The organism is Amycolatopsis dongchuanensis (assembly GCF_039542405.1).
In the GTDB taxonomy this organism is placed as follows: Bacteria; Actinomycetota; Actinomycetes; order Mycobacteriales; family Pseudonocardiaceae; genus Amycolatopsis_E; species Amycolatopsis_E sacchari.
Map to the genome: position 1 here is coordinate 1 of NZ_BAABIB010000048.1, position 48645 is coordinate 48645.

Annotated in this window: 50 protein-coding genes and 1 tRNA gene; 15 read left to right on the forward strand and 36 right to left on the reverse strand. The window is 70.6% G+C overall.

The window, feature by feature from the left end; genetic code table 11:
- Window positions 1–22 precede the first annotated feature (22 nt).
- The 3 genes from ABFX51_RS10185 to mca are packed head-to-tail and all read right to left on the reverse strand — an operon-like array spanning window position 23 to window position 3283.
- On the reverse strand, window positions 23–2050 hold the full coding sequence (locus ABFX51_RS10185) for a thioredoxin domain-containing protein (RefSeq protein ID WP_346053583.1): 2028 nt from the start codon (window positions 2048–2050) through the stop codon (window positions 23–25).
- 37 nt (window positions 2051–2087) lie between these two features.
- On the reverse strand, window positions 2088–2372 hold the full coding sequence (locus ABFX51_RS10190; RefSeq protein WP_091516894.1) for a hypothetical protein: 285 nt from the start codon (window positions 2370–2372) through the stop codon (window positions 2088–2090).
- Window positions 2369–3283 carry a mycothiol conjugate amidase Mca gene (gene mca, locus ABFX51_RS10195; RefSeq protein WP_091516897.1) on the reverse strand — a complete coding sequence of 305 codons (915 nt, stop codon included), beginning with the start codon at window positions 3281–3283 and terminating at the stop codon, window positions 2369–2371. The genes ABFX51_RS10190 and mca overlap by 4 nt, the downstream gene beginning before the upstream one ends.
- A 103-nt stretch (window positions 3284–3386) precedes the next feature.
- Here mca and ABFX51_RS10200 point away from each other — a divergent pair, with 103 nt between their 5' ends.
- Together ABFX51_RS10200 and greA are read left to right on the forward strand one after the other, a co-directional pair.
- Window positions 3387–3809 (forward strand): DUF4307 domain-containing protein, encoded by a 423-nt coding sequence (locus ABFX51_RS10200; protein ID WP_091516900.1) that lies wholly within the window; start codon window positions 3387–3389, stop codon window positions 3807–3809.
- A gap of 193 nt (window positions 3810–4002) precedes the next feature.
- Window positions 4003–4500: a transcription elongation factor GreA gene (gene greA, locus ABFX51_RS10205; RefSeq protein WP_091516958.1), complete on the forward strand. Its 498-nt coding sequence runs from the start codon at window positions 4003–4005 to the stop codon at window positions 4498–4500.
- Window positions 4501–4561: 61 nt separating this feature from the next.
- Here greA and ABFX51_RS10210 read toward each other — a convergent pair whose 3' ends face one another.
- Complete coding sequence (locus ABFX51_RS10210) at window positions 4562–5029, reverse strand: Lrp/AsnC family transcriptional regulator (protein ID WP_091516903.1); 468 nt, start codon at window positions 5027–5029, stop codon at window positions 4562–4564.
- Between the two features lie 10 nt (window positions 5030–5039).
- Entirely contained in the window at window positions 5040–6257 is a 1218-nt protein-coding gene (gene ilvA, locus ABFX51_RS10215) for a threonine ammonia-lyase (protein ID WP_346053584.1), read from the reverse strand.
- A 76-nt stretch (window positions 6258–6333) separates the two neighbouring features.
- On the opposite strand from ilvA, the gene ABFX51_RS10220 reads away from it, so the two are divergent.
- Window positions 6334–6612: a hypothetical protein gene (locus ABFX51_RS10220; RefSeq protein WP_091516907.1), complete on the forward strand. Its 279-nt coding sequence runs from the start codon at window positions 6334–6336 to the stop codon at window positions 6610–6612.
- On the opposite strand, the gene ABFX51_RS10225 is transcribed toward ABFX51_RS10220, so the two are convergent.
- The 6 genes from ABFX51_RS10225 to ABFX51_RS10250 all read right to left on the reverse strand — a co-directional run bounded on the left by ABFX51_RS10225 (window position 6609) and on the right by ABFX51_RS10250 (window position 12234).
- Window positions 6609–7109, reverse strand: coding sequence for an SDR family NAD(P)-dependent oxidoreductase (locus tag ABFX51_RS10225; RefSeq protein WP_346053585.1), 501 nt, complete (start codon window positions 7107–7109; stop codon window positions 6609–6611). The two genes, ABFX51_RS10220 and ABFX51_RS10225, sit on opposite strands and share 4 nt — an antisense overlap.
- 82 nt (window positions 7110–7191) lie before the next feature.
- Window positions 7192–8349, reverse strand: a complete 1158-nt coding sequence (locus ABFX51_RS10230) for a cystathionine gamma-synthase (RefSeq protein ID WP_091516910.1) — start codon at window positions 8347–8349, stop codon at window positions 7192–7194.
- Between the two features lie 10 nt (window positions 8350–8359).
- Entirely contained in the window at window positions 8360–8791 is a 432-nt protein-coding gene (locus ABFX51_RS10235) for a hypothetical protein (RefSeq protein WP_177229014.1), read from the reverse strand.
- Window positions 8792–8800: 9 nt separating this feature from the next.
- Window positions 8801–9286, reverse strand: coding sequence for a hypothetical protein (locus ABFX51_RS10240; RefSeq protein WP_091516914.1), 486 nt, complete (start codon window positions 9284–9286; stop codon window positions 8801–8803).
- A 136-nt stretch (window positions 9287–9422) separates the two neighbouring features.
- A complete protein-coding gene (locus ABFX51_RS10245) occupies window positions 9423–10751 on the reverse strand; it encodes a hypothetical protein (protein WP_091516916.1) in 1329 nt (442 codons plus the stop codon).
- A 106-nt stretch (window positions 10752–10857) separates the two neighbouring features.
- Window positions 10858–12234 (reverse strand): cystathionine beta-synthase, encoded by a 1377-nt coding sequence (locus tag ABFX51_RS10250; protein WP_346053586.1) that lies wholly within the window; start codon window positions 12232–12234, stop codon window positions 10858–10860.
- A gap of 108 nt (window positions 12235–12342) precedes the next feature.
- Here ABFX51_RS10250 and ABFX51_RS10255 point away from each other — a divergent pair, with 108 nt between their 5' ends.
- Window positions 12343–13563 carry an acetyl-CoA C-acetyltransferase gene (locus tag ABFX51_RS10255; protein WP_091516920.1) on the forward strand — a complete coding sequence of 407 codons (1221 nt, stop codon included), beginning with the start codon at window positions 12343–12345 and terminating at the stop codon, window positions 13561–13563.
- A gap of 395 nt (window positions 13564–13958) precedes the next feature.
- On the opposite strand, the gene ABFX51_RS10260 is transcribed toward ABFX51_RS10255, so the two are convergent.
- The 3 genes from ABFX51_RS10260 to ABFX51_RS10270 form a co-directional block, all read right to left on the reverse strand.
- Window positions 13959–14534 (reverse strand): LppU/SCO3897 family protein, encoded by a 576-nt coding sequence (locus ABFX51_RS10260; RefSeq protein WP_091516922.1) that lies wholly within the window; start codon window positions 14532–14534, stop codon window positions 13959–13961.
- A gap of 706 nt (window positions 14535–15240) precedes the next feature.
- Window positions 15241–16071, reverse strand: coding sequence for a Bax inhibitor-1/YccA family protein (locus tag ABFX51_RS10265; RefSeq protein ID WP_091516927.1), 831 nt, complete (start codon window positions 16069–16071; stop codon window positions 15241–15243).
- A gap of 569 nt (window positions 16072–16640) precedes the next feature.
- Window positions 16641–17108, reverse strand: coding sequence for a MarR family winged helix-turn-helix transcriptional regulator (locus ABFX51_RS10270; RefSeq protein ID WP_091516929.1), 468 nt, complete (start codon window positions 17106–17108; stop codon window positions 16641–16643).
- A gap of 62 nt (window positions 17109–17170) precedes the next feature.
- On the opposite strand from ABFX51_RS10270, the gene ABFX51_RS10275 reads away from it, so the two are divergent.
- The 3 genes from ABFX51_RS10275 (at window position 17171) to ABFX51_RS10285 (ending at window position 21917) form a co-directional block, all read left to right on the forward strand.
- Complete coding sequence (locus ABFX51_RS10275) at window positions 17171–18064, forward strand: LLM class flavin-dependent oxidoreductase (protein WP_218153615.1); 894 nt, start codon at window positions 17171–17173, stop codon at window positions 18062–18064.
- Window positions 18065–18156: 92 nt separating this feature from the next.
- Window positions 18157–20151: an SDR family oxidoreductase gene (locus ABFX51_RS10280; RefSeq protein WP_091516933.1), complete on the forward strand. Its 1995-nt coding sequence runs from the start codon at window positions 18157–18159 to the stop codon at window positions 20149–20151.
- Window positions 20152–20246: 95 nt separating this feature from the next.
- Complete coding sequence (locus ABFX51_RS10285; RefSeq protein WP_245783448.1) at window positions 20247–21917, forward strand: cell division protein DivIVA; 1671 nt, start codon at window positions 20247–20249, stop codon at window positions 21915–21917.
- 751 nt (window positions 21918–22668) lie between these two features.
- On the opposite strand, the gene ABFX51_RS10290 is transcribed toward ABFX51_RS10285, so the two are convergent.
- The 3 genes from ABFX51_RS10290 to ABFX51_RS10300 form a co-directional block, all read right to left on the reverse strand.
- A complete protein-coding gene (locus ABFX51_RS10290; protein WP_346053587.1) occupies window positions 22669–24000 on the reverse strand; it encodes an amidase family protein in 1332 nt (443 codons plus the stop codon).
- Between the two features lie 32 nt (window positions 24001–24032).
- Window positions 24033–25319, reverse strand: a complete 1287-nt coding sequence (locus ABFX51_RS10295) for an MFS transporter (protein WP_091516937.1) — start codon at window positions 25317–25319, stop codon at window positions 24033–24035.
- 82 nt (window positions 25320–25401) lie between these two features.
- Window positions 25402–26427 carry a DNA polymerase IV gene (locus tag ABFX51_RS10300; protein WP_091516940.1) on the reverse strand — a complete coding sequence of 342 codons (1026 nt, stop codon included), beginning with the start codon at window positions 26425–26427 and terminating at the stop codon, window positions 25402–25404.
- A 131-nt stretch (window positions 26428–26558) separates the two neighbouring features.
- Here ABFX51_RS10300 and ABFX51_RS10305 point away from each other — a divergent pair, with 131 nt between their 5' ends.
- A complete protein-coding gene (locus tag ABFX51_RS10305; protein WP_091516943.1) occupies window positions 26559–27302 on the forward strand; it encodes a hypothetical protein in 744 nt (247 codons plus the stop codon).
- Here ABFX51_RS10305 and ABFX51_RS10310 read toward each other — a convergent pair.
- Window positions 27266–27658, reverse strand: a complete 393-nt coding sequence (locus ABFX51_RS10310) for a hypothetical protein (RefSeq protein WP_091516945.1) — start codon at window positions 27656–27658, stop codon at window positions 27266–27268. The genes ABFX51_RS10305 and ABFX51_RS10310 overlap by 37 nt on opposite strands.
- 88 nt (window positions 27659–27746) lie before the next feature.
- On the opposite strand from ABFX51_RS10310, the gene ABFX51_RS10315 reads away from it, so the two are divergent.
- The gene (locus ABFX51_RS10315; protein WP_091516948.1) at window positions 27747–28922 is read left to right on the forward strand and encodes an NAD(P)/FAD-dependent oxidoreductase; all 1176 of its coding nucleotides are present in this window, start codon (window positions 27747–27749) and stop codon (window positions 28920–28922) included.
- Window positions 28923–28987: 65 nt separating this feature from the next.
- Here the strand turns inward: ABFX51_RS10315 and ABFX51_RS10320 are convergent, their stop codons facing one another.
- The 4 genes from ABFX51_RS10320 to ABFX51_RS10335 all read right to left on the reverse strand — a co-directional run bounded on the left by ABFX51_RS10320 (window position 28988) and on the right by ABFX51_RS10335 (window position 31277).
- Window positions 28988–29386, reverse strand: coding sequence for a hypothetical protein (locus tag ABFX51_RS10320; protein WP_177229015.1), 399 nt, complete (start codon window positions 29384–29386; stop codon window positions 28988–28990).
- 204 nt (window positions 29387–29590) lie between these two features.
- Window positions 29591–30127, reverse strand: a complete 537-nt coding sequence (locus ABFX51_RS10325; RefSeq protein ID WP_245783449.1) for a GNAT family N-acetyltransferase — start codon at window positions 30125–30127, stop codon at window positions 29591–29593.
- Window positions 30061–30582, reverse strand: coding sequence for a peptide-methionine (S)-S-oxide reductase MsrA (msrA, locus tag ABFX51_RS10330; protein ID WP_091516952.1), 522 nt, complete (start codon window positions 30580–30582; stop codon window positions 30061–30063). The genes ABFX51_RS10325 and msrA overlap by 67 nt, the downstream gene beginning before the upstream one ends.
- A 134-nt stretch (window positions 30583–30716) precedes the next feature.
- Window positions 30717–31277: a TetR/AcrR family transcriptional regulator gene (locus ABFX51_RS10335; RefSeq protein WP_346053588.1), complete on the reverse strand. Its 561-nt coding sequence runs from the start codon at window positions 31275–31277 to the stop codon at window positions 30717–30719.
- Between the two features lie 109 nt (window positions 31278–31386).
- On the opposite strand from ABFX51_RS10335, the gene ABFX51_RS10340 reads away from it, so the two are divergent.
- Together ABFX51_RS10340 and ABFX51_RS10345 are read left to right on the forward strand one after the other, a co-directional pair.
- The gene (locus ABFX51_RS10340) at window positions 31387–32400 is read left to right on the forward strand and encodes an NADP-dependent oxidoreductase (RefSeq protein WP_177228825.1); all 1014 of its coding nucleotides are present in this window, start codon (window positions 31387–31389) and stop codon (window positions 32398–32400) included.
- Window positions 32397–32858 (forward strand): nuclear transport factor 2 family protein, encoded by a 462-nt coding sequence (locus ABFX51_RS10345; protein WP_091511174.1) that lies wholly within the window; start codon window positions 32397–32399, stop codon window positions 32856–32858. The genes ABFX51_RS10340 and ABFX51_RS10345 overlap by 4 nt, the downstream gene beginning before the upstream one ends.
- Before the next feature lie 289 nt (window positions 32859–33147).
- On the opposite strand, the gene ABFX51_RS10350 is transcribed toward ABFX51_RS10345, so the two are convergent.
- The 3 genes from ABFX51_RS10350 to ABFX51_RS10360 are packed head-to-tail and all read right to left on the reverse strand — an operon-like array spanning window position 33148 to window position 35121.
- The gene (locus ABFX51_RS10350) at window positions 33148–33438 is read right to left on the reverse strand and encodes a hypothetical protein (RefSeq protein ID WP_143249927.1); all 291 of its coding nucleotides are present in this window, start codon (window positions 33436–33438) and stop codon (window positions 33148–33150) included.
- Between the two features lie 24 nt (window positions 33439–33462).
- Window positions 33463–34350, reverse strand: coding sequence for an SDR family NAD(P)-dependent oxidoreductase (locus tag ABFX51_RS10355; protein ID WP_091511170.1), 888 nt, complete (start codon window positions 34348–34350; stop codon window positions 33463–33465).
- 27 nt (window positions 34351–34377) lie between these two features.
- A complete protein-coding gene (locus ABFX51_RS10360) occupies window positions 34378–35121 on the reverse strand; it encodes an SDR family oxidoreductase (RefSeq protein ID WP_091511168.1) in 744 nt (247 codons plus the stop codon).
- 101 nt (window positions 35122–35222) lie between these two features.
- Here ABFX51_RS10360 and ABFX51_RS10365 point away from each other — a divergent pair, with 101 nt between their 5' ends.
- Both ABFX51_RS10365 and ABFX51_RS10370 read left to right on the forward strand, forming a co-directional pair.
- A complete protein-coding gene (locus tag ABFX51_RS10365; protein ID WP_091511166.1) occupies window positions 35223–35852 on the forward strand; it encodes a TetR-like C-terminal domain-containing protein in 630 nt (209 codons plus the stop codon).
- Between the two features lie 102 nt (window positions 35853–35954).
- Window positions 35955–36398, forward strand: coding sequence for a GNAT family N-acetyltransferase (locus tag ABFX51_RS10370; protein WP_218153532.1), 444 nt, complete (start codon window positions 35955–35957; stop codon window positions 36396–36398).
- Window positions 36399–36639: 241 nt separating this feature from the next.
- On the opposite strand, the gene ABFX51_RS10375 is transcribed toward ABFX51_RS10370, so the two are convergent.
- The 3 genes from ABFX51_RS10375 to ABFX51_RS10385 all read right to left on the reverse strand — a co-directional run bounded on the left by ABFX51_RS10375 (window position 36640) and on the right by ABFX51_RS10385 (window position 38883).
- Window positions 36640–36713 (reverse strand) — tRNA-Leu (locus ABFX51_RS10375).
- Between the two features lie 32 nt (window positions 36714–36745).
- Window positions 36746–38071, reverse strand: a complete 1326-nt coding sequence (locus tag ABFX51_RS10380) for an NAD(P)/FAD-dependent oxidoreductase (protein ID WP_091511163.1) — start codon at window positions 38069–38071, stop codon at window positions 36746–36748.
- Between the two features lie 110 nt (window positions 38072–38181).
- Window positions 38182–38883: a uracil-DNA glycosylase gene (locus tag ABFX51_RS10385; RefSeq protein ID WP_346053589.1), complete on the reverse strand. Its 702-nt coding sequence runs from the start codon at window positions 38881–38883 to the stop codon at window positions 38182–38184.
- A 22-nt stretch (window positions 38884–38905) separates the two neighbouring features.
- Here ABFX51_RS10385 and ABFX51_RS10390 point away from each other — a divergent pair, with 22 nt between their 5' ends.
- Window positions 38906–40369, forward strand: a complete 1464-nt coding sequence (locus ABFX51_RS10390; protein WP_091511161.1) for a S10 family peptidase — start codon at window positions 38906–38908, stop codon at window positions 40367–40369.
- Window positions 40370–40554: 185 nt separating this feature from the next.
- On the opposite strand, the gene ABFX51_RS10395 is transcribed toward ABFX51_RS10390, so the two are convergent.
- The 8 genes from ABFX51_RS10395 to ABFX51_RS10430 all read right to left on the reverse strand — a co-directional run bounded on the left by ABFX51_RS10395 (window position 40555) and on the right by ABFX51_RS10430 (window position 47998).
- Window positions 40555–41019, reverse strand: a complete 465-nt coding sequence (locus ABFX51_RS10395) for a hypothetical protein (RefSeq protein WP_091511159.1) — start codon at window positions 41017–41019, stop codon at window positions 40555–40557.
- A gap of 88 nt (window positions 41020–41107) precedes the next feature.
- The gene (locus ABFX51_RS10400; protein WP_091511157.1) at window positions 41108–42826 is read right to left on the reverse strand and encodes a S8 family serine peptidase; all 1719 of its coding nucleotides are present in this window, start codon (window positions 42824–42826) and stop codon (window positions 41108–41110) included.
- Window positions 42827–42946: 120 nt separating this feature from the next.
- A complete protein-coding gene (locus tag ABFX51_RS10405) occupies window positions 42947–43903 on the reverse strand; it encodes a Ppx/GppA phosphatase family protein (RefSeq protein ID WP_091511155.1) in 957 nt (318 codons plus the stop codon).
- A 10-nt stretch (window positions 43904–43913) separates the two neighbouring features.
- Window positions 43914–45059: a lytic transglycosylase domain-containing protein gene (locus ABFX51_RS10410; RefSeq protein WP_346053590.1), complete on the reverse strand. Its 1146-nt coding sequence runs from the start codon at window positions 45057–45059 to the stop codon at window positions 43914–43916.
- 54 nt (window positions 45060–45113) lie between these two features.
- On the reverse strand, window positions 45114–45614 hold the full coding sequence (locus ABFX51_RS10415; protein WP_091511150.1) for a DUF501 domain-containing protein: 501 nt from the start codon (window positions 45612–45614) through the stop codon (window positions 45114–45116).
- A 24-nt stretch (window positions 45615–45638) separates the two neighbouring features.
- Window positions 45639–46190 (reverse strand): FtsB family cell division protein, encoded by a 552-nt coding sequence (locus ABFX51_RS10420; RefSeq protein ID WP_425425848.1) that lies wholly within the window; start codon window positions 46188–46190, stop codon window positions 45639–45641.
- A 3-nt stretch (window positions 46191–46193) separates the two neighbouring features.
- A complete protein-coding gene (eno, locus tag ABFX51_RS10425) occupies window positions 46194–47480 on the reverse strand; it encodes a phosphopyruvate hydratase (RefSeq protein WP_091511148.1) in 1287 nt (428 codons plus the stop codon).
- Between the two features lie 38 nt (window positions 47481–47518).
- Window positions 47519–47998 carry a VOC family protein gene (locus tag ABFX51_RS10430; protein WP_091511146.1) on the reverse strand — a complete coding sequence of 160 codons (480 nt, stop codon included), beginning with the start codon at window positions 47996–47998 and terminating at the stop codon, window positions 47519–47521.
- 189 nt (window positions 47999–48187) lie between these two features.
- On the opposite strand from ABFX51_RS10430, the gene ABFX51_RS10435 reads away from it, so the two are divergent.
- Window positions 48188–48592, forward strand: coding sequence for a tetratricopeptide repeat protein (locus ABFX51_RS10435; RefSeq protein WP_091511143.1), 405 nt, complete (start codon window positions 48188–48190; stop codon window positions 48590–48592).
- The last annotated feature ends 53 nt before the right edge of the window (window positions 48593–48645 follow it).

Genomic DNA, 48645 nt, shown 5'->3' on the forward strand with positions numbered 1-48645 from the left:
ACCCACACAAGATCAAAAACTATCAGAACAAGATCACGAAGTGCGGCTGGAGTACTAGCGCCGCCTCCAGTTCGTCAGGCGTCGTCACCGGGCGCTCGCACACGTAACCCCGGCACACGTACGCGGCCGCGGCCCCCTCCACGAGCGGGCGGTCGGCCAGCAACGGCGCGCTGTCCGGCTGACCCGCCAGCACCACGCCGCCGCCGTGCACGAGCTGCGCCGCCGTGGTCCGCAGCTCCGACCACGCCTCGGGGTCGAGCCCGACGACGGCCACCTGAACCGGGCCCGTGACGAGCGCCTCGGCCACCGAAAGCCAGTGCCCCGCGAACCGCGGCACCTTCGCGACGAGCTGGCCCGCCCGGTTCAGCGCCGCCTCGGCCGCCTCCCGGTACCGCGCCGAGCGCTCGGGGCCGACGAGGACCGAGGCCGTGACGAGCGCGCCCGCGAGCGCCGAGGCGCCCGACGGGCTGGCGTTGTCCGTGGGGTCGGAAGGCCGCTGCACCAACGTTTCCGCGTCATCGGCCGTGTCGTGGTAGGCGCCTGGTGCGTCGGACGCGAACCTCGCCAACGCGACGTCCAGCAGCTGCACGGCTTCGTCGAGCCAGCGCGGGTCACCGGTCGCCTGGTGCAGTGCGAGCAGGCCGTCGGCCAGGCACGCGTAGTCCTCCAGCACCCCGGCCGCCTCACCGACCTGTCCGCCGCGGGAGCTGCGGCGCAAACGCCCGTCGAGCACGTGCAGGTCGAGGATCGCGCTCGCCGCCCGGTCCGCCGCCTCGATCCAGCGCGGTTCGTTCAGCGCCGCTCCCGCCTCGCACAACGCCGTGATCGCCAGCCCGTTCCAGGAGGCGATCACCTTGTCGTCGCGGCCCGGCTGCGGCCTGAGGCCGCGGGCGGCGAGCAACGCCGCACGCACGCGCTCGAACCGCTCCGGGTCGTCGGGGTCGCGGCGCAGCTGCAGCACCGACCTGCCGTGCTCGAAGGTCCCGGTCTCGGTCACCTCGAACAGCGAGGCCGCCCACTCCGCGTCGTCCTCGCCCAGCACCTCCCGCAGCTGCTGCGGCGTCCAGACGTACGTCAGCCCTTCCTCGCCGAGCGTGTCCGCGTCGAGCGAGGCGGCGAACCCGCCCTCCTCGGTACCGAGCTGGTCGAGCAGGAACTCGCCCGTCGTCCTGGCCACCGCGAGCGCGCGGGCGGACCCGGTCAGCCGCGCCAGGTGCGCGTACACCCGCAGCAGCAAAGCGTTGTCGTACAACATCTTTTCGAAGTGCGGCACGACCCAGTCCGCGTCCACCGAGTACCGCGCGAAGCCACCGGCGAGCTGGTCGTACATGCCACCGCGCGACATCGCGTCGGCGCATTCCTCCACAAGGGACAGTGCTGTCGCCGAACCGGTGCGTTCGTGGTGGCGCAGCAGGAATTCCAGCGTCATCGACGGCGGGAACTTCGGCGCCCCGCCGAACCCGCCGCGCTCGTGGTCGGCTTCCGCGTCGAGCTTCTCCACGGCCTCGGCGAGCACCCGCTCGTCGACGGCGGCACCCGGCAGCGGCCCGGTCTGCTTCGCCAGCTGCTCGACGATCTGGCCGGCGCCCGCCTTCAGCTCGTCACGGCGCTCCTGCCACGCCTGCGCGACGGCGACCAGCAGGTGCTGGAACGACGGCATGCCCGGCCGGGGCTGGGGAGGGTAGTAGGTGCCGCAGTGGAACGGCTCGCCGTCGGGGGTGAGGAAACACGTCATCGGCCAGCCGCCGTGCCCGGTCATGGCCTGCGTCGCGGTCATGTAGACGGCGTCGATGTCCGGGCGTTCCTCGCGGTCCACCTTGATGTTGACGAAGTTCTCGTTCATCAGGCGCGCGGTTTCGGCGTCCTCGAACGATTCGTGGGCCATGACGTGGCACCAGTGACAGGCCGCGTACCCGACGGAGAGCAGGATCGGCACGTCCCGGCGGCGGGCCTCGGCGAGCGCCTCGGCGCTCCACGGCCACCAGTCCACCGGGTTCTCGGCGTGCTGGAGCAGGTACGGGCTCGTGGCAGCGGCTAGTCGGTTGGCCATGCCCCCAGGGTGTCACGGACCGGCCGGCCGCGCGGGGTCAGGAGCTTTCGCTCTTCTCCGGCTGCTTCGCCTCGGCCTCCGGCTTCTCCTCCTCGGCGGGCTCCTCCTTGTCGAAGCTCGCCGGCACCCGCTTCAGGTGCTTGGTCATCGAGCGCACGAGGAACGCCACCGCGACCAGGAAGATCAGCAGGAGCAGGAAACCCACCGGGGAGGACTTGCCGAAGTCCTCCCCCTGGCCGCCGTTGTCACCGTTGCCCGGCTGCTGCGCCAGGACGAGCGCGGTCGTCTCGACCGGGCCCGCGCCTGGCAAAGCGAAAGTCATGCCGTCGTCACCTTCTCCCTCACCCCGGCGAACAAATCGTCCTCCGGCAGGGTGCTGTCCACAAGAGAGCGGACCAGCTCGTACTCCTCCGTCGGCCACACGCGGCGCTGGATCTCCAGCGGCACGGCGAACCAGCGGCTGTTCGGGTCGATCTGCGTGGCGTGCGCCTTGAGCGCCTCGTCACGGATCTTGAAGTAGTCGGCGCACTCGATGCGCGTGGTGACCCGCTCCATCACGTCGGCGCGGTCCGGGTCCCACTTCTCGAGCCACTCGGCGTACGGCGACTCCAGGCCGGCCTCGGTCAGCGCGTCGTGGAACAGCTGCATCTTCTGCCGCGAGAAGCCGTGCATGTAGTACAGCTTCAGCGGCTGCCACGGCTCACCGGCCTCGGGGAACCGGTCCGGCTCGGCGACCGCGTCGAACGCCGCGACCGACACCTCGTGCGTGCGGATGTGGTCGGGGTGCGGGTAGCCGCCGTTCTCGTCGTAGGTCAGCACGACGTGCGGGCGGAACTCGCGCATCACCATGACCAGCTCGCGCACCGGCTCCTCCAGCGGCACCGTCGCGAAGGAACCCTCCGGCAGCGGCGGCAGCGGGTCACCCTCGGGCAGGCCGGAGTCGATGAAACCGAGCCAGTGGTGCTTGATGCCCAGGATCTCGGCGGCGCGCGCCATCTCCTCGCGGCGCAGCTGCGCCATGTTCTCCCGCACCTCGGGCCGGTCCATCGCGGGGTTGAGGACACTGCCCGCCTCGCCGCCGGTGCAGCTGACGACCATCACCTCGGCGCCCTCGGCCACGTACTTGGCCATCGTGGCGGCGCCCTTGCTCGATTCGTCGTCTGGGTGGGCGTGCACGGCCATCAGCCGCAGGCCGGAACCCGGTTCGGAAATCCGTTCAACAGAGTTCACCATGCCTGCAACGACCCCTTCTGCACCGCTATTCCGGACCTGACGGATACTCGACCCACCCCCATTGTCCCCGGGGGTACGACAGTTCGGATCAGGAGGCCCGGGTTTGACGACGCGCGCGCTGCCCGAGGGCCGTTACGGCAAGGCCCGCGGCACGACGCCACCCCGCTGGCGGCGGTGGTTGTTCGTCGCGGTGGCCCTCGTCGCGGGTGTCGTGGTCGCCTGGGTGGCCTACGTCAACCTCGGGCCGGCGCCCATCGAGGCCGACCGCGTCGCGTTCGACGAGCAGCCGGGCAACGCGATGTCCATCACCATCAACGTCACGCGCGACGACCCGGACCGGGCCGGCGTGTGCATCGTCCGGCTGCGGGACCTCTCCGGTGCCGAAAGCGGGCGGAAAGAGGTCTACATCCCGCCGGGCGAGAACCACAGCAGGCAGACCACCGTCGTCCGGAGCATCGACCGGCCGGTCACCGCGGACGTGTTCGGCTGCTCCTACGACGTACCGTCGTACTTGTCAAGCAGCTAGCGGCCAACGGGGTGAAACCCTCGCCGAACGCCCGCTGACCGCCGAAACGGCCGGTCGCCGGTCCCCCTCACGTGCTATCCTGGTCTACCGGCACGGCCCGAACGGGCCGTGTTTTTCCTTTATTCCAGCCTCGCCGGCGTCCCCGGTGGGGCCGCCGGCTTGTATACCCATGCCCGGCAGGCACGACGAGGAGATGGTGGCCGTGAGCGACACCCAGGTGACCTGGCTGACGCAGGAAGCCTTCGACAGGCTCAAGCACGAGCTCGACGAACTGATCGAGAATCGTCCGGTCATCGCCGCGAGGATCAACGACAGCAGGGAAGAGGGCGACCTCAAGGAGAACGGGGGCTACCACGCCGCCCGCGAGGAGCAGGGCCAGGCCGAGGCCCGCATCCGCCACCTGCAGGAGCTGCTGCGCTCCGCGAAGGTGGGCGAGCCGCCCGCCAACGACGGCATCGCGGAGCCGGGCATGGTGCTGACCGTCCGCTACGAGGGCGATGACGACGAGGAGCAGTTCCTGCTCGCCACCCGGGAGGAGGGCGCCGAGGGCGCGCTCGACGTGTACTCCCCCGAGTCGCCGCTGGGCAAGGCACTGCTGGGCGCGAAGGAGGGCGAGTCGCGTGAGTACGACCTGCCCAACGGCAAGACGCAGAAGGTGACGCTGCTCAAGGCGGTCCCCTACAGCGGCTGACGACCTGCGGACGGCCGGCGTTCCCGCTCCCGGGGACGTCGGCCGTTCGGCGTCCCCGGGGTCAGGAGCCGCCGTAGGCGATGCGCTCCAGCAGCGGCCGCACCCGCAGCGGGATCGGCGTGGTCAGCGCGAGCGACGTGTTGGTGCGGCGCACGCCGGGCAGCCCCACCACCTGGTCGATCACGTGCTGCAGGTCCTCGTGGTCCTTGGCGACCATCCGCACGAACAGGTCACCCTGGCCGGTGGTCGCGTGCGCCTCGCAGACCTGGTCGATGGCGGCGAGCCCCGCCGCGACCTCGGTCCGGCTGCCCTGCGCGATCTCGATGACGGCGAACGCGGTGAGCCCGTAGCCGATCGCCGCCATGTCGACCTCGGGCGGGAAGCCGCCCAGCACACCCTGCTCGGTCAGCCGGTCGAGCCTGGCCTGCACGGTCCCGCGCGCGACGCCGAGCCGGCGCGCGCATTCCAGCACCCCGAGCCGGGGCGCGTCGGTGAGCAGGAGCAGCAGTTTCGCGTCGAGTGCGTCCACGTCGGTGTCCCTACGAGGTCTGTTCGAGCGCGAGCGTGTAGCCCGCGCGTTCGAGTTGGGCCGTGACCTCGGCGCAGTGCTCGGGGCCGCGGGTCTCCAGCTTCAGCGCGACCTCGACCTCGCCGAGCGCGAGCGCGCCGGAGATGCGGGAGTGCTCGACGTCCAGCACGTTCGCGCCCAGTTCGCTGATCCGCGACAGCACCGACGCGAGCACACCAGGCCGGTCCGGTACACGGAGCCGCAGCGCGAGGTACCGGCCGCCCGCGGTCATGCCGTGCTGGATGATCTGCAGCAACAGCAGCGGGTCGACGTTGCCGCCGGACAGCACGCCGACGATCGGCCCGGTGAACTCCCCGGGGTACTGCAGCAACGCCGCGACGGCGGCGGCGCCGGCGGGTTCGACGACGAGCTTGCGCCGTTCCAGGCACAGCAGCAGCGCACGCGACAGCGACTCCTCGGTCACCGTGACGACGTCGTCGACCAGCGCCTGGACGTGCTCGAACGTGAGCGCCCCGGGTTCGCCGACCGCGATCCCGTCCGCCATCGTCGACGATTCGGTCAGCCGGACGGGCTTGCCCGCGAGGAGGGAACCGGGGTACGCCGCCGCGCCCTCGGCCTGCACGCCGACGACCCGCGTTTCCGGGCGCCGCGCCTTGACCGCCGCGGCGATCCCGGACACCAGCCCGCCCCCGCCCGCCGGCACCAGGACCGTGCCCACGTCGGGCACCTGCTCCAGCACCTCCAGCCCGACGGTGCCCTGCCCGGCGATGACGTCCTCGTGGTCGAAGGGGTGGATGAACACCGCCCCGCTGTGCTGGGCGAAGGCGATCGCCTCGGCGAGGGTCTCGTCGAACAGGTCGCCGTGCAGGTGGACGTCCGCGCCGTAGCCGCGCGTGGCCGCGAGCTTGGGCAGCGGCACCCGCGTGGGCATGAAGACCGTCGACTTGATGCCCAGCAACGACGCCGCGAGGGCCACCCCCTGCGCGTGGTTCCCGGCGCTCGCCGCGACGACACCGCGGCCGCGTTCCTCCGCCGTCAGCCCGGAGATCCGCGTGTAGGCGCCCCGGATCTTGAAGGAACCGGTGCGCTGGAGGTTCTCGCACTTGAGGTGCACCGGCGTGCCGTGAACCGTTTCCAGGTCCCGCGCGTGTTCCATCGGGGTCATCCGGACGACCCCTTCGAGGAGGCGGCGCGCCTCCTCGATCCGGTCCACGGGCACCAAACGCATAACCGGGATCATGCCACCCCCGGCCGGGCGCTTTCGGTACCCTGGAGCCGGCCGGGACGGGAATCAGGGAGTAACGATGCGAAGGCGGAGCGAAACGGACGGCGTGCCACGCCGGTCCACTCGTTCGGCCGGGGCGCTGCCTCTGGTCGCGGCGGTCACCTCGGCACTGGCGCTCACGGGCGCCGCGTTCTACACCGTCGACCGCGCCTCCTGCGGTGACCCGGCGCAGTACATCCGCCACGACAACCACATCGAACTGGTGGGTGGCTGCGTGGACGGCTCCGAGCTGGAGCAGATGCGCGTCACGCAGCACACCTCCGGGCAGATCGCCGAGTACAACAACTACCGGCCTTAGACCTGGTTTTCCCCGCCGTCGACGTACAGGTTGGCGCCGAAGACGTAACTGCTCTCCTCGGAGGCGAGGAACGCCACGAACGCGGCGACCTCCTCCGGCCGCCCCATCCGGCCCATCGCGACGCCCGCGCCCAGGCGCGCCTTGACGTCGGGCGCCTTGTCCTCGCCGAAGAGGCTCGTGATCCCGGGGGGGTCGATCGGTCCCGGCGAGATCGCGTTGACCTGCTCCAAGGTCGCGAGCGAGGCCCAGGCGGCGTTCGCGAACACCACGTCCAGACCACGGCCGCGGGCACGAACGGCGTCGTACAGGCGGTCCAGGTCGGCCGGGTTCGCGACGTCGCCCGCGACGGCGGTGGCCCCGGCGGCACCGAGCTCGGTCTTGCGGCGGCCGGTGACGAACACGTGTGCGCCTTCGGCCGCCAGCCGGACCGCGGTGGCCAGTCCGATCCCGGTTCCGCCACCGGTCACGACGGCGGTCTTGCCTGCGAGCTGACCCATGCGCTGCCTCCGGTTCTATTCAGTACCGATCGATACTGAATAGACCGTAGCAGTTAAGAACCGGTCGGTACAGAAGGCCGCGTCAGCCCAGCGCTTCGCGCAGGTCCTCCACCAGGTCGCGGCCGTCCTCGATGCCGACGGACAGGCGCAGCAGGTCCGCGGGCACCTGGAGCATCGAGCCCGCCACGCTCGCGTGCGTCATGCGGCCCGGGTGCTCGATCAGCGACTCGATCCCGCCGAGCGATTCCGCGAGGATGAACAGCTTCGTCCGCGACGCGACGTCCAGGGCGGCCTGCTCCCCGTCGGCGTGCCGGAACGAGACCATCCCGCCGAACCGGCGCATCTGCTTCGCCGCGGTCTCGTGGCCCGGGTGCGTCTCCAGCCCCGGGTAGTAGACCTCCGCGACCTTCGGGTGAGCGGCCAGCATCTCGACGACCCGTTCCGCGTTGTCGCAGTGCCGTTCCATGCGCACGGCCAGCGTCTTCGCCCCGCGCAACGTGAGCCACGCGTCGAACGCCCCCGGCACCGCACCCGCGCCGTTGCGCAGGAAGAACAGCTGGTCCCGCAGCTCGTCCTCGTTCGTCAGCACCGCGCCGCCCACGACGTCGGAGTGGCCGCCGAGGTACTTCGTCGTCGAGTGCACGACGACGTCCGCGCCCAGGGAGAGCGGCGTCTGCAGGTACGGCGTGGCGAAGGTGTTGTCGACGACCAGCCGCGCACCCGCCGCATGTGCGACGCCCGCCAGCGCGGGAATGTCGGCGATGCCGAGCAGCGGGTTGCTGGGCGTCTCGCACCAGATGAGCTTCGTGTCGTCCTCGACCGCGGCACGCACGGCGTCGATGTCGGCCAGGTTCGCGACCGTGTAGCGCAGGCCCCAGTTCGTCAGCACCTTGTCGATCAGCCGGAACGTGCCGCCGTAGGCGTCGTTGCCGAGCACGAGGTGGTCACCCGGCCGCAGCGTTGTGCGCAACACCGCGTCGGTGGCCGCCATCCCGGACGCGAACGCGAGCCCGTGACGAGCCCCTTCGAGCGACGCGAGCTGCTGCTCCAGCGCCGTCCGCGTCGGGTTCGCGGTCCGGGAGTACTCGTAGTCCCCCTCGCGGGTGCCGCCGACGCCGTCCTGCGCGTAGGTCGAGGTCTGGTAGATCGGCACGATTACCGCACCGGTCCGCGGGTCGGGCTCCTGACCAGCGTGAATCGCACGCGTCTCGAAGCCGAACCGGGAGATTTCGTCAGCCATACGGCCCAGGCTACGACCAACCACTCGTGACCCACCGTGCGGTGGGCCGCAGGCTCGCCAGCACGAGCGTCACGACCGCCGGCAGGCACAGCAACGCGAGGTACCCGAGCGGCAGCGTGCGGTCGGCCAGCCCGAGGAAGTAGACCCCGAGCGCGCCCAGTACCAGCACCGATACGTACAACAGCAACGCGAGGACCGCCCCGGCGATGGTGCACACGCGGCCGAACGGTTTGGCGAGAATCAGCCCCACCCCGCCCGTGATCAACACGGCCGCGACGACGACGTGCAGCAGGAACGTGAGCAGGGCCCGGCCCAGGTCGTCGTCCCCCGCGAGCATCACCGCCCCACCGGCGACACCGATCAGGTGAAAGATGCCGCCGAGCAGGGCGAGGATCGCGGCCGGGATGCCGGTGGCGCCGCCGCGGGAAGGTCGATCGTCCATGCGCATGGCCTACCAGCCCGGCCGGGAGGCGCTGCGCTCCGGGTGCCGGAGGTAGCGGAACGTCGCCGGGACCGCGCACAACACCAGCAGGACCGGTCCGCCGACCGCCGCGGCGACCCGCACGAACGCCTGGTCCGGCACGAACTGGAACATCGACGTGAAGAACTGGGAGAACTGCCCGGGGAACAGCAGCAGGGGTTCGCCGACGACGGCTCCGATCGCGGCGAGCGCGCCGAGCAGCAACAACACGCCGCCAGTGAACACGCGGAACAGCGTGACGAGCCCGCCGAGGAGCAGCAGCACCGCGGCGAGGAGGTACAGGCCGAGCACGAGTTGCGTGCGGCTGGGCAGGTCGGCGAGCCCGAAGTCGATGAACCACTCGGCGGGCAGGTAGCCGAGCACCCCGGCGAGCACCAGCCCGACGAGCCCGGCGAGCACCGCCGTCGTCGCTTTCGGCCGCCGCTCGGGAGCCGGGTGACTGCGCGGGTCGGACACGGTGCCCCCACATGGCGAGCGCTGGCTGGTGCGCACACTCTAGCGGCGGGAGGTCCGTTCGGGGCAGCGTTCCGGGGACGGGGACGACGATGCCCCCGGCTGCGGTAGCCGGGGGCATCGGAGTGGTTTCAGCCGGTCACCAGGGCTGCTGCGGCGGCTGGCCGGGCTGCTGGGGCGGCTGGCCGTAGGGGCCGGGCTGCCCGGGCTGCCCGTACGGACCGGGCTGCTGCCCGTAGGGGTTCGGCGGCTGCGGGAACCCGCCGCTGGCGGGCGCCTGCCCACCCGGCTGCTGACCGTACGGCGCCGGCTGGCCGAAGCCGCCGCTCGGCGGACCGTAGGGGTTGGGCTGAGCGGGCTGGCCGTACGGACCGGGCTGCTGCTGACCGGGGAAACCGCCCGCGGGCGGACCGCCGAAGCCGCCGGGGCCACCGCCGGGACCGGACGGACCACCGAGGCCGACGTACTGCGCCGTCGCGGGCAGCACCGCCAGCACCCCGACCGCGGCGAGCACGATGCCGAAGATCAGCTCGAACACCACCCGGGTCCAGCCGCTGCCCAGCGCGATCAGGAAGATGAGCGCACCGATGAACAGCAGCGCACCACCGGCGAGGACCAGGTACGACGAAAGCTTGTTCTTCAGGAACAGCAGCACCGCACCGGCGACGCCGGCGAGGCCGCCGAGCGCCATCAGGATGACGTAGATCCAGGCCTGGGTCACCTGCCCGTCCGAGTCCGAGCTGGCCGAGTCCGCCGCCTGCTGGCACAGGCTCGGGTCGCCGCCCATCTGCCGGATCTGCGCCTCGCACTGCGCCACGGCGTCACTCGACCCGCTGCCACCCAGGTCACCCATCATGGTGAAGGCGAGGATGGCGCCGATCAGGCCGAGCACGCCGACGATGCCCGCGGCGATCCAGCCGAACAGCTGCTGCTGGTTGCCGCCGCCACCGGCGGGCGCGCCGTACGGCGAGCCGTAACCCGGCGGCGGACCGCCGAACCCGCCCGGCTGGCCGAAGCCCTGCGGCGGCTGGCCGTACGGACCCGGCTGCTGCTGGCCGAAGCCCTGCGGCGGCTGCCCGAAGCCACCCGGCTGGCCGAAGCCGCCCGGCTGCTGCCCGAAGGCACCGGGGTTGTCGGCCGCGCTCGGCGGCGGGGCATAGGGGATCGAAGGGGGCGGCTGCACGCCAGGGGGCACCAGCTGGGTCGACTCCGAGGCACCCTGCTCGCCGGTGTTCGCGGCACCCCCGCCGCCTTCGCCCTGCTCGGCGGGCTGGCCGGGCTGCACGACCTGCGTCGGCTCCGGGGTCTCGCCGAACTGGCCGCCCGGCTGCTGACCGGGCTGCACCACCTGGGTCGGCTCCGACGAGCCGAAAGGACTGTCTTGTTGCGGCTGAGGACCGCTCGGCGGTCCCTGAGGCGGCTGTTGCCCGCCACCCCAAGGCTGGTTCGGCGGCTGCGGAGCGCTCATGTGGGCCTGTAACCCCCTTGATAAGGCTGGATGTGCTCTGGCGGCACACGCTATCGGATGGCCGGGTGCGGTGCTCGTAACGCCCCGGACGAAAAGGACGATAAATCTACCCGCGCCGGCCCGCGAGGAATCCCAGCAAATCGTGCCGGGTCACCACACCCGCCGGCTTGCCGTCCAGCAGCACGAGCGCCCCGTCCGCGCCCGAAAGCGCTTTCATCGCGGCCCCGACCTGCTCGCTGGCGCCGATCGTCGGCAGCGGCGGTGACATGTGCTGCTCCAGCCGGTCGGCGAGGTTGGCCTTGCCGGTGAACAGCGCCTCCAGCAGGTCCCGCTCGATGACGGACCCGACGACCTCGGCGGCCATCACCGGCGGTTCCGCGCTCACCACGGGCATCTGGCTCACGCCGAACTCCGACAGGATCGCGACGGCCTCCGCCACGGTCTCGTTCGGGTGCGTGTGCACGAGGTCCGGCAGCGCTCCGGTCTTCGCCCGCAGCACGTCGCCGACCGTGGCGCCCGAGGTGTCGGGCGAGAGGAAGCCGAACGACGACATCCACTGGTCGTTGAACACCTTGCCGAGGTAGCCGCGGCCGCCGTCGGGCAGCAGCACCACCACGACGTCCTCCGGGCCGAGGCGCTTCGCCAGCCGCAGCGCCGCCGCGACCGCCATCCCGCACGAGCCGCCTACGAGCAGCCCCTCTTCCAGCGCGAGCCGGCGCGTGATGTCGAAGGACTCCGCGTCCGAGACCGCGATGATCTCGTCGGCGATGTTCCGGTCGTAGGTCTCGGGCCAGAAGTCCTCGCCGACGCCCTCCACGAGGTACGGCCGGCCGGTCCCGCCCGAGTACACCGAGCCCTCCGGGTCGGCGCCGACGACGGCGACCTTCCCGTCGGAGACCTCCTTGAGGTAGCGGCCGGTGCCGGAGATCGTGCCGCCCGTGCCGACGCCGGCGACGAAGTGCGTGATGCGGCCTTCGGTCTGCCGCCAGATCTCCGGGCCCGTCGAGTGGTAGTGGCTCGCCGGGTTCTCCGGGTTCGCGTACTGGTTGGGCTTCCAGGCGCCCTCGATCTCCTGCACCAGCCGGTCGGAGACCGAGTAGTAGGAGTCGGGGTGCTCCGGCGGCACGGCCGTCGGGCAGACCACGACGCGGGCGCCGTAGGCCTTGAGGACGTTGCGCTTGTCCTCGCTGACCTTGTCCGGGCACACGAACACGCACTGGTAGCCCTTGCGCTGGGCGACCATCGCCAGCCCGACCCCGGTGTTGCCGGAGGTCGGTTCGACGATCGTGCCACCCGGCTTGAGCTGCCCGGACGCCTCGGCGGCCTCGACCATGCGCAGCGCGATGCGGTCCTTCACACTGCCACCGGGGTTGAGGTACTCGACCTTGGCCAGCACGAGCGGCTGCAGCCCTTCGGTGAGCGCGTTCAACTTGACCAGCGGGGTGTTGCCGACGAGATCGACGACGTGCTCGTAGTACTCCACGGGTGTCAGGCTACGTGGTCCCCGTCGCGTTGGGGTTTGCCCGCACAGGGGAAACGGGCAGGATATGGGTAAGCACGCGCTTAGCCCGACCCGAAGGAGTGTCCCGCCATGCCGGAAGCCGTCATCGTGTCGACCGCCCGCTCGCCCATCGGGCGCGCGAACAAGGGCTCACTGGTGAGCATGCGGCCGGACGACCTGGTCGTCCAGATGATCCGCGCCGCCCTCGACAAGGTCCCCCAGCTGGACCCGAAGGACATCGACGACCTGATGCTCGGCTGCGGCCTGCCGGGCGGCGAGCAGGGGTTCAACATGGGCCGCGCGGTGGCCGTCGAGCTGGGTTACGACCACCTGCCCGGCTGCACCGTGACGCGGTACTGCTCGTCGAGCCTGCAGACCACGCGGATGGCGCTGCACGCCATCAAGGCCGGCGAAGGTGACGTGTTCATCTCGGCGGGTGTCGAGACGGTGTCGCGGTTCTCGAAAGGCAGCTCGGACTCGTGGCCCGACACGCACAACCCGCTGTTCGCCGAGGCCGAGGCCCGCACCGCCAAGACGGCCGCCGAGGGCAGCGACACGTGGGTGGACCCGCGTGAGAACGGCCAGGTGCCCGACGTCTACATCGCGATGGGCCAGACGGCGGAGAACCTGGCGCGGCTGAAGAACGTGTCGCGCGAGGAGATGGACGAGTTCGGGGTGCGGTCGCAGAACCTCGCCGAGAAGGCCATCGCGGACGGTTTCTGGGCGAAGGACATCACGCCGGTCACGCTGCCGGACGGCACGGTCGTCAGCAAGGACGACGGTCCCCGCCCGGGGGTGACGCTGGAGGGCGTGTCCGGGCTCAAGCCGGTGTTCCGCCCGGACGGCCGCGTCACGGCGGGCAACTGCTGCCCCCTCAACGACGGTGCGGCGGCGCTGGTGGTCATGTCCGACACGAAGGCGAAGGAACTGGGCCTGACGCCGCTCGCGCGCGTCGTGTCGACCGGGGTGTCGGGCCTGTCGCCGGAGATCATGGGGTACGGCCCGGTCGAGGCGTCGAAGAAGGCGCTGGCGAAGGCCGGCCTGACGATCGACGACATCGACCTGGTGGAGATCAACGAGGCGTTCGCGGCGCAGGTCATCCCGTCGTACAAGGACCTCGGGATCGACATCGAGAAGCTGAACGTCAACGGCGGCGCGATCGCGGTCGGCCACCCGTTCGGCATGACCGGCGCCCGCATCACGTCGACGCTCATCAACTCCCTGCAGCACCACGACAAGCAGTGGGGCCTGGAGACGATGTGCGTCGGAGGCGGCCAGGGCATGGCGATGGTGCTGGAGCGCCTGAGCTGAGGTGCGGTGGGGCACCTCCCGGCGGGGGGTGCCCCGGCACGTCGGCTGGGCGTCCGGCCGGCGGGGCGGTTTCCTCGGGGTACCCCGGCACGTCGGCTGGGCGTCCGGTCGGGGGGCGGTTTCCTCGGGAGGTGCCCCGGTACCTCGGCTGGGCGCCCGGTCGCTGGGGCGGTTTCCGCAGGTGCCGCACCATCTGACCAGGCGTCCCATCGGTCGGCCGCTTCCCCGCAAGCGCCCCGGCACCCCACCTGACGTCTCGTCGATGGACCGCTTCCCCGCAGCTGCCGCATCACCTCAGCTGACGACCACCCGGTGGGGCACCTCCCCGCAGGTGCCCCACCGGCTGAGCTGGCGTCCCGCCAGTGGGGCACCTCCCCGCGGGTGCCCCAGCGACGTCACGCCGGGGTGCTCTCGGCCAGGCAGACGGTCGTCGCGGGCTGGGAGTACGTGATCGCGGCGCGGGCGTCGGTCCCCTGGCAGGCGGAGTCGTCCGCCTTGCCGTCGGCCACCCGCACGATCTTGACCTCGGCCGCCGGGTCTCCGCAGTTCACCCGCTTGTAGCCCTGGGTGAGGCTGGAGAAGTTGGCGAGGCACTCACCTTCGCGGGCGTTGAGCATGAGGCAGAGCTTGTACGAGCCGCGACCGCTGACGGAGTATTCATCGTAGTCGCCGGCCGGGCAGCTGGCGTTGTCGTCGTCCAGCCGCACGCCGACCTTGACGTTCGCGGCCTGGTCGCCGCAGTCCACCTTCGCGGGCTCGACCCTGTCCTTGAACTCCTTGACGTTCAGGCAGTCGCCCACCGCGGCACGGTCCACATCGGACTTGAACACGCCGAACACGCCCAGCGCGGCGACGACCAGCACGACCACCGGGATCGCGAACCGGAGCCAGAACAGCTTGCTCCGCTTCCGCGGCTCGACCGGCACGCCGGGCGGCGGCCCGAACGCCCCGGGCGCGGGCGGGTAGCCCACGGGCTGCCCCGGCGGAGGCCCGTACGGCTGGCCGGGAGGAAGCTGGCCGCCGGGAACCTGTCCGGCGGGGCCGTGGCCTCCGGCCTGCTGGCCGCCGGGGATCTGGCTGCCGGTGACCTGCCCACCGAAGGCCTGGCCGCCAGGGACCTGACCCCCCGGAACCTGACCACCGGGAACCTGACTGCCGGACCCCTGGCCGCCGGGAAGGTGATCACCGGAGGCCTGGCCCCCCGAAACCTGACCGCCAGGGGCCTGTCCACCCGAAATCTGCCCACCTGGGACCTGGCTGCCGGTGACCTGCCCACCAGAGGCTTGTCCGCCCGGGACGTAACCACCGGGCAACGGGGCTCCGGGCTGCTGGGCGGGAGGCACCTGGCCAGGCGGCTGCTGCCCGAAGGGCTGGCCGCCGGACTGCTGCCCCGGCGCCTGCTGGCCGAACGGCTGCCCAGGATCCGGCTGCTGCCCGCCTGGCGCCGCATAGGGGTTGGCGCCGGACTGCGGCGCCGAGGGATTCGGCTGGTTCTCGGACCCCGACTGCGGGGGAACGCTCACACAAACCTCACAAAGGTGAAAAACGAGTTCGTTACCTCCGCATCTAACACTGCGTGATCGCAGCGGCAGGCAGGAACAGCCGAATTCACCGGAAAAACAACAGAGGACGCTCGGTCGGTCACCGAGCGTCCTCTGCCTCTGAGGGGTGGGAACGTCAGTCGTTCTGCAGGTACGACAGCAGCCGCAGGATCTCGAGGTACAGCCACACCAGCGTGGTCATCAGGCCGAAGGCGGCGAACCAGGCCCACTTCGAGGGCATGCCTTCGCGGATCATCCGGTCGGCCATGTCGAAGTCGAGCAGGAAGTTGAACGCCGCGATGCCGATCACCACGAGGCTGAAGATGATCGCCAGCGCACCGCCGTCCCGCAGCCCCATGTTCACGCCGAACAGCGAGAGCAGCAGGTTGGCGAGCATCAGGATGACGACACCCGCGGTGGCGCCGATGATCCACTTGGTGAGCTTCGGCGTCACCTTCACCGCGCCGGTCTTGTAGACCACCAGCATCGCGATGAACACGCCCGCGGTGCCGAGGATGGCCTGCAGCGCGATCCCCGGGTAGATCATCTCGAACAGGCCGGTGATCGCTCCGAGGAACACACCTTCGGCCGCCGAGTACAGCAGCGTCATCGGACCGCTGGGCTTCTGCCGGAAGATCATCACCAGCGACAGCCCGAAGCCGACGAGCATGGCGACCAGCATCACGCCGAGCACCGGGCCCAGCGCCCTGGCGTCGGCCTGCCCCTGGGCCCAGATCGCCGTGAGAATGCCTGTGACGAGCGCGGTAGCGAGGGAGAGCCCGGTCTTGATGACGACGTCGTCCACCGTCATCGGGCGGTCGCCCGCACCGGCGGGCGCCTGCGGGGCACCGTAGCCGGGAATACCGCCCTGCGGCTGGTTGAAGCCTACGTTCGGCCCGTACTGGCCGTAGCCCGCGCCGTTGCCCACGGGCAAGCGACGGAACGCGGGGTTGCTTGTGGAACGCACCTTGATCCTCCTGGATCTCCTGGCACCTGCATCGGGTTCAACGGCGGAGGCCGCCGAGCAGTTCCCGTCGAGTAAAGAAAACTTTACCGAATTCCGCCAACGGCCCACCGGACGCTACTGCCCACCGGCGAGGCCGCCCGCGCCCAGCCCACGTCTCACCACCCGACCAGCCGCCACCTCACCCACAGCCCGGCGGCCCCACACTGCCCACCCACGGCCAACTCCAAGCCCCACCGCTCAGTCAGCGGCCTCACCCCAGGTACCCCGCCAGGCCATCTCGGCCACCCGGTTACTCCCCGCCGGACGCCAGCGACCCAGCAGCGCGGCGTCGTTCACGCCGGTCACCGCGGTAGCCCCTGCCATTCATCCGCGCCCCGCAGCCCTCTCCCACGCACCCCGGCCACCCACCCGGCCCCATGCCAGCCACGCCGGCCACCCCCAGCAGCCCGCACCAATCACCCCAGTCGCCTGGCAAGCCCCCATCACTCGCCCCGATCCCCAGCAACTCCCTCCCAAGCACCCCTTCACCCGCGCAACTCCGCCGCCCCCCGCTTCCACGCGCACCCCACTCAAGCCTCCTCGCGATCACCTCCCCCTTCCACGTCGCCACTGGTCAGCAGTACCTGCAGGTCGCGGATCAGCCGGTCCGCACCTTCCTGCCCGATCGGCGCGAGGAAGCGGCGCTCCACCCGCGCCCGCGCTTCCTCGGCCCGGTGCAGACAATCCCGGCCCGAATCAGTCAGCTCCACGACATTCTTGCGGCGATCCTCAGTGCTGCGCCGACGAACGACGTAACCCTTGTCCTCCAATCCATCGATCAGCGCCACCATCGTGGTGCGGTCCACGTTCAGCCGGCCCGCGGCCTCCAGCTGCGACATCGGGTACTCCGTCGAAAGCACGAGCAGGACGGCCAACCCCCGCCCGTCGATCCCGAACGGCGCAAGCGCTTCCGCGATCGCCGCACTCAACCGCAGTTGGGCGTGTTTCAGCAGGTAACCCACCCGCGAAAGCAACGGTTCAGGAGGCGACTCCAGCATGCCCAGAACTATACCAGACGAACTGATGGTCAGCACCACTGATTATCTGCTACAGTGACGACATGAGATTCGGCATCAAGACAAGCCCCATGCACGTGGGGTACGAAGAGATCCGGCGTGTGTGGCAGGAGGCCGACGGACTGCGGGAGATCGACGACGCGTGGTTATGGGACCACTTCCTGCCGTTGGCCGGGCCACCTGACGGCCAGGTGCTGGAGGGCTGGACGCTGCTGTCCGCACTGGCCGCCCAGACCGAGCGCCTCCGCCTTGGTCTGCTCGTGACCAGTGCCCGAGTCCGCGCGCCCGCGGTACTGGGCAAGATCGCCACCACCGTCGACGTCATCTCCGGGGGCAGGCTCGTCATGGGTCTCGGCGTGGGCGGCACCCATCAACCAGCCGGAGCCGGCGGTATCTCCGGCCAGAACCCGGCGATAGCGGAGTACGCGGCCTACGGCCTTTCGCTCGTGCCGCCCGGGGAAGGCATCGCGCGGCTCGCGGAGACGATCGAAATCATCAGGCGGATGTGGACCGAGGACGTCTTCGACTTCTCCGGTCAGTACTACAAGGTGCAGGGCAACCGCAATCAGCCCAAACCGGTCCAGCAGCCGGCCCCACCGTTGCTGCTCGGTGGCTGGGGTGATCGGATGCTGCGACTGGTCGCCGAGCAGGCCGACATCTGGAACGTCCCCGGCCCGCCGCACAACACCGTGGAGTTCGTCGCGGAGCGCTCGCGAAAGCTCGACCAGTACTGCCACGACCTCGGCCGCGATCCCGCGGAGATCGAACGCTCGGTGCAGTGCATCGTCTCCTACGAGGAGCCTGCGGCCACCCGGAAGACGGTCGAAGCGCTCGCCGAAGTCGGCGTGGGCCACGTCGTGCTGGGGCTGCGCGCCCCGTATGCCGCGGGGGTCGCGCAGTGGGTGGTCGACGAGATCATCCGCCCGTTACAGGGCTGATCAGGTAACAGCGGGGCGTGACGGTGGTTCTCACCCGACAGGGCGAGCACAATGCCCACAGGTTCTGCACGCAAGCGACGAAGGGTGGCCAGATGCCCGGCTATCTCGTGACCGGCGCGACCGGCCTGATCGGTCGTCACTTCACCCGGCTCCTGCTCGACCGGGACGACACCGAGCACGTCCAGCTCCTGGTGCGCGCGTCCTCGCGCGAGCGGCTCGAGAACCTCATCTCCACGTGGCCGCATCCGGAGAAGGTAACGCTGGTGACCGGCGACCTGTCGATGGAACGGCTGGGGGTCGACGACGAGGTGCGGGACAAGCTGCGCGGCCGCGTCGACCACCTGGTGCACCTCGCCGCGCTGTACGACATCACCGCCGACGACGAAGCCAGTATCCGGGCCAATGTGGACGGGACGCGCACAGTGCTCGACCTCGCCGCCGACCTGAGGGTCGGTTGTCTGCACCACGTGTCGTCCGTCGCGGTCGCGGGTGACCACGAGGGCGTCTTCACCGAGGACATGTTCGACGTCGGCCAGCGCCTGCCCAGTGCCTACCACCGGACGAAGTTCGAGGCCGAGCGGCTCGTGCGCCACCAGCACGAGGTGCCGTGGCGGGTCTACCGGCCGGCGATCGTGGTCGGGCACTCCGAGACCGGCGAGATGGACAAAGTGGATGGTCCCTACTACCTGTTCACCGCCATCGACAAGCTCAACCGGCTGCCTAACGTGCCGCTCGTCGGTCCGGATCTCGGGGACACCAACATCGTCCCGGTCGACTACGTCGCGAAGGCACTCGTCGCGCTGGTGACCAAGCCGAACCTCGACGGGTGCACGTTCCACCTCGTCAGCCCCGAACCGCAGCCGGTGGTGTCGGTCTACAACGCCTTCGCCCGCGCGGCCGGCGCACCGACGATCAACGTGCAGCTCGACGAGCGAGTGTCCAAGGGCATCCTCCGACTGGTGAAGCTCAGCGAGCACGTGCCTGGAGTGTCCCTGGTACGCGACGGCTTCCTCGCCCGCCTCGGCATTCCGCCCGTGCTGCTGGAGATGATCGCGTTCCCGTCGGTGTTCGCATCCGCCGCGACTCGAAAGGAACTTGCGGGCAGCGGGGTGGAGGTGCCGCGGCTCGAGGATTACGCGGACGTGTTGTGGCGGTACTGGCGCGAACACCTCGATCCGTTCCGCGCGCGGGTACACGGCAGCCGCGGCGAGCTCGACGGCCGGCGCATCATCATCACCGGCGCGTCCTCGGGCATCGGGCGAGCGACGGCGCTGAAGGTCGCGGCCGAGGGGGCGGTGCCCTTGCTGGTCGCGCGACGGCAGCACGAGCTGGAGGAAGTACGCGACGAGATTATCGCAGCGGGCGGCAGCGCCTCGGTGTACCCGGCGGACCTCACCGACCCGGAGTCGGTGACGAAGCTCGTCAAGCAGATCCTCGACGAGCACGGCCGGATCGACATGGTCGTCAACAACGCGGGGCGCTCGATCCGCCGGTCGATCAAGCTCTCCTACGACCGGTTCCACGACTACGAGCGCGCGATGGCCATCAACTACTTCGGCGCCGTGCGGCTCATCCTGGCGGTACTGCCTCACATGTCGGAGCGCAAGTTCGGGCACATCGTCAACGTCTCGTCCATCGGCGTGCAGGGGATCGCGCCCCGCTTCTCCGCCTACGTGGCGTCGAAGGCGGCGCTGGACTACTTCAGCAAGATCGCGGCGACCGAGACCCACGGTGACGGCATCACGTTCACCACGATCCACATGCCATTGGTGCGCACGCCGATGATCCGGCCCACGAAGATCTACGACGCCTTCCCCACCAAATCCCCCAGCCAGGCGGCGGACATGGTGGTCAGGGCGCTCAAGGAACGACCGAAGCACATCGGTACTCCCGAGGGGTACCTGATCCAGGCGGCGTACACGTTCCTGCCGGGGCTGGTGGATGCCGTGGCCTACGAGGGGTTCCGCATTTTCCCCGACTCGGCCGCGGCCGGAGGCACGGGCGAGATCAAGCTCGGGAAGGGGGAACGCCATTTGTCGAAGGCCGCCACGCGGTTGATCAAGCTGACACGCGGCTTCCACTGGTGAGTCCACACTGGAGGCCACGAACGGGTGAGAGCTCCGGCGCGGACACGCACTGACCTGACGGCGTTAACACGGCGTGCGCGGGTACCTTCTTTGACATGGTTCCCGAGCGCGACAACGCCCTGCTCCCGCTGAAGCGTGACTACAACCAGGTGTGGCACGGTTTCGACCGCGGCCAGGTGTTGCAGTACCTGGACCACGTCGAGTCGCACCTGCGGCGGGTCATGGCCGATCGGGACGCGGCGATGGTCCAGGCGAACACGCTGTCGCGGGAACTGGAGAGCGCGCGGGGCGAGATCCAGCGGTTGCGCAACCGGGTCGAGGAGCTGAAGCGGCCGCCGGAGCGGATCGAGGACCTCGACGAGCGGATGCAGCGCACGGTCGAACTGGCGAACGCGCGCGCCGAGGAGATCGTGAGCCGGGCGCAGGTCGCGGCCGAAGAGCACTGGGCGTCCAGCACGGACATGTCGAGCAGGCTGCGGGAGCGGTACCAGAAGCTGATCAGCGCGTTGGAGTCGCACGCGGAGGCGTTGGAGGCCGAGCACAAGAACGCACTCGACGCGACGAAGCTCGAGGTGCAGAAGCTGACGACGGAAGCGGCTCGACGCCGGACCGCGCTGGACATCGAAGCGGAACGCAAGCGGCGCACGATCGAGCACGAGTTCGAGTCGTCGATGGCGGCGCAGCGGGCGGCGCTGGAGAAGCACATCGCGGACCAGCAGACGGCGAGCAAGAACCAGGCCGAACGCCGCATCGCCGAGGCGACGGCGGAGGCGAAGCGCCTCGTCGACGAAGCAACTGCGCGGGCGAAGCGCCTGGTGTCCGAAGCGACGGCAGCGGCGGAACAGCGCGAGGACGAGGCGAACCGCAAGGTGCAGCGCCTCAACTCGCTCAGCGAGCAGGCCGTGGCCCGACTTCGCAAGGCGAACGAGGTGCTGGCGCGGAGCAACCAGTCGCTGAGCCCGCTGCGGGAGGAATCGGTGGTCGACATGACCAGGCCGGCCCCTGTCGACGCTCCCACCAACCCGACTCCAGACAGCGACCGCGCGCTGTCGTTCGCCCAGCCGACGAAGGTGGTCCAGCCGGTGGCACCCACGGGCACTGGTTCGGCGGCGGCCGGGCAGCAACGTGCGACCGCAAGTGCCGCCGGGACGGCACGCACCGCGGGCGGCGGGCAGCAGGCTCTGGCTGGAAGCGGACAGCAGGCTGCCGCTGGGAGCGGGCAGCAGGCCTCCGGTGGGAGCGGGCAGCAGGCCTCGGCTGAAGGTGCGCAACAGGCAAGCGGGCAACCGGCCTCGGCTGGAAGCACGCAGCAGGTAGGCGGGCAGCAGCCTTCCCCCGGGATCGGGCAGCAGGCTTCGGCTGGGAGTGGGCGGCAGAGTTCGGCGCCTTCGGGACAGCAGGCGAGCGCGGGAGGCGCGGGACAGCAGGCGGCGGCAACCAACCCGCAGCCGACGGGTGCCCAGGGCGGCGGACAGCAGACCGCTACCGGTTCCGGACAGCAGGCGAGTGCGGGAAGCACTGGACCGCAGACCTCGGCAGCTTCCGCGCAGCAGGCCAGCGCGGGCGGCGCGACATCCGCGCAGCAGGCGGCGCCTGCCGGAGGCGCGGGATCCGGTCAGGGCGCCTCGCCGCACGCGCCGCTGCCTCAGCCGAGCAAGCGGAACCCGGGTAACGGGCAGGATTCGGCAGCGCCGACCAAGCCCGCCCTGCCGCCGACCAAGCCCGCGCAGCAGCCGGTCGAGCCCGCCACCTCAAAGCGCAAGTAACCGCAGGCGGGCCCTGCCTTCCGAGCGCGCGACCGGCCTGCAGGCAACTGCCGGGGCGGAAGCCATCAGCCAGTCCGCCTTTCGAGCGCGCACGACCGGCCTACAGGCAACTGCCGGGGCGGAAGCGGTTGAGCCAGTCCGCCTTTCGAGTGCGCGCTATGGCCCTACCGGCCGCCTTCGGGTGCGGGCCCACCAAGGTCGACGTGCCTGCCCAGCCTGCGCGTTACCCGCTTCACCGGCTACTGCCGGGGTGGAAGCCCGCGGGCTGAGCCAGCTCCCGAGCCTGTGGCTACTGGTCTATCGGCCGCAGCCGCGGCGGACGCACGTCTACGCCACGGGGCGAAGCTGAAGTCGCTTCACCAGGCCTGGTGTCGGCCCGTCCGGCCCTATCGCCCCGGCTACAGCTGCTCGGATCGAGCCGGGCCTCAGTCCGGATGCCGACCCCGCTCCTACCTACCCGGCCTCGGCCCGCCGCAGCCCCAGCCCGAGCCCGCCGCAGTCCCTTCCAGGCCCGGGGCCGCCGCAGCCCCCGCCAGCCCCTACCAGGCTCGGCCGCCTCGCACAGAGCCCTACCAGGCACCAGGCCGCCGAACCCAGCCCGCCGAAGCCCCTTCCAGGCCCGAAGCCGCCGCAGCCCCGGCCCCGGCCCCTACCGAGCCGCCGCCCGCCCGTCCGCCGCAGCCCCAGTCCGAGCCCGCCCAGCCCCGCCCGCCGAACCCAGCCCGCCGAAGCCCGGCCCGCCTCCGCCCCCCTACCGGGACCCCGCCTGGGGTAGGCGTGGCCAGGGGTTCAGGGCCTCCACCTGGGCGGCCAGCGCCAGCAGCCGCGGCTCTGCTGTTGGCGGGGCGACCAACTGGACTCCTAGGGGCAGCCCGTTCGGGTGGCGGGCCGCCGGGAGTGACATCGCCGGGTAGCCGGCCAGGTTCCACAGGCCCGCGAACGGCGCCAACCGCACCGAGGGCAGCGCGTTGGCGGCGCACGACCGTTCGTGCCAGCGGGTGGCCTTCGGGGGCAGCGCTGCCAGCGTCGGGGTCAGCAACACGTCGTACCGGCCGAAGAACTGCTCCGCTCGCCTCATCCACCGTTGCACCGTGCCCTCGCGGATCAGGCCCGCCGTCCGCAGCGCCCTGCCCACCCGGACGTGCGTTCGCGTCCGCGGCTGCAAACGCGCCCGCTCCAGGTCATCCGCCTGTACGGACGGGCCCGCGAACCACCGCGCGAGGATGCCCAGCGTTGCTTCCAACCCGTAATCCGGCGTCGCCCGCTCGACGGTGTGGCCTGCTGCCGCGAGGACGTCCGCGGTCCGGTCCACCGCGTCACGCAGCGGCTTCGGCACCGGGGCGTGCGTCAACGGCACCTCCGTCGACACCGCGACCCGCAACCGGCCCGGCTCACCCACCCGCGCCCACTCCGGCTGCCCCGCCAGCACCGACAACAACAACGCCGCATCCGCCACCGTCGTCGCGAGGCTGCCGTGCGCCGACATCCCGTACCACCCCGGCTCCGTCAACGGCCCCCGCCCCGGCTTGATCCCCACGAGCCCGCACATCGCCGCCGGCAGGCGCACCGAACCCAGCCCGTCCGTCCCGTGCGCCACCGGCACCAGGCCCGCCGCCACCGCCGCCGCACTGCCACCCGACGAACCGCCCGCCGTGTACTCCGGCTGCCACGGGTTCCGCGCGATCCCGGCCGGCGAATCGGTCATCGGCCACACGCACAGCTCCGGCACCCGCGTCAGGCCGACCAGCACCGCACCCGCCGCCCGCAGCCGCGCCACCACCTCCGAGTCCGAAGTGGACGGTCGCGCCTCCGTGGCGGCCGAACCCCACGACGCGTACTCGCCGGCGATCTCCGTGACGTCCTTGACCGCCACCGGCACCCCGGCCAACGGCAGCTCCGCGAGATCCGGCCGTCCCACCAGCGCCCGCGCCTCGGCCAGCGCCGCCTCCGCGCGCACCGTCCGGAACGCACCCACGACCCGGTCCGCCGCGTCGATCCCCGCCAGCACCTGTTCCGTCAACCGCACGGGGTCGAGCTCGCCCGTCCGGACCTTCGCCGCCAGCTCCGTCGCCGTCGCATCCATGACCGAACCCTAAGTCGTGCGGCGGCCCCGAACTACCCTTCGCCGCTCGCCGCGGGCGTCGTGGCCGTGCGGTCGGTGCCGAAGGCGATCCCCTTCGCCTCCTTGCCCAGCAACGTCAGCACCGTCACCACCACCAGCACGGGGATGATCGTCGCGACGAGGGCGAACGGGTAACCGTGGTGCTCGGCGAGGCTCTCCTGGATGGGCAGGTTGAACGCGGCGAGGCAGTTGCCCAGCTGGTACGTCACACCGGGGTAGAACCCGCGGATCGCGTCCGGCGACATCTCCGTCAGGTGCGCCGGGATCACGCCCCACGCGCCCTGCACCATGACCTGCATCAGGAACGACCCCAGGCACAGCAGCGCCGCGGTCTTGGACAACGCGAACAGCGGCACGATCGGCAGGCCCAGCACCGCGCAGAACGCGATCGTGTAGCGCCGCCCGAACCGCTCGGACAGCGAGCCGAACACGAGACCACCGATGATCGCACCGATGTTGTAGACGACCGCGATCCACGTCGCCGTCGTCGTGCTGAGCCCCGCACCACCGGAGGTGTGCGCGGACAGGAACGTCGGGTACACGTCCTGCGTGCCGTGGCTCATCCAGTTGAACGCGGTCATCAGCAGCACCAGGTACACGAACCGGCGGATGATCTTCGGGTCCAGCAGGATGTCCCTCACCGACGTGCGGGTCACGCGCATCTTCTGCCGCGCGGTCTCCCACACCTCCGATTCCTTCACGCGCGCCCGGATGATGAGGCTGATCAACGCCGGGATGATGCTGAGCGCGAACAGCCAGCGCCACGACAGGCCCGCCCAGTCGAGCACGACCAGCGACGCGAGCGAAGCCAGCAGATAACCGAAGGAATAGCCCTCCTGGAGCATTCCGGAGAAGAATCCCCGGCGTTTCACCGGAATCTTCTCCATCGCGAGAGCGGCGCCGAGCCCCCATTCCCCGCCCATGCCGATCCCGTACAGCAAACGCAGGACCAGCAGCACCGTGAAATTGGGCGCGAACGCGCACAGGAACCCGACGATCGAGTAGAACACGACGTCCACCATCAGCGGGACACGGCGGCCGACGCGGTCCGCCCACAGCCCGAACAGCAACGCCCCCACCGGGCGCATGATGAGCGTGGCGGTCGTGATGAAGGCGACGTCGGCCTTCTGCATGCCGAAGCTCTTCGCGATGTCGGCGTAGACGAAGACGACGATGAAATAGTCGAACGCGTCCATCGTCCAGCCGAGCACCGCGGCGATGAAGGAGTTCCGCTGGTCGGACGTGAGGCGCTGACGCGTCCCGGATGACGACTCTGCCATGCGCAAACCCTATTTCGGCACGCGCCCGGCAACCACTCGAAGCGGTGACCTTTTCCGTGCAAATCCGACAAACACCGGCAAATTACGCCGGGAATTCGGCGCGAACACCGAGCAACCGCACCGGGCGGCTGTCCTCGAAAAGGCCGAGCACGGCCAGCGCCGCCCGCTCCACCACGTCCGCGTCACTCGTCGGGGCGTCGAGGGTGATGCTGCGGGTCTGCGTCACGAAGGGCGCGAATCGGACCTTCACCGCGACGCGGGCCGCGGGACGTCCTTCGGCGACCACGTCCTCGGCGACGCGACGCGCCAGGGCGGCGACCTCGCGCGAGATCTCCGCCGGATCCGTCAGGTTCTGCTGGAAGGTCGTCTCGCGGCTGCGGGAACGCGGGACGTACGGCGTGGCGGTCACTTCGCGGTCGCCGTAGCCGAGCGCGAGCAACCGGTACCACGGCCCCATCGTCGGCCCGAACCGCTCAGCCAGCTCCTTCGGATCGCGGGCGGCCAGCTCGCCCACGGTCGCCGCGCCCAGCTCGGCGAGCTTCTTCGCCGTCTTGCGCCCGATGCCGGGCAGGGCGTCCGTGGGACGCGCGTCCATGACCTCGGACCAGTTGTCCTGAGTCAGCCGGTAGATCCCGCCGGGCTTGGCGAACCCGGTCGCGGTCTTGGCCCGCAGCCGGTTGTCGCCGATGCCGACCGCACATGACAGTCCGGTGCCCTCGGCCACGGCGCGGCGCAGCTCCGCGGCCAGCGCCTCGGGGTCTTCGGTGGTCGCGCCGATGAACGCCTCGTCCCAGCCCAGCACCTCGACGACCACCGGGAATCCCCGCAGGACCGCCATCACCCGCTCGGACACCTCTTCGTAGGCGGGCTTGTCCACCGGCAGGAACACCGCGTCAGGGCAGCGCTTGGCGGCTGTCCGCAGCGGCATGCCGGACTGGATCCCGAACTCGCGCGCCTCGTAGGACGCGGTCGCGACCACCGCGCGCTGCGTCGGATCACCCGTCCCGCCGACGACGACCGGACGTCCACGCAGCTCAGGGTGCCTGGCCACCTCGACGGCCGCGATGAACTGGTCGAGGTCGACGTGCAGGATCCAGTCCTCGGACACCTCCCGAGTATCGGGCGCGGACGGGCAACTCTCCACCGGGAACTCTTGCCTCCGGGGCCGCCCTGCACGATAGGGTGACGCCGACCGCTAGGCTGTCCTCACCCGGACGAAGGACGAGGAAGGCACGTTCCGTGACGACCGCGACCCACAGTCTCGACACCGCGTCGGGAGCGACCACGGTCGCCGAACTGCTGGCCCGCAACGGCGCCCGCGCTGACCGCGCCTCGCACCGCCGCACCCGCGACACCTCCGCGGACGGCTCCTTCGGCGGCACGCTGCCCGACTTCGAGTCGCTCGACGACACCCCGACGCAGTACCACTACGACAAGCGGACCGTGACCGCGTTGCTGGAGGTCGAACCGGCCGAGGCGTCCGCTCCCGTCGAGGAGAGCCGCCCCGCCAGGACCGGCCTCAAGATCGCGGGGCTCGCGTTCGCCGGTGCGGTGCTGGTCGGCGGCTGGGCGCTGGCGCACGCGCAGACCCAGGACACCCACGGCGGTACCGCCTCCGGCCCGGCGCCGAGCGGCACCACCCCCGAGTCCTCGTCGATCCTGCCGCCTGCCGCTCCCGTCGGCGCCCAGGTCGCGAACCTGGCTTCCTCGTCGCCGACGACCACGGCCGAAATCCCGGCGCAGCCCGTCGCGCAGCAGCCGGACAAGGGCAAGTTCAGCGGCCAGCTGCCCTCGACGACGACGAAGGCGAAGCCGAAAGCGCAGGCCAAGCCCCAGCCGGCCACGCAGGCACCGGCGCCGAAGCAGCCCACGTACACCGCACCGCAGCTGCCGTCCGGCACCTACGTGTGGCCGGTCAACCCGTACGACTACGGCAAGAACTGGGGCTACGGTGGCGGCGGAGGCCGCCACCGGCACCGCTGACGCCGCAGCCGGCTCAGACCGCAGACGAGTGCCCACGCGCTCGCCGCGGCGACGGCTTTGCGCCGCGCGTCGCGGTTCGGCAGCGTCAGCCCGAAGTTGATCGCATCGCCGACGTCGGACGCGATGCGCACACCGGTCGCGATGTCCTGGGCCTCGGGCGAACGCGCGCACGCCATCGCCAGTCCGGAGGCGACGTCCCTGGCACCGATCGCGACGACGAGGGTTTTCGTGGACCGGCTCAGCGAACCGTCCGGCTCGGCGAGACCACACGGATGGGCCAGCAAGCCGGGCCGGACGGCGATGGCCGCGCCGATTCCCACGGTCGCGACGCCGAGCAGGCGCGTGATGACGGACATCCGATCGAGATGCCCGCGGGCAGCCGGAGCCAAACGGCAGCGGGACTGAAGGGGATTCACGATCTTGCGGGCCGGGTAGCCGCCTGACATGAGGGGTGACGACCGGTTCGTGCTCGTCGGCGGCGGGCCCGCCGCCTACGCCGCTGCCCAGGCCTACCGGGAGGCCGGAGGCGGCGGTGAGGTCGTGTTGCTGTCGGCGGACACCGAACCCCCGTACGAACGACCGCCGCTGTCCAAGGAATTCCTGCGCGGCGAGGCGGGCGAGGACGAGTTGCCGCTCGCTCCCCCGCATTTCTACCGGGACCACGGGATCGAGGTCGTGCTCGACGACGCCGTGGTCGGACTGGACACGGCCGGGCACGTGGTCCACACGGCGTCCGGGCGAGAATTCCCTTACCACCACTGCCTTCTGGCGACGGGCGCGCAACCCGCGCGACCACGGATCCCCGGCGCCGTGCACCCGAACGTGCGCACGTTGCGCTCAGCCGCCGACGGGCGGGCGCTGCGGAAGGCCGCGGAAAGCGCTCGCAGCGCGGTGATCGCGGGGGCCGGGTTCATCGGGTGCGAGGCGGCGATCTCGTTGTCCCGCATGGGGGTCCAGGTGACCCTGCTGTGTCCGGACGAGTTGCCGCAGCAACGGCGGCTCGGCCCCACCGTCGGCCGGAAACTGTTGCACTGGCTCAAATGCGAGGGCGTGAGCGTGCTGACCGGCACTCGGCTGCTCGGCGTGGACGACGGCTACCGCGTCCGCACCGAGCCGGTGCCGTTGCTCGACACGGACCTCGTCCTGCTCGCCACCGGCGTCGCGCCCCGCGCGGAACTGGCCCGGCAGGCGGGGATTTCCACGACAGAGGGCCGGATCTGCGCCGACGAGCGCATGCGGACGAGTGCACCCGGGGTACTGGCGGCGGGGGACGTGGCGCTGGCCTACCACGCGGCGGCGCGCCGGCCGTTGCCCGTCGAGCACTGGGACGACGCGCTCACGATGGGACAGATCGCCGGCCGGACCGCGGCCGGGGCGGAGGCCACGTGGACGCAGCCGCCGGGGTTCCGCTCGCTGCTGGGCGAGCGGTCGCTGAAGTACGTGGCGTGGGGCGACGGGTTCGACCACGCCGAGCTGGTCCAGCACGAGGGCGAGGCCTTCACCGTCTGGTACACGCGGAAGGAGGTCGTCGTCGGGGTGCTCACGCACGACGCCGACGACGACCACGAGCGCGGCACCGCGCTCGTCCAGGCCGGGCTGCCCCTCCCCGCACAGCAGTAGGGCGGCTCCGCGCCGTTCGCTGCGGAGCCGCCCTACCCGCGGCCTCGTTCACTCATGCACCTGCGTCAGAGCAGGTGGATGCTGCCGATGTCCAGCAGGCCGCCGTCGTCATCGTCGTCGTTGTTCCAGTTGCTGTGGTGGTAGTTGTAGTGGTGGCAGTTGTAGTGATGGTGGTGGTTGTAGCCCCAGTCATCGTCGTCGCCGTTGGTGGCCCACGAGTGGGTGCTGTCGGTGCTCGCACCGTCGGGGCCGGCCGCGGTGGCGCCGTGGTGGTAGGCGCTCGTGTCGTCGGTGGCCCAGGACGTGGTGCTGTCGGTGCTGGCGCCGCCCTGGCCCGCGGCCGTGCTGCTGCTGGTGTAGTAGCTGGCGTCGTCGTGGGTGTCGGCCGAGGCGATCCCGGCGGCGCCCACCATCAGGGGGAGGGCCAGAGCACTGGCCACCAGCGCGCGGCGAATGATGCGCATGAGACAATTCCTTTCTCTGTCGGCAGACAGGGACAGGGCTCGCTCTCGCCGTTGTTCGCCCTTCTGTGAGAGCGAGTCCTGCTTTTGTCCGGTCGGACTCTTTCGTCCGGCACCAACAGCGTTACCCGTGCGCTTGCCGCCGATGCATCCCCGATCGTGTGAAGAAGCCGGAACCCCAGCAAACACGCACTTTCCGAAGGTTCTTCAGGCTGGAAAACGCAGGGTTTTGCGCATCCGGAGTTCGGCGCCGGACTCCCCGGCCGCCACGAAACCGTGCCGTCGGTACAGCGCGATGGCGCGCTCGTTGCCCGCGAGCACGAACAGCCGCACCGCCACGGCACCCTGCCCGCGAGCCCACTGTTCGACCGCTTCGAGCAGCCGGTCGCCGACGCGGTGACCCCGGGCGTGCGGGCTCACCCAGACCGAGCGGACCTCGACGACGTCATCGGGAAGCCGCAGGCCACTGGCCATCCCGGCCAGCACGCCGTCGAGCCGGGCGAGCAGGTTGAGCGCGCCCGGCAGTTCCAGCCGCTCGCGCCACCGCTGCTCACCGCCCCGGGGCCAGTCGGCCAGCCGGGACTTGAACGCGTGCGGCGCCTCGGTGAGGGCGGCCAGCCGGGCGTCCCGCCAGGCCGGCCAGTCCTCGACGGTGGCGCGGTGCAGGGTGAGCAGGGCTACTTCACGTACGAGGCGAAGGACTTCCGCACCTTGTTGACCTTCGGCAGCGCCACCGCGAGGCAGTAGCCCTGGCCGGGGTTCTTGGCGAAGAAGTCCTGGTGGTACTCCTCGGCGCGGTAGAACTCGCCGAGCGGCTCCAGGGTGGTGACGATCTCGCCCTCCCACCACTGCGCCGCCCGCTTGATGGCCGCCTCGAACTCGGCGCGCTGGGCGTCGTCGGCGTAGAACATCGCCGAGCGGTACTGCGTGCCGACGTCCGCGCCCTGGCGGTTGAGCTGGCGCGGGTCGTGCAGCGTGAAGAAGACGTCGAGGACGACCTCCGCGGGGATCACCTCGGGGTCGAACGTGACGGCGACCGCCTCGGCGTGCCCGGTGCGGCCGGTGCACACCTGCTCGTACGACGGCCCGGCGACGTCACCGCCGGTGTAGCCGGACACCACGTCCTGCACGCCGCGCAGCGTGCGGTAGACCGCGTCCAGACACCAGAAACACCCACCCGCGAGCACGAAAGTCCGCATGTCACCTCTCCTAAGACGGGAGTTCCAGGGTATCGCGCACCCGGTCGCGTGGTCGGCCACCGACGGTGATCCACACCGCACGGCGGCGTCGCGGGAGATGCCCGTCTCATCGGCGATCCTGGCCAGCTCGGCCGCTAGTTCGCCCTGGCCCCGTCCGTCATGATCGCGCTCAGCACGACCTTGAACAGGTGCTCGGCACGTGCCTCGAGACCGGGCTGATCGCTGAGCCAGGCGAGCGACGACGCGAGCGCGAAGAGGTCGGCGCCGTCGAGATCGGTTCGCACCAGGTTCGCGGCCTGCGCGTGGGTGAGGAGCCGGGCGCCGGACGCGCGCATCGCGACGCACGAGGTGTGCAGCGCGGACTCGGGGTCCTCGATGGCTTTCACCATCGCCGTGACGACGCCGCGGTAGTTCGTCGTCGCCGTGATGAAGTCGCGTAGCCACAACACGAGCGCCTCCTGGGGCGGGCTCGTCTTCTCGACCTCGGCCGCCCGTGCCGTCAGCTCGTCGAAGCTCGTGCGCAGCAGGGCTTCGAGCAGCGCCTCCCGCGTCGGGAAGTGACGCAGCAGCGTCGCCAGCCCGACCCCCGCCCGGCGGGCGATGTCCCGCATCGACACGTCGACACCCTGCTCGGCGATGACGGCGCCGGCGACGGTCAGCAGCCGGTCGTGGTTGGCCTGCGCGTCCGCCCGCATGCGCCCTCCCTTGCTAAGCGGATCAGTGAACCGTATATTCGGATCAGTGAACCGGAAAAACGGACCTCTGGTTCACTTAGTCTACCGGCCGAGTGCACAGGAGTGAGTTGTGCCGACACAGACCATGAAAGCGATCCGGCTGCACGAGTACGGCGGCCCCGAAGTGCTGCGCTACGAGGACGTGCCCACCCCGCAGCCGGGGCCCGGTGAGGTGCTCGTCCGCGTGCACGCAGTCGGCCTCAACCCGCCCGACTGGTACGCGCGAGAGGGGATGCCGAACGTCCCGGAGAAGCTGAAGCCGCCGATGCACCTCCCCCTGATCCCGGGCACCGACGTCTCCGGCGTCGTGGAGGCCGTCGCCGACGGCGTCGACGGGCTGGCGGTCGGCGACGAGGTGTTCGGGTTGCTGCGTTTCCCGAACGCGCTGCAGGCCGACGCGTACGCCGAGTACGTGACCGCCCCGGCGTCGGACTTCGCGCGCAAGCCGGCTGCCGTCGACCACGTGCACGCCGCCGGCCTGCCGATGTCGGGGCTGACGGCGTGGCAGTTCCTGATCGAACTCGGGCACGACCACCCCTCGCCGTTCCAGGAGGCCAGGCACACGCCGATCGCGCTCGACGGCGGGAAGACGGTCCTGATCAACGGTGCGGCGGGCGGCGTCGGGCATCTGGCGCTGCAGCTGGCCAAGTGGAAGGGCGCGCGTGTCATCGCCGTCGCCTCGGGCGGGCACGAGCAGTTCCTGCGGGAGCTCGGTGCGGACGATTTCATCGACTACACCAAGGAAAGCCCCGAGGAGGCCGTGCGCGACGTGGACCTCGTCCTGGACACCGTCGGCGGCCCGCACAGCAGGCGTTTCCTGCGCTCGGTGAAGCGCGGGGGCTCGCTGTACCCGGTCTACTTCGGAGATTTCGACGACGAGGAGAACGCACGGCTGGGGGTCACGGTCACGGGGACGCAGGTCCGGGCGAACGGCGCGCAGCTGGCCGAGCTCGGGCGGCTGGTCGAGGACGGCACGGTGCGCGTGGGGATCGACAGCACGTTCCCGTTGGCGGAGGCCGCGACTGCGCACGAGCGGGCTGCCCGGGGGCACATCCGCGGCAAGATCGTGCTGACGGTCGCATGAGCGCGCCGGGTTGGGGTCGCGAGTACCTCGCGCCGATCCGCCCGGGCGAGGTGAACCTCGACCCGGCGGAGCAGCTCGCCGTCCACCAGGCGCTGGCGCGGTACGCGTTCGCACTGGACCAGCGGGGCCTGGAAGCGCTTTCCGACGTCCTGACCGACGACGCGACGTGGACGTTCAAGATCGCCGGCGCGCAGGACCTCGGCCCGGTCACCGGCCGCGAGGCGATCCTCGATTTCGTGCGGCAGGCGATGGCCGCGGAGACCGGCCAGCGGCGGCACAACCTGCTGAACGTCGCGATCCACAGCGCGTCGGCCGATTCGGCGCTGGTGCAGGCCTACCTCATGCTGACATCGAACGCGAGCGTCCTCGCAACGGGCTTCTACACCTTTCGCCTGGTGCGAACGGTGGACGGCTGGCGGATCGCGGAACTGTTCCTGGGCACGGACAACGCCTGGTAGTTCGCCGTCGAAGGTCGTCTTCTCCACGACGCTGCCGGCGGGCCAATGCCGGATCGAGAACGGAGACGTCATCGACGATCCGTTCTCGACCCTCTGTCTCTTGAGCCTGAAGATCGCGCTGCTGCCCGCAGCAGCGCTGTCGTAGCGCTTGTCGTGTTTGCCGTCTGGCGGCGGAGCCGGAGGATGGGGCTTTGGTTCCGCCGCCGCCGCGCCGATCACTTGCCTGGCGAGCGAACTCGGGCTCGCACGTCGAAGGTGCTCGATCACCCGATTTACACGCTGGCGAGATTCACGCAACGCGCCGGTTGGCATCACACCGCTTGAACAGGTAATAGCCGACCGTTTGCCCTTTCACAGCAACGTTTTGGCCCGACGACATCAACTTGTCCCGGCTCTGCTGCCCTTGCTCGACGAAGACAAACGACCCGTTCACCAGGTCCCAACCTTCGCGACAAACGGGATTGAGAATCGCCCCGGGCGTAGGCGGACCGAGCTTGCCCGGCCGGTGAGGCTTCGAACGCCAGCCGCTCTCTCTCGGCTTGATGCCGACGCTCTGGCCGCGATTGATCACTTTGGTCATCTATCGCGTCCCACAGCTGGGAGGTTACTTCTGCAGTTGCAGGGTTTCCCCGAAACCCATGCGGTTCACGAACGCCTTCCGGGTCATATCGGCGAAGGCCATGACGTGGTCGACGCCGGCCTCGGTGAAGTCCACGACGGTGCGGAACGGCTTCTGGCCGCGGGGCAGCGCGAGGACGCGGGAGATCTCGTCGGCCACGCCCTGCGGGTCGGCGTTCACCCCGGGGCGGACGAGGGAGGCAGTGGCCTCCTCGTTCCGCTCGACCAGCGGGTCGAGGTGCGCGTAGGCGGCGGTCACCTCGGCGTCCGAGGCACGGCTCGCGTTCGGGAAGTGCGAGGTGCCTTGGGTGATCGCTCCGGGCATGACGATGCTCGTCTCGATGCCGAACTGCGCCGCCTCGTAGGAGGTGACGACGGCGAGGGCGTCGAACGCCGCCTTGGAGGCCACGTACGGACCGAGGAACGGCGGCGTGGTGACGATGATCGTGCTGCCGACGTAGAGCAGGGTGCCGGAGCGCTGCCGGCGCAGGTACGGCAGCACCGCCCTGTTGACGCGGTGCGCGCCGATCGCGTTGATGTCGATGAGGTGCGCGATGTCCTCGTCGGTGAACGCCTCGACGTAGCCGACGTAGAGGTGCCCGGCGTTCTGCACGACGACGTCGAGCGCGCCGCTGGTTTCCACCACGGTCGCGGCCGCGCGGTTCGCGGATTCCTGCGAGGTGACGTCGAGCGCGACGACGCGCAGGTCGAGCCCGGCGTTGGTGGCGTACTCGGTGAGTTCGGCGGCGTGGGCGGCGTTGCGCCCCTCGGGGTCCCGCATGCTGGCCCAGACGGTGTGACCGTCGTGGGCGAGCCGCTTGGCGGTGAGGTACCCGATGCCGGTGGCGGCACCGGTGATGAGGATGACGGACATGAGCGTGCCTTCTTTCTCGCGGAGTGCTTACGCGGCGCCGCCGTTGACGTAGATCACCTGGCCGTTGACCCAGCGGGCCGGCCCGGCGAGGAACGCGGCCACCTCGGCGACGTCGGCCGGGGTGCCGAGGCGTTCCATCGGGTTGAGCGAGGCGATGTGGTCGATGGCCTGCTGCGACTTGCCCTCGAAGAACAGCGGCGTCGCGGTCGGGCCGGGGGCCACTGTGTTGACGGTGATGTCGCGACCGCGGAGCTCGCGGGCCAGGATCAGCGTCATCGCCTCGACGGCCCCCTTGGAGGCGGCGTAGGCGCCGTAGGTGGGGTTCTGCAGGCGCGTGATGCTGGTGGAGAAGTTGATGATCGCCCCACCCGACCGCACCTGACGCGCTGCGAGCTGGTTGACGACGAAGGTGCCGCGCACGTTGACGCGCTGGATGCGGTCGAAGGTCTCGAGGTCCGTCTCCGCGATCGGGGCGAGCGGCATGATGCCGGCCGTGTTCACGACGACGTCGACGCCGCCGAAGCGCTCGGTCGTGGCGTCGAACAACGCGGCCATGGCGGTCTCGTCGGCGATGTCGCCTCCGACGGCGATCGCCTGGCCGCCGTTCGCGGTGATCGCGGCGACCGCCTCGTCGGCCTTCGCCGCATTGCCGCTGTAGTGCGCGGCAACGGCCATGCCGTCCGCGGCGAGCCGCTCGGCGACGGCGCGGCCGATGCCGCCGGACGCGCCGGTGACAACGGCGGCGCGGGACGGGGAAGTGGAGTGGGTCACGATGCCTCCGAGAGTTATATGAACAAGTTGTACTGCCACCGTAGCGGCAAATGAACGACCTGTCCATTAACCTGGGGACGACAGCCGAGCCGAGGAGTGAGATGAGCGAAACTGGCGCGCGACGAGGGCGGGGACGGCGTCCGGCCGAGGAAGTGCGGACGCGGGTCCTCGCCGCGACCGCGACACTGTTGTTCGACGAAGGCCTGCGGTCGGTCACCTTCGACCGGGTGGCGCACGCCTCCGGGTCGAGCAAGACGACGCTCTACAAGTGGTGGCCGAGCCCGGGCGCGCTGGCCGCCGAGGCGTACTTCGCGTCCAGCGTCCAGACGCTCGAGTTCCACGACACCGGCGACGTCCGGCACGACATCCGGACGCAACTGCGGGCGTTCGTGAGGCTGCTGACCGACAGCCGCGCCGGCACGGTCATCGCGGAACTCATCGGCGCCGCCCAAACCGACCCGGAGCTGGCCCGAGCGCTCTCAACGACGTACACCCTGCCCCGTCGGCGACTGGCGATCGACTGCATCGAACTCGCCCGTGAGCGAGGCCAGCTCCGCCACGACGTCGACGCGGACCTGCTCGTCGACCAGCTCTGGGGCGCCTGCTACAACCGGCTCCTCATCCCCGACAACCCGCTGAACGAGGCCTATGCCGACGCACTCGTCGACAACACGCTCCGCGGTGCGGCGTCGGAGACCTATCGCCAGGAACTCGATGGGCACGGGGCGTGATCAGGTGCGTCGTCGCCGCTAGTCACGGCGGGACTCGGACCCGCATTGCTGTCAACCGGGATCCGCTTGAGTACGGCGCATGGAACTGCATGAGAATGGGACGTGACCGAATTGACCAGCGCAGCATCGGTACGTCGGGCTCGCCCCGATGATGGTCCGGCCGTGTGGGAGCTCGTGACCAAATTTGCGGTCTCTTACATCCCGGACAGGACCCGATTCGATGCCGCCTTCGCAAGGGTCACCCAGCACGACGACATGCTGGCCGCGACTGCGATAGACGGCGAAAGGTTCATCGGCTACCTGCTTGCGAACCGCCACCCGACCTTCTTCGCGAATGGCCCAGTTGTGTGGGTGGAAGAGGTGATGGTTGAAGAAGGTCAACGCGGGCGCGGCGCCGGTCGCGAGCTGATGCGCTTCGCAGAGGCCTGGGCCGAGGAATCGGGGGCCGCTTACATCGCTCTCGCGACGCGGCGAGCTGCCGGCTTCTACACAGCACTCGGCTATGCCGAGTCGGCAGCATTTTTTCGCAAGAAAATGAGCGGTTAGTTACGCGCGCAACTCTGTCGGCCCCGATTCGTCGCGTCGTAGTTGCTTGATGGCCATCCCGTCGCCTGATGACGTCTCGATCACGCCGTGTCGGGCCGCAGCCTCGCCGCCCGTCCGGCGAGGGCACGCCCGCGCCTCGCGCAAGAGCACGAGGGGTTGGACGTTTCTGCCCCGCAGGATGCCGCGCTCGAAAGCCTCTCGCGAGACAGCCGCCAGCCTCTACGCCTGACCAGCACGAGTGTGCCCCCGACGGGACTCGAACCCGCACTGAATCGATTTTAAGTCGACTGCCTCTGCCGGTTGGGCTACGGGGGCACCGCTCAGCATAAGCGGTGCCCCGCGGCGCCTCAGGACCTGGACGCCCTGGCGAACTCTTCCTTCGGGTTGTTGATCTGCCCCAGCGAGACGACCTCGCGGCGGAACAGGCCACCCAGCATCCAGTCGAGCAGGATGTGGATCTTCCGGTTGACCGTGGGCATCGCCTTGAGGTGGTAGCTGCGGTGGAACAGCCACGCCGGGAAGCCCTTGATCTTCAGGTTCAGCGCGTCGGCCACGCCCTTGTGCAGGCCCAGCCCGGCGACCGCACCCAGGTTCTTGTGGTAGTAGTCCTTCGGCTGACCGCCACGCAGCACCCTGATGATGTTGCCCGCCAGGTGCCGCGCCTGCCGGACCGCGTGCTGTGCGTTCGGCGGGCACGTGGCCGTCGGGTCCTGCTCCGTGCGCGACAGGTCCGGCACCGCGGCGTTGTCACCCGCGGTCCAGACGTCCGGGTGACCCACGACCTGCAGCGCCGCCGTCGCCTCGACGCGGCCGCGCTTGTCGATCGGCAGGTCCGAGTGGGCCAGCACCGGGTTGGCCTTCACACCGGCGGTCCAGATGATCGTGTCGCTGTCGAACTCCGTGCCGTCGGAGAGCACGACGTGCCCGTTCTCGAACGACTTCGCCGCCGTGGACAGGAACACCTCGATGCCGCGCTTCTCGAGCTGCTCGACCGTCCACACACCCAGCGTCTCGCGGACCTCGGGCAGGATCCGGCCGGCCGCCTCGACCAGGACCCAGCGGATGTCCGACGGATCGATGTTCTCGTAGTACCGCGTCGCGTGCCGCGTCATGTCCTCGAGCTCGGCCAGCGCCTCGATACCCGCGAACCCACCGCCGACGACGGTGAACGTCAGCAGCCGCTTGCGCAGCTCCGGGTCCAGCGTGCTGGACGCCTCGTCGAGCTTCGTCAGCACGTGGTTGCGCAGGTAGATGGCCTCACCGATGGTCTTGATGCCGATGCCCTGCTCGGCCAGACCCGGGATCGGCAGCAGGCGCGGCACGGCACCGAGCGCGACCACGAGCACGTCGTAGTTCAGCTGCTCGATGTGCCCGTCCGCGGCCTCGACCGTCACGGACTTGCGCTCGTGCTCGATCTTGTTCACGCGCGCCGTCAGCACGTGGCAACGCTTGAGGACCCGCCGCAGCGGCACGACCACGTGCCGCGGCTCGATGGCGCCGGCAGCCGCCTCCGGGAGGAACGGCTGGTACGTCATGTGGGGCTGGGGGTCCACGATCGTGACGGACGCTTCGTTGGCGCGGAGCTTCTTCTGGAGTCCCAGCGCCGTGTAGAGCCCGACGTAACCACCGCCCAGGATCAGGATCCGGGTCGGTTCCGACTTCACTGCGGCCATACCGCTATCTTCCCACTCTCGCGGCCCCGGTGCTCGTGCCCCCCGGCCAGCTGTGACCAGGGTCGCCATAGCAGGGCAAAACGATTCAGATCAACTGACGACAGTACCCCTCACACCAGCCCTGCCCGGGCCGCGGCCCTCGACAGCACGTCCCTCAGCATCTCCGGTGTCAGGCGCCCGGTGAAGGTGTTCTGCTGGGACACGTGGTAGCACCCGAACAGGTGCAGCTCCTCCCCCAGCACGACCTCCACGCCGTGCCCGAACTTCGGCGCGGGCCGTGGCACCGGCCACGTCTGCGCCAGCACCGGCAGCAGCGCCTGCCAGCCGAACGCGCCGAGCACCACGACCGCCTTCAGCCGCGGGCGCAGCAGCTCCAGTTCCCGCACCAGCCACGGGCGGCACGCGTCCCGCTCGGCGGGCAGCGGCTTGTTCGCCGGGGGCGCGCAGTGCACGGGCGCGGTGATGCGCGTGCCGTACAGCTCCAGCCCGTCGCCGCGGTGCGTCGACGTGGGCTGCGACGCCAGCCCGACGTCGTAGAGCGCCTGGAACAGCACGTCGCCGGACCGGTCGCCGGTGAACATCCGGCCGGTCCGGTTTCCCCCGTGGGCGGCGGGGGCGAGGCCGACGATCGCCAGCGAGGCGTCGGCCGGGCCGATTCCGGGGACCGGACGGCCCCAGTACGTTTCGTCCGCGAACGCCGCGCGCTTCTTCCTGGCGACCTCTTCGCGCCACGCCACCAGGCGCGGACAACGCCGGCAGTCGGCGATCGCCTCGTCCAGCTCCGCGATCGTGGCGGGCCTGATCTTCGTCACCCCTCCAAAGTAAGTTGTCCGCATGCCCGACGAGGAATCCACGGAGCCGAAGGCACCGGAACCGGCCGACGACCTGGTCACCACCCAGCACACGCTGACCGTGAAGCGGCGCAAGCTGGCCTACACCACCCGCACCGGCCGCGTGGTGCTGCGCAAGGAGGTGCTCACCGACGGCAAGTTCGAGGGGCACCAGGCCAAGGCCGAGGTGTTCCTCACGTCGTACACGCTCGACGACGCCGACCCCGGCTCCCGGCCCGTCACGTTCGCCTTCAACGGCGGGCCCGGTTCGGCGAGCGTGTGGCTGCACCTGGGCCTGATGGGGCCGCGGCGCGTGGTGTCCGGGGACGTCGACGCGCCCGAGCCGCCGCCGTACCGCCTCGCCGACAACCCCGAGACGCTGCTCACGCACAGCGACCTGGTGTTCATCGACCCCGTCGCCACCGGCTACTCACGCCCCGTGACCGGGGAGAAGCCGAAGGAGTTCCACGGGTTCACGCCGGACATCGAGTCGGTCGGCGAGATCATCCGCCTGTGGACCTCGCGCAACGGCCGGTGGCTGTCGCCGAAGTACCTCGCCGGCGAGTCGTACGGCACGCTGCGGGCCGCCGCGCTCGCCGCGCACCTGCAGGAGCGGCACGGGCTGTACCTCAACGGCCTGATGCTCATCTCGTCGGTGCTCGACATGGGCACGATCCGCTTCACCGAGGGCAACGACAAGCCGTACCCGCTGTTCGTGCCGACGTACGCGGCCATCGCGCACTACCACGGCCTGCACGGCGACCGCCCGCTCGACGACGTGCTCGCCGACGCCGAGGAGTTCGCCGCGCGCGAGCTGCCGTACGCGCTGGAGCGCGGCGCCCGCCTGCCCCGCGAGGAACGCACCGAGGCGGTGCGGACGCTGGCGTCGCTCACCGGGCTCGACGAGTCCTATGTGGACAGAGTGGACCTGCGCATCGAGCACGTCCGGTTCTTCACCGAGCTCCTGCGCGACCGCGGGCTGACGACGGGCCGCATGGACGGGCGGTTCACCACGTGGGAGCCGGACGGCGGCCGCGAGCACATGAGCGACGACGCGTCGGTCTCGCGGATCGTCGGCGCCTACTCGGCCGCGTTCAACCACTATGTGCGCAGTGAGCTGGGGTACGAGAACGACCTGCCGTACGAGGTGCTGTCCTCGGAGGTGTTCCGGAACTGGTCGTACACCGATTTCGAGGGCCGGTCGGTTTCGGCGGTGGACGCGCTGAGTGCGGCGATGCGGGCCAACCCGCACCTGAAGGTGCACGTCGCGCTCGGCTACTACGACGGCGCGACGCCGTACTACGCGGCCGAGCACGTCCTTGCGCGCCTGCAGATCCCGGAGGAACTGCGCGAAAACATCGAGACGGCGTACTACCCGGCGGGTCACATGATGTACGTCCACGAGCCTTCGCGGGTGCAGCAGTCGAAGGACCTGGCGGCCTTCGTGGCGGGCAGTTCGAACAGGTAGGTGGGCTGCGTCAAAGCGGGCATGGGACGAACGTGGGACCGAAGGGGCCCGTGACGATCATGGGCGGACTTTCGCGGGGGTGGTTGCCGGTATCCGCCGTGACGATCATGGCGGTTCGCCGGGCTGTCGGCGCTCCGCGGCGAGTCCCGGACCTGGCGGCCTCCGGGCCCGGGCAGTAGCAACCGCTAACGCGCCCGGAGACCGCGCTCGTCGAGAACGAGGTGGGCCTGGGTGCCGCCGCTGCCGCAGTCGGGATCGCGGGGTGGCACCGCCGACGGGGTCACGGTGATCGTGTTGCCCGCTGTGGTCACCTGCACCGGAGCGGCGGGCAGGCCGGGGATCGCCACGAAGCCCACCTTCCCGCCGGTCTCCCGCATCCTCGCCGCGCACGCGTCGTCGGGGGCGGTGCCTGTGCAGCTCGGCGCCACGGGCGTCGGCGCCGGGGACAGTGGTACCGGGTAGGTGTGGCAAGCGCCGTCCCAGCACACGTCAACATCCAGCCGGTCGTACCGGGACGCGACCGTGGGCGCGACGTCGATCGTCATGCCCGTCAGCACCGCGATCGCCGGGCACGCCTTCAGCTGTGGCCCGCCCAGCCGGGCACCGCACGCCGTCACCAGCAACAAAATCAACAGGACGAGCAGCCGCATGCCCCGAAGACGGAACGACGAGCCACACGGGTTGCAACGAAAACAGCCGGTCTCCCCGCGAGGAGACCGGCTGTCTTCGTCAGCGACCTCAGGTCAGCGGCCCGCCCCGCGTCACCGCCGCGTAGGCGTCCACGGCGCCGTGGCCGTAGAAGCCGTTGAACTGCGGTGAACCCTGGCAGGTCGCGGTGAACGAGGCGTCCCGGCCCTCGTCGAGATAATCGACCGTGCGCGGTACGGGGCACGGGATCGGCGCGGCCGTCCCCTCGATCACCCTCTGCACGACGTCCGGGCTCAGCCCGAACCCGCCGCGGCCCGGCTTGCCGTACTGCGAAACGATCAGCGCGGCGACGCCCGTGGCGTGCGGGGTGGCCATCGACGTGCCCTGCAGGAACTGGTAGTAGCCCACGCGGCCGTCCGGCGCGACCGCCTTCTGGACCCCGAGCGCCGCACCGTCCGGCGTCACGTTGCCCGCCGCGTCGATGTTCCCCTCCGCGACACCGACGTTCTTCGGGTACGCGGAAAGGATCTCGTTCTCGTTGGTGCGGTACCAGTCCGTGCCGAAGCCGTCACGGTAGTAGCCGCCGGGCGCGGACACCGAGATCTGCTCCAGGCCGTAGTTGGAGTAGTCGGCCTTGGCACCCGACGGGCCGAACGAGCTCACACCGATGGTGTGCGGGCCCTCGACCGGCAGCGACAGGCAGGTCGCGTTGTCGATCGTGCGGGGGTACGTGGCGTTCGCCGGGTAGTCCGGGCTCGTGGTGTCCGGCTGCGGCGCGCCGAGGTCGGTGTGCTGGTTGCCCAGCGCGACGACCGACGTCACACCCTTGCGGTAGGCGTAGTTCAGCGCCCGGTTGATCGACTCGACGATCGTGCGCTGTTCGAGCCGCTGCTCCGGCGTGTCGGCCGGGTTGTTCGCGCAGTTGTACAGCCACGGGTCCACGTAGAACGACATGTTGACCACGTCGATCCCCGCGTCCCCGGCGTAGGTCAGCGCGTCCACGGCGGGCTGCAGGAAGAAGAAGCCCGAGTCCTGCCCGGCGCGCAGGTTGACGATGGTGACGTTCGGGGCGACGCCCGAAACGCCGAACCCGTTGGCGGCCGCCGCGATCGTGCCGGCGACGTGCGTGCCGTGACCGTTGTCGTCGTGGTCGGCGGGGTCCACGCAACCGCGGTACTCGCACGGGCCGTCGACGACCGCGCCGGTCTCGTCGGTGGGGATGTCACGGGTGAAGTTGCGGGAGTCGGCGGCGTCGAAGTTCGGCGCGATGTCCGGGTGCGAACCGTCCACACCGGTGTCGATGATGCCGACCTTCACGCGCTTGTCACCCGGCTGCACGGTGCGCGCGAGGTCCGAGCGCACGGACTTCAGGCCCCACAGCTGGTCGTCCAGCGGGTCGGTACCGACGGGCGCGGGCTTCTTGGTGACCGGCTTCTTCGCCGCCCCGCGCGAGTCCTTCTCGGCGAGGTCCGGCTTGCTGGTCGCCTTGTCCCGCGGCGCCTTGCCGATCGACGTCGCCTTCGCCGCGCCGTACACCGCGCGGTTCGCGGAGACGCGCTGGACGAAGCCGTTCGCCGGGGCGCTGGCGGTGATCAGGCCGACGGCGGCGTTGGTGTGCAGCACCGTGCCGCCCGCGTCACGGATCGCCTTCTCGGCCGCGCCGACGCTCTGCCCGGCCGCGGTCAGCACCGTGAACTCCGTGGCAGCACCCGAAAGCTGCGGTTGTGCCGCGGCGGTCGGCCCGGCGACCACGATTCCGCCGATCAGCGGTACCGCGAGCGCGGCGATGAGCAACCTGGTTCGTCTCAAGGAAAACTCCTCCTCACCAAAGGGTGAGCAGGAACCTACCGGGCGTTTCGGTAAACCGGAACAAAAACCCGACTAAAGTCAGGTGCTCGCACAAGCTCGACCGGATAGCCTGGCAGGCTGTCAATCCCCCACGAGCGAGAGCGCGATCCCGTCGAGGATGTCGTGCTCGCTGACGACGAGTTCGGCCGGGCCACCGCGCTCGGCCAGCTGTTCGGCGAGCAGCCGGACGATGAGCGCGCCCCCGCCGATCACGTCCACGCGGCCGGGGTGGATCACCGGGTTCGCGGCACGGGTTTCGTGGTCCTGGGCGAGCAGCTCGTCGGCGAGGCGGTACACCTGCGCCTGCGACAGTCGCGAAAGGTGGGTGCGCTCGGAGTCGTACTCGGGCAGCTCCTGCGCGACGGCGGACAGCGTGGTGACGGTGCCCGCCACGCCGATCCACGTCTTCGCCTTCGCCACGTCCACGACGTCGAAGGCCTCCCGCAGCACCCCTGAGGCGAACTCGCGTGCGGCGGCGATCTCGTCCTGAGTGGGCGGATCGGACTTCAGCGCACGCTCGGTGATGCGGACACAGCCGATGTCGACGGACTTCGCCGCCGTCACCGAGGCTTCGCGGCCGTTCCAGTCGCCGAGGACCAGTTCCGTCGAGCCGCCGCCCACGTCCACGACGAGGAAGGGGCCGTCGTCGGGGTCCTGCTCGCCGACGGCACCGGTGAACGACAGTCGCGCCTCCTCGTCACCGCTGATCACCTCGGCTTCGGTGCCCAGCACCTCGCGCGTCATGGAGAAGAACTCGTCGCGGTTGCTCGCGTCCCGCGTCGCGGAGGTCGCGACCATGCGGACCCGCTCGACCCCCTTGCGCCGCGCGGCGATCGTGTAGTCGGCGAGGGCCGCGCGCGTGCGCTCCAGCGCCTCCGGCGCGAGCCTGCCCGTGGCGTCCACGCCCTGCCCGAGCCGCACGACGCGCATTTCGCGGTGCAGGTCACGCAGGTCGACGGTGCCGTCGTGGCGGGTGGTCAGCTCGGCGACCAGGAGCCGGATGGAGTTCGTTCCACAGTCGATCGCGGCAACACGCATGCCTCGGAGACTAGCTGGTAACGCTGGTCGAGCTGCTGGGGTCCGGTGACGGCGGCGGCACGCAGGTGGTCGGCGGCGAGGTGGGCGGCGTGGAGGTCTGCTGCGGGGTCGTCGACGTGGACGATGGAGGCTCCGACGACGGGGGCTCGCAGGTGGGCAACGTGGTGGTCGTGGTGGTCGTGCTGTCCGGGGTGGACGGAGTCGTCGAGCCCGGTGCCGGCGTGTCGATGCGCGGATCCACCGCAGCAGGAGGAGTCGTGACCGGCGGCGGCGCCGGGGTGGTCGTCACCGGCGGCGGGGCGGGCACGGCGGGCGCGGCGGGGGCACCGACCGGGATGCCGCTGTCCGGCAGCTGCAGCACACCCTTCCGGTACGCCTCCGCCCAGCGGATCACCGTGTCCACGTAGACGTCGGAGTTGTTGTAGCGGTAGATCGCGGCACGCAGCTGGTCCGGGTTCGCCAGGTCCAGGCCGCCGGAGCACAGGTACCGGCCGGTGGTGAGCGTGGCGTCGTAGATGTTGTTCGGGTCCGCCACGCCGTCGCCGTTGCCGTCCACTCCGTACACGAGCCACGTCGAGGGGATGAACTGCGTCGGCCCGACGGCCCTGTCCCACACCGTGTCCCCGTCCCAGCGCCCGCCGTCGGTGTCGGGGATCGCGGCCACGTCACCGACACCGTTCAGCACCGGCCCCAGGATCGGTTCGCGCGTGTGGCCGTTCGCGTCGACGTACCCGCCGCGCGCGTGGTTGGACTCGATGCGCCCGATGCTCGCGATCAGCGCCCAGTCGATGTGGCAGCCCGGCTGGTCACGCGCCATGAGATCGGCGGCGTTGCGGTACGCCTTCAGCGCCGTGCCGGGGATGCCCAGTGGACCGCTCGGCAGCTCCTCCGGCGGCAGCGGCTCGACGACGGACGTCCGCCGGGGCAGGCTGCCGTCCACGCCGATCCGCACCAGAGCAGGGTCGAGGCCCTGCACGAGCGCGGCGTCACGGCTGTGCTCGGCGCTCGGGACGGCGCTCCACTGCGCGGACCGCGCGCTCGCGAGGCCGGCGGGCAGCACGGCGAGCGTGCCGCCGAGCACCGCGACCAGCGTCCGGTAGCGCAGGCCGATCCGGCGCGCCTTGCGCCGCGCGATGCGCAGCCGCGTCAGTCGCACGCCCCAGCTCCTCCCCGTCCCACGCTGGGCCTATCCCCGGGAGGAGCAAGAGCGTTACGCCGCGCAGTCGCCGGAGGGCCAGTCCGGCTTCAGGAGTTCGAGCGTCTCGTCACCGAACGGGTTCACGCCGGGGCCGCAGGCGAGGGTGTGCGCGAGGTGGACGTGCAGGCACTTCACGCGCCCCGGCATCCCGCCCGCGGTGACCTGGTGGCCGAGCGGCTCGATCGCGTCGCGCTGGGCGAGGTAGGACTCGTGGGCCCGCTGGTAGGCCGCGGCCAGCTCCTCGTCGACGGACAGCCGCTCGGTCATCTCCTTCATCAGCCCGGACGCCTCCAGGCGCCCGACGAGCGACGCCAGCCGCGGGCACGTGAGGTAGTACAGCGTGGGGAACGGCGTGCCGTTCTCGAGCCGCGGGTTGGTCTGCACCACGGACGGATGGCCGCTGGGGCAGCGCGCGGCGATCGCACGCAGTGCCCGCGGCGGGCGGCCGAGCTGCTGCGCGATGATCTCGCGGTCGGCTTCCGTCACCGGCTCGAACGAAGACGTCTGTTCCACGCCCCCATTGTCGCAAGCGGTGCGTCAGCCCCCGAGCGTGGACCAGAGCTGCTCGTACCAGGCCGCGTCACCCGGCCCGGGTTGCTGCTGCGGCTGTTGCTGCGGGTTCTGCTGGGTGTCCTGGGGCAGCTGGACGAGGTAGGGCGTCTCGCCCGGCATGACGTACCGCAGCCGGCGGCGCGCCTCAGCCTCCACCTGCGCCGGGTCGTTCAGCGCCGCCTGCCGGGCCTGCAGCTCGGCGACCTCCTTCTGCAGCTCGGACTGCCGCTGCTCCTGCTCCGCGATCTCCGACCGCTGGCTCAGGTAGGTCCGCAACGGCACCGCGAGCGTGAACGCCAGCGCGCACACCACGATCGCCAGCACCGCGGCCCGGCGCGTGGTGGACATGCCCAGCACGCGGGTGGCGCCGGTCTGGGGTTTGACGCCGAGGCCCCGGCGCAACCGCGAACGCACCCGGCGCACGCGCCGCGGTCTGCCCTCGACCCGCGTGGACCCGGAGGCAGGGCGCGCGGGCTGGCCGTCGGCACGGCGGTCCGTGCGACGGCCCCGCGTGCGCTCCCTGCCTCGCTGGGTCACGCGTCAGCTCTCCGGCGTGAACCGCGGGAACGCGAGGTCACCCGCGTAGCGGGCCGCGTCGCCGAGGGTCTCCTCGATGCGGAGCAGCTGGTTGTACTTCGCCACGCGCTCGCTGCGGGCCGGGGCACCGGTCTTGATCTGCCCGACGCCGGTGGCGACGGCCAGGTCGGCGATCGTGGTGTCCTCGGTCTCACCCGAGCGGTGGCTCATCATGCTCTTGTAGCCGTAGGAGGTCGCGAGCGTGATCGCGTCGAGGGTCTCCGACAGCGTGCCGATCTGGTTGACCTTGACCAGCAGCGCGTTCGCCGCGCCCCGCTCGATGCCCGTCTCCAGGCGGTCGGGGTTGGTGACGAACAGGTCGTCACCGACGAGCTGCACGCGCTCGCCGATCTGGTTCGTCAGCGTCACCCAGCCGTCCCAGTCGTCCTCGGACAGCGGGTCCTCGATCGAGACCAGCGGGTACGCGTCGAGCAGCTCGGCGTAGTAGGCGCCCATCTGCTCGGCGCTGCGCTTCTGCCCCTCGAAGCTGTACGCACCCTCGGCGAAGAACTCGGTCGCGGCGACGTCCAGCGCCAGCGCGATGTCGCGGCCCGGCGTGTAACCGGCCTTCTCGATCGCGGTGGTGATCAGGTCCAGCGCCTCGCGGTTGCTGGCCAGGCTCGGCGCGAACCCGCCCTCGTCACCGAGGCCGGTGGCCAGGCCGCGGCCCTTGAGCACGGACTTCAGCGAGTGGTAGACCTCGACGCCCCAGCGCAGGGCCTCGCGGAAGGACTCGGCGCCGATCGGCGCGATCATGAACTCCTGGATGTCCACGTCGGTGTCGGCGTGGGCGCCACCGTTGAGGATGTTCATCATCGGCACGGGCAGCACGTGCGCGTTCGGGCCGCCGAGGTAGCGGAACAGCTCCAGCTCGGCCGACTCGGCCGCGGCCTTGGCGACGGCGAGCGACACGCCCAGCAGCGCGTTCGCGCCGAGGCGGGACTTGTCCGGGGTGCCGTCGAGGTCGACCAGCTTCTGGTCCACGATGCGCTGCTCGACGGCCTCGATCCCGGTCAGCTCCGGGCCGATCTCGTCGAGCACCGCCGCGACGGCGCGCTCCACGCCCTTGCCGTTGTACCGCTTGGGGTCGCCGTCGCGGAGTTCGACGGCCTCGTGCTCACCGGTCGACGCCCCCGACGGGACGGCCGCCCGCGCCAGGGTGCCGTCGTCGAGCGCCACCTCCACCTCGACAGTCGGGTTTCCGCGCGAATCCAGGATTTCGCGGGCGCCTACCTGCTCGATGACCGCCACTCGTCGCTCCTCATGGGTTGTCCCGGCGATGACGGCTTTCAGCCTAACGGCAGGTCGTGGTCACCCGTTGGAGGCTCGGCCCGAATTTCCTGCCAGCCCGGCGGCAGGTCCGCGGTGTCCGAAATCTGCTGCCAGAACGTCCAGCTGTTGCCCCCGATGTCAGCGACCGTGAACACCCGGGCACCGTAGGGCTGGTCCTGGGGCGGGCTGACGTCACAGCCCTCGCCGAGCGCGGCGCAGACGCGGTCGTACTGCGCGTCGGCGTCGTCCACGTAGATCACGTTGAGCTGCCCGACCGGGCGGTCCACCCCCTTGCCCTCCCAGTAGTCGGTGCCGACGCCGGCGAGCACGATCTCGGCGTCCCCGGCCGCGACGGTGGCCTGGAACACCTGGCCGGAGCCGTCGACGTAGCGCACGCGCTCGGTGAAGCCGAAGACGCGGACCAGCCACTCCAGCGCCTCGGTGGCGTCGGTGTAGTACAGGTAGGGCGACAGTCCGAGATAGCGGGGATTGCTCATGGGCGTCCTCGCTTCCCTCGTTCCTCGGTCCACGAGGACGCCCATGAGGCACGAGCGCGCTGTGTCAATGGGAGCGCCTCCTCCCTTCGGTCGTCACCGCTCATAGCCGCCTAGTGCACCATGCGGGCGTTCCACCCCTTGATCGCACCCCTGCCGAAAGCGCCTGCCGAGGGGTAACGTCGATTGTCTATGGATGACGAGAACCAGACTCCGGACCTAGTCCCCGACAACCGGTTCGAGGCGTTCCGTCAGGCCGAGGCGCTGGTCGAGAACCGGCGCCCGCTGGACGCGCTCAAGGCACTGCGGCCCGTGCTGGAGGCCGAGCCGGACAAACCCAGCGTGCAGCTGCTCGCGGGCCGGGCGTACTTCCACTCCGCGCAGCTCAACCACGCCGAGCGGGCGTTCACGCGCGTGCTGGAGCTGGACCCTGCCGACCACTACGCGCGGTTCGTGCTGGGCCGGACGTTGCAGCGGCTCGGCCGCCTCGTCGAGGCGCTCGGTCAGCTCCGCATGGCGTGGGCGATGAACCCCGTTCCCGAGTACCAGGACGCGCTGTCCGAGGTGAAGGCACGGGTGCGGCTGCAAGAAGGCTAGTGCCGCATCAAGCAACGTTGGGTAGGTAATCCGGTCGGCGGATCTTGGAGTTG

Excerpts from the sequence above, each read along its gene's own strand:
- ABFX51_RS10430 (WP_091511146.1), bottom strand. The coding sequence starts at position 47,998 with ATGAGCAATCCCCGCTATCTCGGACTGTCGCCCTACCTGTACTACACC.
- mca (WP_091516897.1), bottom strand. The coding sequence starts at position 3,283 with ATGGTGAACTCTGTTGAACGGATTTCCGAACCGGGTTCCGGCCTGCGG.
- ABFX51_RS10185 (WP_346053583.1), bottom strand. The coding sequence starts at position 2,050 with ATGGCCAACCGACTAGCCGCTGCCACGAGCCCGTACCTGCTCCAGCAC.
- ABFX51_RS10390 (WP_091511161.1), top strand. The coding sequence starts at position 38,906 with ATGCCCGACGAGGAATCCACGGAGCCGAAGGCACCGGAACCGGCCGAC.
- ABFX51_RS10310 (WP_091516945.1), bottom strand. The coding sequence starts at position 27,658 with ATGTCCGTCATCACGCGCCTGCTCGGCGTCGCGACCGTGGGAATCGGC.
- ABFX51_RS10315 (WP_091516948.1), top strand. The coding sequence starts at position 27,747 with ATGAGGGGTGACGACCGGTTCGTGCTCGTCGGCGGCGGGCCCGCCGCC.
- ABFX51_RS10255 (WP_091516920.1), top strand. The coding sequence starts at position 12,343 with ATGCCGGAAGCCGTCATCGTGTCGACCGCCCGCTCGCCCATCGGGCGC.
- ABFX51_RS10320 (WP_177229015.1), bottom strand. The coding sequence starts at position 29,386 with ATGCGCATCATTCGCCGCGCGCTGGTGGCCAGTGCTCTGGCCCTCCCC.
- ABFX51_RS10220 (WP_091516907.1), top strand. The coding sequence starts at position 6,334 with ATGCGAAGGCGGAGCGAAACGGACGGCGTGCCACGCCGGTCCACTCGT.
- greA (WP_091516958.1), top strand. The coding sequence starts at position 4,003 with ATGGTGGCCGTGAGCGACACCCAGGTGACCTGGCTGACGCAGGAAGCC.
- ilvA (WP_346053584.1), bottom strand. The coding sequence starts at position 6,257 with ATGCGTTTGGTGCCCGTGGACCGGATCGAGGAGGCGCGCCGCCTCCTC.
- ABFX51_RS10230 (WP_091516910.1), bottom strand. The coding sequence starts at position 8,349 with ATGGCTGACGAAATCTCCCGGTTCGGCTTCGAGACGCGTGCGATTCAC.
- ABFX51_RS10345 (WP_091511174.1), top strand. The coding sequence starts at position 32,397 with ATGAGCGCGCCGGGTTGGGGTCGCGAGTACCTCGCGCCGATCCGCCCG.
- ABFX51_RS10350 (WP_143249927.1), bottom strand. The coding sequence starts at position 33,438 with ATGACCAAAGTGATCAATCGCGGCCAGAGCGTCGGCATCAAGCCGAGA.
- ABFX51_RS10355 (WP_091511170.1), bottom strand. The coding sequence starts at position 34,350 with ATGTCCGTCATCCTCATCACCGGTGCCGCCACCGGCATCGGGTACCTC.
- ABFX51_RS10190 (WP_091516894.1), bottom strand. The coding sequence starts at position 2,372 with ATGACTTTCGCTTTGCCAGGCGCGGGCCCGGTCGAGACGACCGCGCTC.
- ABFX51_RS10395 (WP_091511159.1), bottom strand. The coding sequence starts at position 41,019 with ATGCGGCTGCTCGTCCTGTTGATTTTGTTGCTGGTGACGGCGTGCGGT.
- ABFX51_RS10365 (WP_091511166.1), top strand. The coding sequence starts at position 35,223 with ATGAGCGAAACTGGCGCGCGACGAGGGCGGGGACGGCGTCCGGCCGAG.
- ABFX51_RS10245 (WP_091516916.1), bottom strand. The coding sequence starts at position 10,751 with ATGAGCGCTCCGCAGCCGCCGAACCAGCCTTGGGGTGGCGGGCAACAG.
- ABFX51_RS10290 (WP_346053587.1), bottom strand. The coding sequence starts at position 24,000 with ATGGATGCGACGGCGACGGAGCTGGCGGCGAAGGTCCGGACGGGCGAG.
- ABFX51_RS10280 (WP_091516933.1), top strand. The coding sequence starts at position 18,157 with ATGCCCGGCTATCTCGTGACCGGCGCGACCGGCCTGATCGGTCGTCAC.
- ABFX51_RS10380 (WP_091511163.1), bottom strand. The coding sequence starts at position 38,071 with ATGGCCGCAGTGAAGTCGGAACCGACCCGGATCCTGATCCTGGGCGGT.
- ABFX51_RS10435 (WP_091511143.1), top strand. The coding sequence starts at position 48,188 with ATGGATGACGAGAACCAGACTCCGGACCTAGTCCCCGACAACCGGTTC.
- ABFX51_RS10225 (WP_346053585.1), bottom strand. The coding sequence starts at position 7,109 with ATGGGTCAGCTCGCAGGCAAGACCGCCGTCGTGACCGGTGGCGGAACC.
- ABFX51_RS10270 (WP_091516929.1), bottom strand. The coding sequence starts at position 17,108 with ATGCTGGAGTCGCCTCCTGAACCGTTGCTTTCGCGGGTGGGTTACCTG.
- ABFX51_RS10295 (WP_091516937.1), bottom strand. The coding sequence starts at position 25,319 with ATGGCAGAGTCGTCATCCGGGACGCGTCAGCGCCTCACGTCCGACCAG.
- ABFX51_RS10335 (WP_346053588.1), bottom strand. The coding sequence starts at position 31,277 with ATGCGGGCGGACGCGCAGGCCAACCACGACCGGCTGCTGACCGTCGCC.
- ABFX51_RS10235 (WP_177229014.1), bottom strand. The coding sequence starts at position 8,791 with ATGGACGATCGACCTTCCCGCGGCGGCGCCACCGGCATCCCGGCCGCG.
- ABFX51_RS10275 (WP_218153615.1), top strand. The coding sequence starts at position 17,171 with ATGAGATTCGGCATCAAGACAAGCCCCATGCACGTGGGGTACGAAGAG.
- msrA (WP_091516952.1), bottom strand. The coding sequence starts at position 30,582 with ATGCGGACTTTCGTGCTCGCGGGTGGGTGTTTCTGGTGTCTGGACGCG.
- ABFX51_RS10405 (WP_091511155.1), bottom strand. The coding sequence starts at position 43,903 with ATGCGTGTTGCCGCGATCGACTGTGGAACGAACTCCATCCGGCTCCTG.
- ABFX51_RS10285 (WP_245783448.1), top strand. The coding sequence starts at position 20,247 with ATGGTTCCCGAGCGCGACAACGCCCTGCTCCCGCTGAAGCGTGACTAC.